A 57,671-nucleotide genomic window follows, 5' to 3' on the forward strand; every position below is an offset into this window, starting at 1 on the left:
GGAGCCGGTGGAGCCGGTGGAGCCGGTGGAGCCGGTGGAGCCGGTGGAGCCGGTGGAGCCGGTGGAGCCGGTGGAGCCGGTGGAGCCGGTGGAGCCGGTGGAGCCGACAGAGGCTCACGGCGTTGGCAGTGCCAAGCGCGGCATCGACAGCGACAGCGACCGGGGCGGCAGCGACGGTGACGGGGGCGGCACGAGCGGTCCACCGCCGCCGCGGCTCGGCGCGGACGCGCCCGACGCCGGGCCGACCGGTTCCGGCGCGCCCGACACCGGGCCCTCCGCCTCCGTCGCCCCTCACGCCGGGCCGGCCGCTTCCGACGCCCTCGGGCCGGGCAGGCCCGAGTCGGCGGCCCCGCTGGATGCGGACCGCTCGACCGGACGGTCCTGGTACCGCCGTCGCCGTACCGTCGTCGGAGCCGCCGCCGCGACCGTGCTGATGGTGACGCTGGGCAGTCTGTCCGCGCTGTCGGCCGACCGGTCCCACGACGATCCGGCCAAGGCTCCGGGTCAGTCCCGTACGCCGGGAACCGGTACGTCACATCGCCCCCCGGCCACCGCGGCCCGACCCTCCCCCGGCCGTTCGTCTGCCTCGCCCTCCACGGGAGCACGGGCTTCGGGGAGTCCCGGGGCGAAGGGCGGACCGGCGGCGGGGTCGAAGAGCGACGCCCCCGTCGTGACCGGTGTGCCGCTCGCCCTGACCACCGACTCGCTCGTCTGGGACGGCGGTTGCGGGCACGACTACGTCATCGACAAGGAGCCGGCCCAGGTGCCGCCGCCGCCGGTGCAGCAGGACGCCGGGGTGTGGGCGGCGACGCAGGGAGCGGTGCACGGGCGGCAGACGATGGTGCGGATCTCGGTGCAGGGGAAGTCGTCCACGGCCGTGGTCCTGGAGGCCCTCCGGGTCCGTGTCGTCAGCCGTGGCACCCCGGTCACCGGCAACGCGTACGCCATGGGCCAGGGTTGCGGCGCCGACCTGACGCCCCGTGACTTCTCCGTGAACCTGGACGTCAACCGCCCGATCGCCCACGCGCGTCCCGGCTACGACGGCGGGACGCCCGTACCCGCGGTGCCGCTCCCGTACCGCGTCTCCGCCGAGGAGCCGGAGGTGTTGCTGGTCACCGCGACGACCGAGGCCTACGACTGCGAGTGGTACCTGGAACTCGACTGGTCCTCCCAGGGCCGCACCGGCACGGTCCGTATCGACGACCACGGCCGTCCGTTCCGCACCAGTGGCATCAAGGGCCTGCCCCACTACTGGTACGGCACGAACGGCCAGGGTGTACGTCAGTGGGTGCCCACCGGCTCCTGACGTGCGCCGCACGCCTCTGAGCCGGCGGCCCATCACGATCGCCCGTGGATCACGCTCAGGCGCGGGAGCGGCCCCGGGGCACGATGCGCGTCGCGGCGGTCACGCTCCGTTCGATGAGAGGGCACGCCGCGCATCGGGTTGCGGCGAAGAGCGAACCGACTACCGCAAACCGGGACGCAATCAAATAGTTATACCGCCCTTCAACCACTTTTGGGGTGAGGGCGATCCCGGCATGCGAGCCGCGGTCGCGTGCCCGGTGGCCAACCGTCTTCCAGGTGCGAAGAGTTGACGGTCGCGCGGAGCGGGCGACCGCCAGGTCCCGGGAGCACCCGTGCGGCGGCCTCCGATCGGTCACGGCTCGGGGCCCTCGGCGTCCAATTCCGGGCGCCCGCGCTCGAGATGCGGTCACCGGCATCTGCTGGATACGCTCGCTGAGTGGCCGGGTGACGATGGCCCGAGGCAAGGCCCTGGCGCGGCAGCCGCCCCACCCGGCCCGCGGAGACGAGGACGGCCGAAAGTCCGAGCCTCCGCAGTGCTCACGCCTCCATGGGAGGAAGGTCGCGATGAGGTCCACCCGTATGCGTAAAGCAAAGGCCGGCGCGGCGGCGCTGGTCGCCCTGCCGCTCGCGCTCGTCGTTCCGGCGTCGCAGAGTCACGCACAGGACGCGTCTCCCAGCCCGTCGGGGACGTTCGGTTCCGGCTGCTCGGCGCTCTCGCAGAAGGTCGACACGGTCAAGGACAAGGTCGTCGACGCCGCGTCCGCGTATCCACAGCTCAGCCAGCTGGTCTCGGCCGCGGTCAGGGCCAAGCTGACCGACACCCTGAACGGCAAGCCCGACGTCACCATCTTCGCCCCGAACGACCAGGCCTTCAAGAACGTCACCGCGTCGCAGCTCGCCTCGCTCCTCAGCGACCGGGGGCAGCTGAAGAAGGTGCTGACCTACCACGTCGTGGACAAGCAGATCACCCCGAACGAGCTCTCCGACGGCTCCTTCACCACGGTGGAGGGCGGCAAGCTGACCACGTCGGGCTCCGGTTCCGACTTCAAGGTCAACGGCAAGGCGAACATCGTCTGCGGCAACATCAAGGCCGCGAACGCCACGATCTACGTCATCGACCAGGTTCTCCAGCCCCCGTCCTGATCCTGCCCGCACGCGTGAAGGCCCTCCCGTCCGGCTTCCGTTCTAGTGGTCGTCGCAACACCCCAGTTCAGGGGATGCGATGGACTTCGAGGTTCGGGAGCTGCGGACAGTGGCTCAGGGCCGCAGGCAGCTGGTGCGTGAGCGGGAGGCATACTCCCAGCTCATGCAGCAGGGCCTGAGCAACAAAGAGGCATGCCGGATCGTCGGCATCAACGAGAAGACCGGCCGGCGCCGGCGCAACGGCCGCAGCGCTGATCGCAGGCAGAAGGCGGCACCACCGATCAACACGGTGGTGCCGCCTCCTGGTCTCTCCAGATACCTGCGCGAGGAAGACCGGATCCACATCGCCGATCGGCTACGGGAGAAGGCCACCATTCGGCAGATAGCGGCTGAGCTGGGCCGCAGCCCGTCCACCATCAGCCGCGAGATCCGCCGCAACCGGCGTCAGGTGGGCGGCCAGTACCGGCCGCACGCCGCCCAGGCCCGCGCCGATGCCCGCCGCCCCCTAGAAAGCACCCGGTGGACGGGAGGGCCTTCACGCGTGAGCACGGGGTGACGGCCGGTCGAAGGATCATTGCGCTTTGTATTGACGGTGCCTCAGGCCATCCCTAGCCTCCCGTGCTTGAGAGCGCTCTCAAGGCACTGGGTTCCGGGCTCTCCGCCACAACGGCCTGCGATATGAAAGGCCGGCCCCGTCACTCGTTCAACGGCCCACCGTATCTGCCGGCTCGGGCCGTCCGTACGCCTCGCCCCGTGCTGAAGGGTCCTCCCATGTCAAGAGACAGTGTTCAGCCGTCAAGAGCGGTGCCGTGGTCCTCGCCCTGGCGGCGGGCCGCCGTGTTCGTGGCTCTCGCCGCCCTCCTCGGGGCGGTCCTCACCGTGCTCGACTCCGCGAAGGCCGGCGCCGACCCGGTGGGTGCGGGCAGTTACACCACCACGGCGCCCGGACCGCTGCCCTCCGGCTGCGCGGACCTGTCCACCGACCCGCGTCACTGGGTGACCGCCAACGCCCCGTCAGGCACGGTCCCCACCCACGACTGGTGGTCGTCGATCCTCTGGAAGCGCACCAACTGCGCCTACGGCGAGCCCCTGTTCGCCCAGCCGCTCGGCTTCCGGGCCCGGTCGGAGGGGCTGGGCGTCTCCTACAGCACCAGGCCGACGGTCTCCGGCAGCGGCAAGGGCGTGGGCGAGTACCACTTCGAGTACAAGGAGGACTTCGTCGCCGGCGTCTCCGGTCTGGCCGCCCCCGAGGTGAAGGTCGACGACTGGAGCGACTGGACCGTCAGCCCGTACCTCAGCGACGGCGCGCACACCCTGCGGGCGACGATCGGCTCCGGCCTGCCGTTCGCCTACTTCCGCGCGACGGGCGGCGACGCACGGATCAAGGCCGCCTCCGGGGCGACGGTGGACGTGTGGTCCCACTCCGGCTCGACGCTCGGCTACTCGGTCGACGGGCACGACTACGTCGCCTTCGCCCCGGCCGGCGCCACCTGGTCGGTCAGCGGGTCCACCTTCACCTCCTCGCTCGCGGGCAAGGACTACTTCTCGGTCGCCGTGCTGCCGACCACGCCCTCCACGTCGGCCGCCGACCGCACCGCGCTCGCGGACGCGTACGCCGAGTACGCCCACGACCCGGTCACCGGCACGGCCGTGTCCTACCGGTACGACGAGGCGAAGAGCACCGTCACCACCACGTACCGCTTCACCACCGACGCCCTCGAGGGATCGGCGACCGGGACGGTGGCGGCACTGCTGCCGCACCAGTGGCGCCATCTGTCCGACGGCAGCCCTCTGCCGCAGACCTATGTCTCCTCCCGCGGTCCGCTCAAGGTGCTCACCGGCGTCACGTCCTTCACCACGACGATGGACTTCCACGGGGTGCTGCCCGAGATACCGGCGGTCGCCGACAGTTCCGGCGCCGACGCCGCGCTCCTGCGGGACTACCTGAACGCCGAGAAGGCCGACCCGACCCGTCAGGTGAGCGACGACACCTACTGGACCGGCAAGGGGCTCGGACGGGCCGCACGCCTGGCGGAGATCGCCGACCAGACCGGCGACACCGAGGTGCGCGACGCCGCTCTGTCCGCCATCAAGTCGAAGCTCACGGACTGGTTCACCGCCTCGCCGGGCAAGACGGGCCGGCTGTTCTACTACGACGGCAAGTGGGGCACACTGATCGGCTACCCGGCCTCCTACGGGTCCGACCAGGAGCTGAACGACCACCACTTCCACTACGGCTACTACATCGCCGCCGCCGCGACCCTCGCCAAGTTCGACCCCGCCTGGGCCGACGCCGATCACTACGGCGGGATGGTCGACCTGCTCATCCGGGACGCCGACAACTACGACCGGACCGACGAACGCTTCCCGTTCCTACGGGACTTCGACATCTACGCCGGCCACGACTGGGCCTCCGGCCACGGCTCGTTCGCCGCGGGCAACAACCAGGAGTCCTCTTCCGAGGGGATGAACTTCGACAACGCCCTCATCCAGTGGGGCATCGCCACCGGGAACAAGGCCGTCCGGGACGCGGGCATCTACATGTACACCACCCAGGCCGCCGCCATCGAGGACTACTGGTTCGACGTCCACGACCAGGTCTATCCGGAGGGCTTCCAGCACAAGGGGGTCGGCATGGTGTGGAGCAACGGCGGCGCCTACTCGACCTGGTTCTCCAGCGCCCCCGAGCAGATCCAGGGCATCAACCTGCTGCCGGTGACCGGCGGACACCTCTACCTGGGCGACAACCCCGCCCACGTCAGGGCCAACTACCAGGAGATGCTCGACCAGGCCGGCAAGACCCAGCCCGGGATCTGGCCCGACATCTGGTACGAGTACCGCGCCCTGGGCGACGGTGACGCGGCCCTGGCCGACTTCCGCGCCCACAGCTCCCTCACCTCCGAGGAGGGCGAGAGCAAGGCCCACACCTTCCACTGGATCCGCAACCTCGCCGCGCTCGGCACCCTGGACACCGGGGTGACCGCCGACTCCCCGCTGAGCGCCGTCTTCGTCAAGAGCGGCGAACGCACGTACGTCGCCGCCAACACCACGGCCACGGACAGCACGGTGCACTTCTCCGACGGCACCACCGTGCGGGTGCCCGCCGGGAAGACGGTCACGGCCGGCGCGTACACGTGGAGCGGCGGCAGCGCACCGGGCGGCACGAGCCCCACGCCCACCCCCACCCCCACGGCGACCGCGACGCCTTCGCCGAGCCCGACGCCTTCACCCACCGGCGGGACGGGTTCGTCGCCCACGCTCTACCCGGACGAGGACGGGACACTGACCGGCACCGCGGGTCCGGCGGGCTCCGTGACCGTGGCCTCCGCCGACGGCGTCAACCATGACGGCACCCCCTACAAGCCGACCGTCTTCACCGCGACCGGACTCGCCCTCAAGTACGTCGACGGCCTGACCCGGTTCGACCTCGCCGTCGACGCCCGGAACGCCGTCGGCAACGGACCTCAGGCACAGGTGTCCTACGACTGCACCGGCGACGGCACATGGGACCGCGTGGAGACCTACCGGTACTTCGCCACCGACCCGGTCACCGGCTGGGAGCACTACACCGACCGAGCCGGAACCAGCTCCACCACCGGCACGGCATGCGACCTGAAGAACGGAACCGTGCAGGTGAAGGTCTGGAACGCCATCGGCAACGCGCCCACCGTCCTCGGTACCGGAGAACGGTCGGTACTGCGACTGCCCTACAGCTGACGCACCACGCGCCGGTGGTGGGGAAACCCGCCGCCACCGGCGTTGCGTCGGCCCGCATTCTTGACGGTTTCATGACGCGGGTGGCCGCACCCTTTGCCGCCGGGCCGGTGTCCTATCCGGTGTCTCTGCCTGAAGTGAGGATTGGAGTGCCATGGAAGGCACCGTCGTCGCAGTGGTCGTGGTGGCCGCTCTGCTGCTGATCGTGTTGAAGAGCGGAATGCGCGTCGTCAACCAGGTGGAGCGTGGTGTGGTGTTCAGGTGGGGCAAGGCCCTGCCGGCGCACCGGCAGCCCGGCGTCACCTTCCTCATCCCGTTCGCCGACCGGATGCGCAAGGTGAACGTGCAGGTCGCGACCATGCCGGTGCCCACCCAGGAGGGCATCACGCGGGACAACGTGTCGGTCAAGGTCGACGCCGTCGTGTACTTCCGGGTGACGGATCCGGTGCGCGCCGCCATCGAGGTGCAGGACTACGTCTTCGCCGTCGGGCAGGTCGCCCAGTCCTCCCTGCGGTCCATCATCGGCAAGAGCGATCTGGACGATCTGCTCAGTGACCGGGAGCGGTTGCACGAGGGCCTGGCGCTGATGATCGACAGCCCGGCCGCCGGGTGGGGCATCCACATCGACCGGGTCGAGATCAAGGACGTGCAGCTTCCCGAGTCGCTGAAGCGGTCCATGTCACGGCAGGCCGAGGCCGAGCGTGAGCGGCGGGCCCGGGTCATCACCGCCGACGGTGAGTTCCAGGCCGCGCAGCAGCTCGCCAACGCCTCGCGGATCATGTCCGACACCCCGGAGGCCATGCAGCTCCGTCTGCTGCAGACGGTCGTCGAGGTGGCCGCCGAGAAGAACTCCACGCTGGTCATGCCGTTCCCGGTGGAGCTGCTGCGGTACTTCGACCGGGCCGTGAAGAAGATCGACACCGAGATCGGGGAGAAGGGGCAAGGGGAAGGGAAGGGGCAGGCGCAGGAGCAGAGCGTCGTGCCGGAGCAGCAGGCCCGGGCAGGGGAGCAGCAGGCGCCGGAGGGTGTGGAGCAGGGCTGAGCCGTCCGGGCCGGCCGGTGGCGGAGCGGGCTAGCATCCGGGCATGACTGCTACTGACCACAACGGTTCCGTGCTGGACATCGAGATCGGAGCCCTCCAGGGCGGCTCCGCCAACCTGCCGGGCTACGCCGGCCAGGCCGTGCTCATCGTGAACGTGGCCTCCAAGTGCGGGCTGACCCCGCAGTACACGGGTCTTGAGCGGCTGCAGGAGCGGTACGCCGAGCAGGGCTTCACCGTGCTCGGCGTGCCCTGCAACCAGTTCCTCGGGCAGGAGCCCGGCACCGCCGAGGAGATCGCCGAGTTCTGCTCGGCCACGTACGGGGTGACCTTCCCGCTGACCGAGAAGGTCGAGGTGAACGGGGAGGGGCGGCACGCGCTGTACGAGCGCCTCGTCGGTTTCGCGGACGGTGAGGGGCACAGCGGGGAAATCCGCTGGAACTTCGAGAAGTTCCTGATCGGCCGGGACGGACAGGTCGTCGCCCGGTTCTCGCCGCAGACCGAGCCGGAGGCGGCCGAGGTCGTCGCGGCCATCGAGGGGCAGCTCGGCCGGTAGTACCGGACGAAGGACTCGATGGGCGCGCCGCTCAGGTGCGTAGAGCCCTCTCGGCAAGGACGGCGACTGGTCGAGAGGGCTCTGTGAGTGACGCTTGTGCAGTTGTCGTCGAGCGACGTCTAGGCGCGAGGGGCAGAGAGAGCCCCCTAGGCCTTGACCGAGGCGACGAAGACGTTCCACGCCGCGGCGGGGAAGGCCAGGATCGGGCCGTCGGTGACCTTGGAGTCGCGTACGGCGAGTTCCACGGTGGTGGGCGACTTGACCTCGACGCAGGCTCCGTTGCCCGCGGAATAGGAAGACTTCATCCAAGTCTCCGAAGCGCCCTGAACCAGTGCCATGTCCACTCCTGTTGCCAGTTGCTGTAGTGCGGTTCGCGCCAACCCTGTCGTCTGATTGGCGTGATCGACGCTACCGGGCAACTGCCGCCTGCGGAGTAGTCGTTCACTCAAGCGGATGGCATATTCCAAGTGAGCCTTCCGCTGGAGTGGACCAGTGGTGTACGATCCCGCACTTTTGCGGGCCATGGCTCACTCGGCGTACCCCTTGGCCACCTTCGCGATGAGTTGCCGGGACTGTTCCACATTGAGGGACTGTGCCCGCAGATGTTCGTACATCACGGCGTACTTCTGCACGTCCGGCGCCTTCTCCAGGTACAGGTCGCTGGTGACGCCCTCGAGGTAGACCACGCTCGAGTCGGCGGCGTCGGTGAACTCCAGGATCGCGTACTGGCCGTTGAGCCCCGGATGGGCGCCCACCTCGAAGGGCAGCACCTGCACGGTGACGTGCGGGAGCTGGGACATCTCGACCAGGTGCTCCAGCTGTTCACGCATCACCAGCCGGCTGCCGACGACCCGGCGCAGTGCCGCCTCGTCCAGCACCACCCACAGCCGCAGGGCGTTGCCGTCGGCGGTGATACGTTCCTGTCGCCGCATGCGGACCTGCACGCGCTTCTCGATCTCGGCCGTCGACGTCTCCGGCAACGCGCCCTGCACCAGGGCCTCCGCGTAGGCGCGGGTCTGCAACAGGCCGGTCACGAGCTGGGGTTCGTACACCCGCAGCGACTCGGCGTCGGTCTCCAGGCCGATGTACACGCTGTACGGGATGTCCCCGAACGTGTGCCACCAGCCCTGCTGGCGGGAGTCACGGGCCATCTCCATCAGCGAGTCGACGATCCGCTGGTCCTCGACCTCGTACACCCCGCACAGGTCGCGCACATCGCGCTGGCTGATGCTTCTGCGGCCGTTCTCCAGCCGGCTGATCTTCGACTGCGACACGAGCAGCCGCTCCGCCACCTCTTCGGCCGTCATGCCCTTGAGCTCGCGGAGCCTGCGCAGCTCCTGGCCCAGCCGGCGCCGCCTGACGGTGGGATTCACATTGGACGCCACGGGACGTGCACCTCCGGCTGCCTGCCTGTACTGACCACTTTGCGTATCTGCTGTTGAGCAGACTGCCACCAAGGCGCTTTCCACCGCTGGGAAACGGCGGATATGCAGCGCTTACGCGCCGATGAGGGCGCGGCCCGGCGCTCCGGACACGGCCGAGCGGGGCGGTGAGACCACGCGGATCTCACCGCCCCGCTCGAACCAGCGGCTCCCGGAACGGGTTTCGGGGACTGCGTACCGGTGTCGTGGGGACCGGCGGTGCGGCTCAGTGGGTCACGGCGCGTGCCATGGACCCGCGGTGCGGCTGCATCGGGACCCCGCGCGCGGGTTCCGCCGCGCCCCTGGGCCCGGGCCCCGCCGGACGTCCGGCCGTGGCCGGACCACGCCGTGGCTGGGCCACCGCGCCGTTCTGCACGTCCATCACGGCGTGCGCCACCAGCCCGCCCATGGGGTCGTGCCGGATCAGGTCCCGCAGCCGGGAGCGTGAGGATCGTCCCTCGTTCCCCGGATACAGGTGCTTGCCGAGCCCGACCGCGTGCGCCAGCGCGGCGAGCGCCGCGGTCCGCGGGTCCGGCGGTACGCCGGTGCGGATCGCGTTGTCCAGCCGGGCTCGGATCTCCCGGCTGATGTCGGTGTCCGTCGCCTGGTAACGCGTCGTAGGCAACACCCCGCACATCTGGCCCGGTACGGCGGCGACCATGCCGCACCGCTCCAGGTGCGACAGGTAGATCTGGCGGAGCCCCAATCGCGGCCCGCCGATCCAGTGGACGGCACGCACGGGAGCGCCACGCCTTCGCAGCAACTCCAACGCGCAGTCCAAAGTCGGATCTCCAGTCGGCCGTGGCACCACCACGGCGATACGATCCCCGTCTGGGGCTATCCGTCCGGCCAGCGCCAGCTCCACTAGCTGTGCTCCGGCCAGACCGAGGTCGAGCGACTGCGGCTGTGCAGTGGTACCCGTGGCCGGGTCCAGTGCCAGCAGCAGAAGCTCCTCCGGAATTGTTCTGCGGCTCCTGCCCATCCATGCCTCCCCGCGTGGATGAATGACAGGGTGACCCCTCTCACATTGGTCTGTCGAGGGTGCGTGACCGGTTCGTAAGGGAACCGGCAAGTATGTCGTTCTCGTCTACCGCAGGGGCCAAGTCCTCACACAGGACACTGGTACATGGTTCGGACAGGGCGCGCGAGTGTGCGTGCGGCGCATGGAGGAGGCATCGGTGGCGGGCGAGTCCCCCGACAGGTCGAAGCAGCGCGAGTCGTCGGCGGATCCGACGTCGGGGAGCGCGGGTTCGGTTCCCGAGGCGCGCGATCCGCGTCTCGCGGTGTCCCGAGAAAAGGATTCCTCGGGTGCCGTCGACACGGCGACGAAGATCCTTTCGGTGCGGGACGGGAAGGCCTCCGACGCCTCGGAGAAGTCCGGGCCCCGGCCGCCCGAGGAGGACCAGGACTCAGACCTCCGCGAGGCGGTCTCGGCGTGGATCCGCTCGGCCAAGAACCCGGAGACGGAGTCCGGCTCGGACGACACGGCGACCGCGAGCGACGCCTCGCAGGCGGAAGCGGGCACGGAGACCGAGCCGAGTCCCGCCGCGGCCACGGAGGCCGGTACGGCCCCGGAAGCGGGCGTGGAGACCGAGGCGGGGCCTGAGACGGGCGAGGACGCCACCGAGGACGAGGCGCGGGCCCCGAAGGGCTCCGACGCGAAGTCCGGTACGGACGCCGACTCGAAGTCCGGTACGAAGTCCGGGGCGGACACGGAGACGAAGTCCGGGGCAGGCACGGAGACGAAGTCCGGGACCGGCACCGGGGCCAGGGCGGCCGCGGGGCCGGACGCGAAGTCCGGCAAGTCCGGCGCCGAAGCCGGCGGCGAGACCGCCACGGGCTCGGACGCTGAGACGGGCACCGACGCGCAGGCGGACGACGACGCCGGCTCGAATGTGGACGCGGACCCGGACCCGGAGAGCGCCACCGGCGCGAAGGCGGCCGAGGGCGCCGCCGCGAAGTCCGCCACAGGCGCGGGCGCCGGCGCCGCTTCCGCGAACGCCGACTCGGGCACGGAGCCCGGCACCGACGCGGGCACGGACGCCAACACCCGTGCGAAGACCGCCGCAAGCGCCGACACCGACACGGCATCGGCGAACACCGACGCGGACACAGAGCCCGGCACCGCCGCGGACCGCGACGCCGACCAGAAGGCCGACGCGGGCACGGACGCGAAGGCGGACGCCAACGACAGCGCCAAGGCCGTCGAGGGCCCGGACACGGCTCCCACGAAGGCGGGCGCCGGCACCGGGGCCAAGGCCGCCGCCGGCGCCGACGCGAAGGCGGCCAAGGTGGCCGGCGCGAAGGCCGCCGCGGCCGCCGCCCGGGCCGCGAAGGCCGCCGCGGAGGCGGGTGGCGCCACCAGCGCACCGAAGGACGCCGACGGCGAGGACGCCCCGCAGGGGCCGCCCGCGGCCGACGACGAGAGCCGCACGGGCGGTGCCGGTGCGAAGACCTCGACCGCCGAGGGCGAAGCCGGGGCGAAGGGCGTCGACCAGCCCACCACCGCCTTCAAGGCCGTACGCCCGAAGAAGCCCGAGGTCGACCAGCCCACCACCATGCTCAAGCTCGGCACGGCCAAGCCGAAGCCCGAGCCCAAGGCTGGGACCAAGGCCCCCGCCGGGCCCCCCGCCCCCGAAGCGGAGCGCACCAGCAAGTTCGTTCCGCTGCGCAACTCCGACCTCACCGCGCCCACCAGCGCCGTCCCGCAGGTCGGCCCCGAGCGCACCACCCAGCAGCCGCTCCCGCCCAAGCCCCCGCTGGACCTGCTGGCGGAGCTGACGAACACGCCCCCGCCGCCGGAGACCCCGGTCCGCACGCTGGTCCGCCGGGTCAAGATCTGGACGCCGCTGGTCATCCTGCTGGCGATCGTGTTCGCGGTCGTACAGGCGATGCGCCCGCTCCCCCAGCCCACCCTGGACCTCACCGCGAAGGACTCCTACACCTTCGAAGGCGCCAGGACGGACATCCCGTGGCCGGCCCAGGGCCAGGCCGCGCTGGACGTCCAGGGCATCGGCACGTTCGGTTCCTCGGGCACCCAGAAGCCCGTGCCGATCGCGAGCGTCGCCAAGGTCATGACGGCGTACCTCATCCTGCGCGACCACCCGTTGAAGAGCGGGGCCGACGGCCCGAAGATCAAGATCGACCAGGCGGCCCAGGACCAGTCGAAGGCGGGCCAGGAGTCCACGGTCGACGTGACGGCCGGCGACAGCATCTCCCAGCGCGAGGCCCTGGAGAGCATCCTCATCGCCTCCGCGAACAACGTGGCCCGGCTGCTCGCGCGCTGGGACGTCGGTTCGGAGAAGGAGTTCGTCGCCAAGATGAACTCCACCGCCAAGGGCCTCGGCATGAGCAACACCACGTACACCGACCCCTCGGGTCTGACGAACTCGACGGTGAGCACGGCCGTGGACCAGGTGAAGCTGGCCAAGGCCGCGATGGAGGAGCCCGCGTTCCGCGAGGTCGCGGCGATGATGTCGTACGACGACTACAAGGGCGTCAACCACTCCAACTGGAATCACCTGGTCGGCCACAACAACGTCGTCGGCATCAAGACCGGCACCACCACCTCCGCCCTCGGCAACCTGGTCTTCGCGGCCAAGCAGGAGGTCGGCGGTGAGACGCGGACCGTCGTCGGCGCCGTGGTCCGCCAGCCCGCCGGCGGCTCGGACAACACCATCCTGAGCGGAGCGCTGGACGCGGCCGACAAGCTGATCCGCTCCGCGCAGGGCGCGCTGAAGTCGGCGACGGTGCTGAAGAAGGGCGACGTCGTCGGGTACGTGGACGACGGGCTCGGCGGCCGTACGCCGGTGGTGGCCACGAAGGACGTCGCCGCGGCCGGCTGGTCGGGCCTGAAGGTGAAGCTGTCCTTCGCCTCCGACGTCGTGCCGCACACCGCGAAGGCCGGTACCAAGGTCGGCTCGCTCACCGTGGGTGACGGCGGTGCCGGTGCGGTGAAGGTGCCGGTGGCCCTGCAGAAGGACCTGGCCGAACCGGGTCTCACGGACAAGCTGACCCGCCTCGGCTGAGCCGGCCCCCGGCCCACCCGGCACGCACCCCGTCGACGGAGCCCCTCGGCGGGGTGCGTGCTAGCGTCACGAAACGGGGCAGGTCGACGGTCGGGGAACGGGACCGCGAACTGAACGGGAAACGGCCGGGAACACGAGGGACACGGCCGAGAACAGAAGACGGGACACGGGGAGTGCCTTCAGGTGGCCACAACCGAGCGGACACGCTCCGACGACGCCGATCCGGACCCGGGATCCGGCCCGCGAATACGTCCGTCCGCGACTGACGCGGACGGTCGTCACACCGGCCACGCGGACAGCCGTCACGAGGACCGCGCGGGCGGTCACCGCGACGACCGCGTGGCACGGCACCGCGTGGCACGGCACCACGGCGACCGCGCGGGCGGCCCCGCCCCGGCGCGGCAGAGCCTGCCGCTCATCCGTCTGCGCCTCGCCGCCGAGCCCCTCCGGCAGCGGTTCCTGCGGCACCCCGTGCTGTCCGTCACCGTCCTGTCCGGCGCCCTGCACATCATCTGGTTCTTCACGTTCGCGAACAGCGGCGGCGACCTCGCGGCCCAGGACGCCTGGGCCGAGTTCGTCGGCCGGCATCCGGACTCGGCGTACAACCTGGCCTGGTACGGCGGCATGCACCCGGTGTCGTACAGCGTGGTGTCGCCGTATCTGATGTCGGTGCTCGGCGTGCGTACCACGATGATGCTCGCCGGGACGGTCTCGGCGGGCCTGCTGACGCTGGTCCTGCTGCGCAGCCGGGTGGTGCGGAACCCGCTGTGGGCCTCGCTCGCCGGGGTCCTCGCGCTGGTCTGCAACGCGGTGTCCGGGCGGGTGACCTTCGGGCTCGGCACCATGTTCGCGCTCGGCTCGGTCGCCGCCGTCTTCTGCTGGCCGCACCGGTGGCGCTACAAACGCTGGGCGAAGGCGCTGGTGGCCGCCCCGCTGGCCGCGCTCGCCACGATGTCCTCGCCGGTCGCGGGGCTGTTCGTGGGCCTGGTCGCGGTCGCGCTGTTCCTGCAGAAGCGGCGCCCCGGCGCGTGGGCGCTGGGGCTCGCGCCGTCGGCGGTGGTCGCCGTGTCGGCGTGGCTGTTCCCGTTCTCCGGCACCCAGCCGATGACGTTCGGCTCGGTGGTGATGCCGCTGCTGTACGGCCTGCTGTGCCTGTTCCTGGTGCCCAAGGAGTGGATCACCGTCCGGCTGACGGCGGGCGTCTACAGCCTGGGCGTGGTGCTGGTGTGGCTGATCAACTCGCAGATCGGCTCGAACATCTCCCGGCTGCCGATGCTGTTCGCGGGTGTGACGCTGGTGGCCGCGCTGCCCTACACGGTGCCCCGTTCACGCAAGTGGTACGTGACCGTGCTGGCGTTCCTGGGCTTCGCCGGCTGGATCGGCTTCAAGTCGGTCGACGACATCGTGCACACGACCCCGACCGCGTCCTGGGCCCGTGAGCTGGCCCCGCTGGTCAACCAGTTGCAGAACGTCGGCGCCGAGAAGGGCCGCGTCGAGGTGGTCCCGGCGCGCTCGCACCGGGAGGCGTCCGCGCTGGCGCCGTACGTCAACCTGGCGCGCGGCTGGAACCGGCAGGCCGACATGGAGCGCAACCCGCTCTTCTACGACGACACCCTCAACTCGGCGAACTACCACGAGTGGCTCCAGCGGTGGGCCGTGCACTTCGTGGTGCTGCCGAAGGACAACCCGGACGGCAACGGCGGCGGCGAGCGCGAGCGGACACTGCTGCGGCGCGGGATGCCGTACCTGCGGCAGATCTGGGGCGACGCCAACTGGCAGTTGTTCAAGGTGACCGACCCGGCGCCGCTCGCCGAGCCCAACGCCGTGGTGGACCGGGCCGAGCAGGGCGAGATGACCCTTCAGGTGCGCGAGCCCGGGCGGATCCTCATACGGATCCCGTACTCGCCGTGGCTGAGCATCGTGGACGGCGAGGGCAAGAGCCTGAAGCCGCCGCAGGAGACGGACGCCTCGAAGCACCGGGACGAGGGCACGCCGAGGACGTACGTGAACGTCAACGGGTGTCTGACGGAGACGGCGGAGGACGCGAAGGGCGACCGGTGGACGGTGCTGCTCGCGCCGAAGGCCGGGACGTATCACCTGGCCGCGCCGTACCAGTTGCCGCGCGGCACTCCCTGCCCCGACGAGCTGAAGTAGGACGCCCGGGCCCCCGGCCGGGGGCCTTCCCACGCATCTCGCCGTTCATATAGGTGAACACGGATCATCACATCGAACATTTTTACCCTCTCTTGACGTTCCCCTTCCTTGCCGTGCGTACACCTCCGAAACCAGAGTTCACATGCCTGACCCTGGCCCGCGAACTCTGGAAGGGGACACATGAACGGTCTCGACTGGGCCGTGCTGATCGGCTACTTCGGAGTGATGGTCGCGATCGGCGTCTGGTCGCACAAGCGTGTGGACAACGTCTCCGACTTCTTCACGGCCGGCGGCAAGATGCCGTGGTGGCTCTCCGGCATCTCGCACCACATGTCGGGCTACAGCGCGGTGATGTTCACCGGGTACGCGGGCATCGCCTACACCTACGGCGTCACCTCCTTCGTCACTTGGTCCTTCCCGATCGCGCTCGGCATCGCCATCGGCGCCAGGCTGTTCGCGCCGCGCATCAACCGGCTGCGGTCCCGGCTCCATGTGGCATCGCCACTGGAGTACCTGAAGAACCGCTACAACCTCTCCACCCAGCAGGCGCTCGCCTGGTCGGGCATGCTGCTGAAGATCGTGGACGTCGGCGCCAAGTGGGCCGCGATCGCGACCCTGCTGTCGGTGTTCACGGGTGTGTCGCTGAACCAGGGCATCCTCATCACCGGCGCGATCACCGCCGTCTACTGCACGATCGGCGGCCTCTGGGCGGACGCGCTGACCGAACTCGGCCAGTTCGTCATCCAGTTGCTGGCCGGTGTGTCGATGTTCGTCGCGGTCGTGCTGAAGCTGAGCGACAAGAACATCGGTCTCTTCGACGCCTTCGACCACCCCGCGCTGCACGGCCACGGCAAGCCGCTGGTCGGCCCGTACGGCACGGTGTTCCTGCTCGCCTTCCTGTTCATCAAGCTCTTCGAGTACAACGGCGGCATGCTCAACCAGGCCCAGCGCTACATGGCGACGGGCAGCGCGCGGGAGGCCGCGCGGTCGGCGCGGCTGTCGGCGGCGCTCTGGCTGGTGTGGCCGGTGGTGCTGTTCTTCCCGATGTGGATGTCCCCGCTGCTGGTCCACGCGCAGAAGCCGGACGGCTCCGACTCCTACGCCCTGATGATCGAACAGCTCCTGCCGCACGGGCTGCTGGGCCTGGTCATCGTCGGCTTCTTCTCGCACACCATGGCCATGTGCTCCTCCGACGCCAACGCGATCGCGGCCGTGTTCACCCGGGACGTGGCGCCGGTGCTGTCGGCGCGGGCCCGGGCGTGGGGCGAGCGGTCGGGGCTGATCGCGGCCCGGGTGACGACCGTCGTCTTCCTCGGCCTGTCCATGGCGGTGGCGACCCAGGTCAACTCCCCCGCCTTCAAGGACATCATCACGGTCGTCATCAAGTGGGTGGCGGGTCTGATGGGACCGATCGCGATCCCGATGATGCTGGGTCTGCTCCGCCCGTTCCGCCGCTCCGGCCCGACTGCGGCGCTCACCAGCTGGGCGGCGGGCCTGCTCGCCTTCTGGCTGGTGAACTACCCGATCAACTGGCAGGTCGACGGCGGAGTCCCGCTGCAGTACCAGGTCTCCATCCCGCTCGCGGTCTCCCTGGTCCTGTACGTCCTGATCGGCTACCTGAAGCCGGAGGACACCCCGGAGCGGCTGGCGGTCATCGAGAAGGTCAACACGGACGGGGACGCGGCGGTGGCCGTGCCGGTGCCCGCGAGCGCCGGGGACGACGTGGTGGGAGCGCCGTAGGAGCCGCCGCCGGGACGGTTCAGGCCCGGGGGTAGCGGGCCAGCCAGCCCGGCGAGGACCCGGCGGGGCCGTGCAGGGCGGGGCCCTGGGTCATCTCCATCGCGAAGTCGTCGGCCAGTTCCAGCACGGTGGGGCGGCCCTCCAGCTCGGCCAGCCAGGCCGGCGGGAGGGCCGTGTCGCCGTGCAGGGCGCCGAGCAGGCCGCCGGTCAGGGCGCCCGCCGCGGCCGAGGGCCCGCTCTGGTTGACCGCCAGGCACAGGCCGTGGCGTACGTCCTCGCCCACCAGGGCGCAGTACACGGCGGCGGCCAGCAGCCCGTCGGCGGTGCCGTCGCCGGCCAGCTCCTCCACCCGGCCCGGACCGGGCAGGCCCTGCCGTACCGCGCCGAGCGCGTGCTGGAGGGCGTCGGCGACGGGCTGGTGGCCGGGGCGGGCGGCGAGCAGGGCGAGGGCCCGCTGCACGGCGGCGTCCAGGCTCTCGCCTCGGGCGAGGCCGTGCATGATGACGGCGTACGCGCCCGCCGACAGGTAGGCGATGGGGTGCCCGTGGGTCTGGGCCGCGCACTCCACGGCGAGCTGCGCCACGAGCTGGGGCTCCCAGCCGACGAGGAGGCCGAAGGGCGCCGAGCGGGCGACGGCCTCCGGGCCCAGCTCGCCGGGGTTCTTCGGGGTGTCCAGGGTGCCCATGGTCTCGTCGCCGAGACCCAGGAGCAGGGCCCGGGTCGGGTCCCGGCGGGCGTACAGCCACTCCTCGCGGGCCAGCCAGCCGTCGTCCTTGCGGCGCTCGTCCGGACCCCAGTCCCGCTGGGTGGCCGCCCAGCGCAGGTACGCCCGGTGCAGATCGGTCGGCGGGTGCCAGGCGCCGGTGTCGCGGCGCACCTGGGCCCGTATCAGCCCGTCCACCGTGAAGAGGGTGAGCTGGGTGTGGTGGGTGACCGTGCCGCGCCGGCCGTGCCCGAAGGCGAGGTCGAGCAGGCCCTCCCCGCCGTAGGCGGCACGGATCTCGTCCAGGTCGAGCGCGTCGGCGGGCCCGCCGAGCGCGTCGCCGACGGCCACGCCGAGCAGGGCGCCGCGCACCCGGCTGCGGAAGTCCTGCTGCTCGGCGCGGCCCCAGACGGCACCGGACATCGCCTCCATGCAGGCCTCCTCGGCACCGTCCGTACGTACGACGCCCAGCACTGTAATCGAACGGGGAGGGCCGGTTCACTGGGGCGAATCGGTCCCGCCCGGTCATTCCCGTACAGCTGTGAGCGCTTCCACCGCGACCGGGGCGGCAGTCGGCGGGATCGCGTGGGGCCAGGGCGCGCTGACCGGCCCACGGCCTGAACTCGGCCTGAACCAGGTGGGATTCTGGCGCGATGCGCAGGGGAGATCTCGTCGCGTGACGGGGAGAATCCAGCCATGACCACCACCCCCACCACAGCAGCCACCGCCACACGCACCTCCGGTACCGGTGCCCATCTGGCCGCCGGTGTCCTCACCGGCGTCGTGGCCCTCTACATCGCACTCGTCGCGGTAGGGAACATCACCGACTTCGGGACCAACCAGCAGTTCGTACGGCATGTGCTGGCGATGGACACGACGTTCAAGGACGACAGCCTGATGTGGCGGGCGATCACCAGCACGGCACTCCAGGACACCGCCTATGTGGCGATCATCGCGTGGGAGTCGGTGGCGGCGCTGGTGCTGATAGCGGGCACGTACCTGTGGGCGCGGCGGGACCACGACCGGGCCCGGCGGTTCTCCGCCTACGGGCTGCTGATGCTCGTGCTGCTCTTCGGCGCCGGGTTCATCGCCATCGGCGGCGAGTGGTTCGCCATGTGGCAGTCGAAGACCTGGAACGGGCTGGACGCGGCGACCCGGGTGCTCGTGCTCAGCGGGGTCGCGCTGATCGTGAACCTCCTGCCGGGCGGACGGCGGGGAGACGCTAGCTGACGACGGTCACCTTGGCGCCCGTGTCCCCGAAGGACCACAGGGCGGCGCCGTCCTGCTTGCGCATGCGTATCCCGCCCAGCTTCTGACCGCCTGCCGGCGGGGGCGAGGAGCCGTCGAGGGCGTTGGAGAAGGCTATGTTCACGCCCTCCACCTTGGTGAAGTACATCACGTGCTCGATCTCGACGCCGTCCGAGCCCTTGAGGGACTGGGTGCGCAGGGTGACCGAGTAGCCGCCGGGCCGCGGGCTCACCGTGCCCGGCCACACCGTGAACGTATGGGCCGCGTGGCCGGTCGCGTCGACCAGCCACACCCGCTTCTGGCCGACGGAGTAGACGATCCGGCGGCCCGACCCGGAGCCGTCGGGCAGGGCAGGCGGAGCCGACGGCTTCGGGTCCGCGGACACGTGCGGGCGCGGCGACGCCGACGCGCTGGGCCTGGCCGCCGAGGCCGTGGGATGCGGCCCGTGCTCGGCCTGCACGCCAAGGGCGACGACGGCCGCGGTCGCCGCCACCGTCAGACCGGAGACCCAGGCCCACGAGGGCAGTCGGGCAGCCACGGGTACGCATCTCCTCCGCTATGGATCCCCTTGTCGGAACCGGGGTCGGATCATCGTACTCAGTCCGCTCTCAGTCCAGGACCGGCAGCAGGTCGGGCAGGTGGCCGTCGGAGGCATCGGCCGCCCGCCGCCGCTCCTCGGGCACCTCGCCGTACAGGGTCGTGCGCGGCTTCGCCGGCCGGCCGGCCGCCTCCGCCACGGCGATCAGATCTCGGACCGACTTGTACGAGCCGTAGGAGGAGCCCGCCATGCGGGAGATCGTCTCCTCCATGAGCGTGCCGCCCAGGTCGTTCGCCCCGGAGCGGAGCATCTCCGCGGCGCCCTCGGCGCCCAGTTTCACCCAGCTCGTCTGGATGTTGGGGACCCAGGGGTGCAGCAGCAGCCGCGCCATCGCGGTCACCGCCCGGTTGTCCCGGCTGGAGGGGCCGGGCCGGGCGATGCCCGCCAGGTACACGGGCGCGTTGGTGTGGATGAAGGGCAGGGTGACGAACTCCGTGAAGCCGCCCGTCTCGCGCTGGATCCCGGCCAGGGTGCGCAGGTGGCCCAGCCAGTGGCGGGGCTGGTCGACGTGGCCGTACATCATCGTGGACGAGGACCGGATGCCCAGCTCGTGGGCGGTCGTGATCACCTCGGTCCAGGTGGCCGTGGGCAGCTTGCCCTTGGTGAGCACCCAGCGGACCTCGTCGTCCAGGATCTCCGCCGCCGTGCCGGGGATGGAGTCCAGGCCCGCCTCCTTGGCGGCGGCCAGCCACTCGCGGATCGGCATGCCCGTCCGGGTGGCGCCGTTGACCACCTCCATCGGCGAGAACGCGTGGACGTGCATCCCGGGGACGCGCTCCTTCACCGCCCTCGCGATGTCGAAGTAGGCCGTGCCCGGCAGGTCCGGGTGGATGCCGCCCTGCATGCACACCTCGACCGCGCCCACGTCCCAGGCCTGCTGGGCCCGGTCGGCGACCTGCTCCAGGGAGAGCGTGTAGGCGTCGGCGTCGGTACGGCGCTGGGCGAAGGCGCAGAAGCGGCAGCCGGTGTAGCAGACGTTGGTGAAGTTGATGTTGCGGGTGACGATGTACGTGACGTCGTCACCCACCGCCGACCTGCGCACGTCGTCGGCCACCCGGCACAGCGCGTCCAGCGCCGGGCCGTCCGCGTGCAGCAGGGCCAGCGCCTCGGCGTCGGTGAGACGGGTCGGGTCGTCGGCCGCCGTGCGCAGCGCCTGCCGAACGTCGGTGTCGATGCGCTCAGGAGCCATGCCGGGCGCGGCCGCCTCGCGCAGCGCCTCCCAGTCGCCGTACACCTCGTCGAAGTCGGCGCGCCGGTCGGCGGTACGGCCCTCGGTGTCGATCGCGGTGTGCAGGTCCGTGCGGCCGGTGGCGGTGAACGCCTCCTCCGGCTCCTGCCAGGGGCGTCCCTCGACCACCGCGTCCGGCCGCGCGAGTCCGGTCTCCGGATCGGCGAGCGCGTCCACGTGCGGGCGCAGCCGCGGGTCCAGCCAGGGTTCGCCGCGCCGGACGAACTCCGGGTAGACGCAGAGGCGTTCGCGCAACTCGAAGCCGGCGGCCCCGGACCTGGCGGCGAGTTCCTCGATCTGCGGCCAGGGGCGTTCGGGGTTGACGTGGTCGATGGTCAGGGGCGACACCCCGCCCCAGTCGTCGATGCCGGCGCCGATCAGCCGCTCATACTCTCTGTCGACGAGGTTGGGCGGGGCCTGCAGACAGGCCGAGGGGCCCATGATGTGCCGGGCCACGGCCACCGTGGCGACCAGGTCGTCGAGTTCGGCGTCCGGCATGCCGCGCATCGCCGTGTCCGGCTTGGCGCGGAAGTTCTGGATGATCAGTTCCTGGACGCCGTGGTAGGCGCGGGAGACCTTGCGCAGCGCGAAGAGGGACTCGGCGCGTTCCTCGTAGGTCTCGCCGATGCCGATCAGCAGGCCGGAGGTGAAGGGCACGGAGGAACGTCCCGCGTCCTCCAGCACCCTGAGCCGTACGGCCGGTTCCTTGTCCGGGGACCCGAAGTGCGGACCGCCGGGCTCGGACCAGAGCCGGGTGGCCGTCGTCTCCAGCATCATGCCCATCGAGGGGGCGACGGGCTTCAGGCGCTGGAAGTCCGTCCAGGTCATGACGCCCGGGTTGAGGTGGGGCAGCAGGCCCGTCTCCTCCAGGATGCGGATGGAGACGGCCCGTACGTAGGCGATGGTGTCGTCGTAGCCGTGCGCGTCCAGCCACTCGCGCGCCTCGGGCCAGCGGTCCTCGGGCTTGTCGCCGAGGGTGATGAGGGCTTCCTTGCAACCGAGGGCGGCGCCCTTGCGGGCGATGTCCAGCACCTCGTCGGGGGACATGAACATCCCGTGGCCCGCGCGGCGCAGCTTGCCGGGGACGGTGACGAAGGTGCAGTAGTGGCACTTGTCGCGGCACAGCCGGGTGAGGGGGATGAAGACGCTCTTCGAGTAGGTGATGACGCCGGGCCGGCCGGCCGCCTCGAGGCCCGCGTCACGCACCCGGGCGGCGGACGCGGCGAGACCGGTGAGCGCCTCGCCGCGGGCCTGGAGCAGCACCGCCGCCTCTGCGACGTCGAGGGCGACGCCGTCCCGGGCACGTTTGAGGGCGCGACGCATGGAGTTCTCGGTGGGGCCGGTTCCGGAGGTCGCGGAAGTCGTCATCCCTTGAGCATACGTTCGGGGTGATCAACGCACAGGGCCCGCCGCCCGTGCCCCGCTCACGGAAGTGGTCCGGGTCGTCGTCGGTGCCGTCGGGGCCACGGACCTGACCGTATGGCCGTCCGCGGACGCGCCCATCGAGCTCCCCGTTGCGATGGTCCATGACCGCGGGGGAGGCTGACACCCGTCAGTCACAGGAGAGTCCAGGTGTCCCGGGGCCCGCACGGGGTCGGCACGGCATCCGTGCGGGGCCCTCGACGCCGTCAGAGAGCGGGAGATCCAGGGACATGCCAGAGCGTGCGGACCTCAAGCAGCGCGTCGTCACCCGGTTCCAGCGGTATCTCGCCAATCCGCTCAACCGGCGCCTGCCCTTCCAGACCCTCCTGGAGACCACCGGCCGCAAGAGCGGTGAGGCCCGGCGGACCCCGGTGGGCGGGCGCCGGGCCGGGGAGTCCTTCTGGATCGTCTCGGAGTTCGGCTACAAGTCGCAGTACGTGCGCAACATCCAGGCCGACCCCCGGGTCCGCGTCCGCGTCGCCGGCCGCTGGCACCACGGCACCGCCCATCTGCTGCCCGACGACGACGCCGTGGCCCGCCTGCGCTCCCTGCCCCGCTTCAACAGCGCGGCGGTCAGGGCGTTCGGCACGGATCTGCTGACCGTACGGGTGGACCTGGCGGACTGAGCGCGACCGCCCCGGCCGCACGGTCAACCGAAGGACCCCTCCTCCATCTGGGGAGACGGTGTGCAGACCATGTGGACCCAGGTGTACCGGTCTGTGATCGGCGTCTCCCGCTGCTGACGCAACCGCCCCGAACAAGGCAAACTGACGGGGTTGTTCGGGATGACAGGTCCTAGGGGGTCGAACGCATGGACGGTGGGCCGCGAGTGCCTGAGCAGCGGCGTCCCGGCTCCGCGGCCGTCGCGGAACCGGAGGCGACGCGCTTCGGGGTGCTCGGTCCGGTGCGGGCCTGGCGCGGCGCGGAGACGCTGAACACCGGCTCACCGCAGCAGCGCGCCCTGCTGGCCGCCCTGCTGCTGCGCGAGGGCCGTACGGCGACGGCGGCGGAGCTCATCGACGCGCTCTGGAGCACCGAGCCACCGTCCCAGGCGCTGGCGGCGGTGCGCACGTACGCCTCCCGGCTCCGCAAGGTCCTCGGACCCGGTGTCCTGGTCAGCGAGTCGGGCGGTTACGCGGTACGGGGCCTCGGCGAGGGCGCGCTGGACCTGGCGGTGGCGCAGGAGCTGGCCACGGAGGCGGACAAGGCGCGCGGCACCGGAGACCTGAGGAGCGCCCGGGAGGCGCTGGGCCGCGCCCTGGCCCTGTGGGACGGCGAGCCGCTGGCCGGCGTCCCCGGGCCGTACGCGGAGGCGCAGCGGGTACGCCTGGAGGAGTGGCGGCTGCAACTCCTCGAATCCCGGCTGGACATGGATCTGGAGCAGGGCTGCCACGCCGAGGCGGTCTCGGAACTGACCGCTCTGACGGCGGCGCACCCGCTGCGGGAACGCCTGCGCGAGCTGCTGATGCTGGCGCTGTACCGCAGCGGCCGCCAGGCGGAGGCCCTCGCGGTGTACGCGGACACCCGCCGGCTGCTCGACGAGGAACTGGGCGTCGAGCCGCGCCCGGGCCTGCGGGAACTCCAGCAGCGCATCCTCCGGGCGGACCCGGCCCTGGCCGAGCCGTCCGCTCCGGTCGCCGAGCCCGCCGTGGTGGCGGTCCGACCCGCCCAGCTCCCCGCTTCCGTTCCCGACTTCACCGGCCGCGCGGCCTTCGTGGACGAGCTGAGCGAGGTACTGGCGTCGGCGTCCGAGGCGGAGGGCCGGGTGATGGCCGTCTCGGCGCTGGCCGGGATCGGTGGCGTGGGCAAGACGACGCTGGCGGTGCACGTGGCGCACCGGGCGCGTTCCGCCTTCCCGGACGGTCAGTTGTACGTGGACCTGCAGGGCGCCGGTCCGCGCTCCGCCGAGCCGGAGACGGTGCTGGGCTCCTTCCTGCGGGCCCTGGGCACGGCGGACTCCGCCATCCCCGACAGCCTGGAGGAGCGGGCGGCCCTGTACCGCTCGGTGCTCGACGGCCGCCGTGTCCTGGTCCTGCTGGACAACGCCAAGGACGCGGCCCAGGTACGGCCCCTGCTGCCGGGCACGGAGGGCTGCGCGGCACTCGTCACCTCCCGGGTGCGGATGGTGGACCTGGCCGGTGCCCATCTGGTGGACCTGGACGTCATGTCCCCCGACGAGGCCCTGGCCCTCTTCACGAAGATCGTCGGCGAGGAGCGGGTGGCGGCGGAGCGGGAGGCCGCGCTGGACGTGGTCGCGGCGTGCGGCTTCCTGCCTCTGGCGATCCGCATCGCCGCGTCCCGCCTGGCGGCGCGCCGCACCTGGACGGTGTCGGTCCTCGCCGCCAAGCTGGCCGACGAGCGGCGCCGACTGGACGAACTCCAGGCGGGCGACCTGGCGGTCAAGGCCACGTTCGAGCTGGGCTACGGCCAGCTGGAGCCGACCCAGGCCCGCGCGTTCCGCCTGCTGGGCCTCGCCGACGGCCCCGACATGTCCCTGGCGGCGGCGGCCGCGGTGCTGGACCTTCCGGTGGAGGACACCGAGGACCTGCTGGAGTCCCTGGTGGACACCTCACTGCTGGAATCGGCGGCACCGGGACGGTACCGGTTCCACGACCTGGTCCGGCTCTACGCCCGAGCCTGCGCGGAGAGGGACGAGCAGCCGCCGAGTGAGCGGGAGGCGGCGATGTCGCGGTTGCTGGACTTCTATCTGGCTACGGCGGCGCGGGTTTATGCCATAGAGCGGCCGGGGGATCGGACGGTCGATCATCTTGAGAAGACGGACCGCCCTGGGCAGGAGTTCGTGGATGACGCACGGGCCCTCGACTGGCTGCACGCCGAAGCGGCCTGCATCCTGGCCTGCGTACAGCAGTCACTCGCCGCTCCCAGCCTGCGCAAGGCCGTCGATCTCCTCCTCGCTTCCAAGGACCTGGCCGAGTCCGGAGCAAGCGCACTGCGCTACGGAGTGGTGACACAAGCTGCCCGCGATGCCGCGGCCGCACTGGGTGATGCCCACGCGGAAAGCCGGGCCCGGACCACGCTCGCACAAGTGCTCAGCCGCGCCGGCCGCTTCGAGGAGGCCGGTGTCGAAGCGGAGCGTGCCATCGAACTCGGCCGCACCACGGGTGACCCCTGGACGTGCGGCAACGCCCACAACGAGCAGGGCATCATCACCAACTGCCTGAACCAGCGCGCCGTCAGTGAAAGCCACTTGCTGGAGGCGATCAAGGCATTCAGGGCCGATCACAACCGCCCGGGGGAGGCCAGCGCCTTGTGCAACCTGTCCCGTGTCCTGGTCTCCCTGGAACGCGTGTCGAGCGCGATCGACCTGGTCCGCGAGGGCATCGCCATCTACGACGAGCTCGGACTCACCTTCCGCCTCGCCAACGCGCGGTACGCGTTGGGAATCGCGCTCGGACACGATGGACGCCACGAGGAGGCCCTGAAAGAGCTCAGCGCGGCGCTGCACACGTTCACCGTGAACAGGCAGCGCCTTTGGGAGGGCACCACCCACTTCCGCATCGCCCAGGTCCATCTGTCCACCGGTTTCCCGGCACGGGCCGCACAGCACGCGGAGCAAGCGCTGACGACAGGCTGCATCGGTGGCGAGTGGATGCGGGCCAACATCCTGACACTCCTGGGTCATTCGCTGGAAAGTCTGGGACAGACCGATCGAGCAAGAGCCTGCTGGCGCGATGCGCTCGCCATCTACGAATGCGCGGGCTCTCCCGAAGCCGACCAACTGCGCGGACTGCTCACGTCGGTCGCCGTGTTGTGACGTGCTGACACGTTCATCGAACGTTTATGAGGGGCTGCCATCCTCAACTCATCGATCCGTCACGGCGGGGGGAGCGGGCGGATCACGTGGGGCCCACGGTTAAGGTGAGCGCCCCGGAACGCCCGTTCGACGACCCTCGGGGGAGTCGCCGAGCGGGCGTTCCCACCAGCACTGCCACAGGGGAGTTTTCATGAGCAAGGTCGAAGAGCCCAAGAACACGGACGAGATCACGACCCTCGACAGCCACATGCCTGCGCCGCCGAAGGACGACACCGTCACCACCCTCGACAGCCACATGCCGGCCCCGCCGAAGGACGACACCGTCACCACCCTCGACAGCCACATGCCGGCCCCGCCGGCCCTGGATCTGAACGGCAAGTAGACCTGACTCCCAGCGGGGGAACGGCCGCGGCGGCGCGGAGGGGGAGCCGTCGCGGCCGAGGTGTGTCCGGGTGAGCGTCAGCCCACCGGTTCCGCCACCGGGTTCGCCCTGCAGTGGTCGATCTCCAGGATGAGGCCGTCGTCGGGGTGGCCGAGGCTGTCGACGAGTTTCACCTCGGCGCGGGCCGTGCCCTTGGCCGGGACGGTGACCGTCGTGGTGTTGTCGGTGACGGCCGTGCCCCGCTTGTCGTCGAACTCGACCCATACGGTGAAGTCGCCCTCGACGGCGTTGGGGTTGGTGACCTCGACGGTCGCGTACTGGGCCTTCTCCGTCGCACAGCTCAACAGCTTCGCCTTGGCTGCCCTCAGGGACGGCGTCGGGCTCGGAGTGCTGTAGGTGCCACCGCCGGATGTGCTTCCGCTGGTGCCGTAGTCGTCATCGTCGTAGTCGTGATACCCGCCGGAGCCCGCCTTGCCGACGCTCGACGACGAGTCGTGGTCCTGGCTGGAGCTGCTGCAGCCGCCACCACCGCCCGAGTGGCTGTGACTGTGCCCGTGCCGGCCCGTGAATCCGGTCAGGGCGAGCACCACCAGCGCCGACACCGCCGTGAGCCTGAGTGTGTGACCGCTTCGTCGCATACCGTCACCCTATCGGCCGACTGTCACGTCCCTGTCACCGCACGACCGCCGTCCTGTACCCGGCGGCACGGCGACACGGCGGCAGCCGTGCTGCATCCGCTCCGCTCGCGCCCCGCGGCCGTCACGTGGTCCGCGCCGTACCGGTCCCCTTCTCCGCGTCGAGCGCGTACACGCATCGGTCCTTGCTGCACGCGTACACCACCCCGTCCCTGACCACCGGGGAGCCGGTGATCTCGCCGCCGGTGGCGAGCTTCCAGCGCAGGCGGCCGTCGTCGGACTTGAGGGTGTAGAGGAGGTGGTCGGTGGAGCCGAAGTGGATGCGGCCCTCGGCGACCACGGGGGTGCCGACGACGTCGCCGCCGGACTGGAAGCGCCACTTGGGGGTGCCGGTGACGGCGTCCAGGGTGTACAGGCCCTTGCCGCTGCCCACGTGCACATGGCCGGCCGCCACCAGGACCGGCTCGACGGAGGAGCGGGCCTCGGTCGCGATGCGCCAGCGGTCGCGGCCGTCGGTGGCGTCCAGGGCGTAGACCGTGCCGAGGTAGTCGGCGAGGTAGATGCCGCCGCCGGTGACGGACGGGCCGGGTGCGAAGGCGGGCGGGCAGAGGAAGACCGCGGGGGCCTCGAAGTGCCAGCGCACCAGACCGCTCGCCACCTCGATCGCGAGGACCCGGGTGCCGGCGGAGACGTACACGTAGCCGTCCGGGGCCGGGGTGATGCGGACCGGTACGCCGCCGCAGGAGGCCGCGTCGCCGATCGGGTACGACCAGCGCTCCTCGCCGGTGCGGGCCTCCAGGGCGCGCAGCCGGGCGTCCTGCCAGACGTAGACGGTGCCGTCGTGGACGGCGGGGCCGGACTCGGGGGACTCGAAGTCGGTCTGGCAGCCGCTGATCTCCCACAGCTTCCGGCCGTTCGCCGCCTCCCAGGCCTGGGCGCCGCCGCCCCGGGTGCCGGTGACGACCGTGCCGTGGTCGGCCTGCAGGGAGTACACCCAGGCGTCCGTGTTCAGCCGCCACAGGTCGCCGCCCTCGCGGGCGTCCAGCGCGAACAGGGTGGGTCCGTCGGAGGCGTGGATCCGGCCGTCCGCGACCGCCATGGACCAGGCCACGTCCCGCGTCTTGAAGCGGCGGCGGCCGGTGGCCACGTCCAGCGCGTGCACCTCGAAGGAGGTGACGTAGACCAGCTCGCCGTCGACCGCCGGGGTGCCCCAGACGTCGTTGGACATGCGGAAGCGCCAGGGGCGCCAGCCGTTCGCCGTCTCCGGGGGCACGGTGGGGACGGGCGGTACGGCCGGGTCGGCGCCCGCGACGCCCTGGCGGGGCCGGGACCAGCCGGCGACGAGGCCGGCCTCCGGCGGGGGCGCCTTGACGGCGGCGGCGCGGGCGTCGGCGACGCGTGGGCCGGGGCCGATGGGCACGGCCGCGCCGGCCAGCCGGACCGGTCCGGTGTCGGGGGCGCCGGGCTGTGCGGTGGCCGGGACCGCGGGGTCGTAGGACGGCGGCGGGGGCACGGCCGCCCGGCCGCCGCTGCGCGGGCCGGGGGCGGTGGGGGCCGGCTTGGCGGCGGGGCGGCCGCCGCGGCGGGTCTCGATGAGGCCGACCGCCTTCTCGGGCAGCCAGGCGGAGGCGGTGCCGCTGTCGTCGGAGCCGGAGCCGAACAGGTGCGGGGCGAGCTGGGCCTGGAGGTCGGCGGGGTTGGGCCGGCCGGTCGCCTCCATCTGCATACAGGACTCGATCAGCGGGCGCAGTTCGTCCGGCAGGCCGGTGAGGTCCGGGCCCTCGCGGAGCAGCATGAACACCGTCTCGACCGGGTTGGCGCCGTGGAAGGGCGGGTGGCCGGTGGCGGCGAAGACCAGCATCGAGCCGAGCGAGAAGACATCGCTGGCGCCGGTGACGCTGCGGGAGTCCTTGGCCTGCTCGGGGGACATGTAGGCGGGGGTGCCGACGGCGACGTTCGTCATCGTCAGACGGGTGTTGGAGACACCGGAGGCGATACCGAAGTCGATCACCCGGGGGCCGTCCTCGACCACGAGGACGTTGGACGGCTTCAGGTCGCGGTGGACCAGGCCCGCGCCGTGGATGGACTGCAGGGCCTCGGCCACGCCCGCCGCCAGCCAGCGCACCGCCTGCGCCGGGAGCGGGCCGCACTCGTTCACTATCTCCTCGAGGGAGGGCGCGGGGACGTAGGCGGTCGCGAGCCAGGGCACGGCGGCACGGGGGTCGGCGTCCACCACGGCCGCCGTGTAGAAGCCGGAGACCGCGCGGGCCGCCTCCACCTCGCGGGTGAAGCGGACGCGGAAGAGCTGGTCCTCGGCCAGCTCGGTGCGGACCGTCTTGATCGCCACGCGCCGCCCGGATGCCGAGCGCGCCAGATAGACCAGCCCCATGCCGCCGGCGCCCAGCCGGCCCAGCACCTCGAACGGCCCGATCCGCCGCGGATCGTGCTGCGTCAGCTGATCCACCACTTGCCTGCCACCTCCCCGTACGAGCCGCGCCACCCACATATGTACGCGACCGAAGTGCAGCGTCTCACCACCGCACCGCCATGGCGGCACGCACCCTGATTCTTCCTGGCCGGGCGGCCGGTTGCGAACCCGGTGACGAATCGGGGTGTCTCGTGCCGAATAAGGTCATTTCATCGTCGCGGCACCCTGCCTCAACGCTCCAGCAGGGCGAACGACGCCCCCTGATTGTCGGTGACGACGGCCACGCGTCCGTACGACGTGCCGAAGGGCGGCTTCTGCACCCGGCCGCCGAGCCGGCGCACGGCACCGAGGGCGTCGTCGAGGGCGGTGACGCGGAAGTGGACCAGGAAGTGCGGGGGCATCTCGGCCGGGAACACCTCGGTGACGTCCGCGCGGCCGAAGTCGGGCTCGGTCCCGGTGCCGAACAGGGCCTCGTGGAAGAGGTCGCCGTAGAAGGTGTTGGCGGCGGCCGTGTCCCGGGTGTACAGCTCGGCCCAGACGAAGGTGTTCGGCTCGCGGCGCCGGCCGAAGCCGGGGTGGGTGCCGGGCTGCCACAGGGCGAACACCGCGCCCTCGGGGTCGGTGGCGAGGGCGGCGGTGCCGAGGTCGCCCACCGGGAACGGGGCCATCACCACCTGCCCGCCGGCCGCGACGATCCGCCGGCCGAGGGCCCGGGCGTCCGTGGTCGCGAAGGACACCGTCCACACCGTGGGCATGCGGCCGTCGGTCTTGGGGGCCAGCGAGGCGACACGGTCGCCGTTCAGCAGGGCCCACACCGAGGAGCCGTACGACTCCTCGAAGTCCCATCCGAAGAGCTCGCCGTAGAACCGCTTGCCCGCCTCGACGTCGGGCAGCTCGGCGGCCACCCAGCAGGGGATGCCCTCGGGGTACGCCTCTTCGTTCGCGGATGCCCTGTTTTCGGCCATGCCGTCAAAGTAGCGGGGTCGCGCGCAGCCCGCAGACCAGCCACACCATGCCCATTTCCCTCGTGCACCCCATTTGCAGTCGGCCGAATCGCGCTCAGATCACCCGTCGGTAAGCTGACGACATGACAGGACAAGTGCGTACCGTCGACGGCCGCGTGGCCGGCAGACGTGGGCAGGCGACCCGGCAGAAGCTGCTCGACTGCCTCAGCGAGATGCTCAGCTCCTCCCCCTACCGGGACGTCAAGGTCATCGATGTCGCCCGGAAGGCAGGCACCTCGCCCGCGACCTTCTACCAGTACTTCCCGGACGTCGAAGGGGCCGTCCTGGAGATCGCCGAGCAGATGGCGGCCGAGGGCGCGGGGTTGACGGAACTGCTCGAGGGACGCTCCTGGGCCGGCAAGTCCGGCTGGCAGACCGCACAGGAACTCGTCGACGGCTTTCTGGAGTTCTGGCGGCGGAACGACGCCATCCTGCGCGTGATCGACCTCGGCGCGGCCGAGGGGGACAAACGGTTCTACAAGATCCGTATGAAGATCCTGAACTCGGTGAACGGCTCCCTCACGGAGACGATCACCGAACTGCAGACCAAGGGCCGGGTGGACAAGGACGTGAACCCGGCGGCGATCGCGGGCTCGCTGGTCACGATGCTCGCCTCGGTGGCCGCGCACCAGAAGGGCTTCTCCTCCTGGGGCGTCAAGCAGGCCGAACTCAAGCCCAATCTCGCACTGCTGGTCCACCTCGGTGTGACCGGCAAGAAGCCGAGCAAATAGCGACGTACCCTCATCCCGATTCCAGGTCCTGTCTAGCAGGCGGTGGCTCACTCGAGTGGGCCACCGCCTGCTTTTTCACCGGGCCGGGGTGGGCCCTCCCCCGGGGCTCCGTTCACGGGCTCCCGCGCTACCCCCGTGCCGCCGGCAGCGGCCGGTCCCGGACCACGTGCTTCATCACGAGCGTCGAGGTGAGCCGCTGCACCCCGGGCAGGGTCGCCAGCCGCTCGTCGTACAGCCGCTGGAAGGCGGCGAGGTCGGTGGTGGCCACCCGGAGCAGGTAGTCGGGCTCGCCGAACAGCCGCTGGGCGTCCAGGACATGGTCCAGCTCGCCGACCGCCCGCTCGAACTCGGCGACGGTGTCGCGGTCCTCCTGCCGCATGGAGACGAAGACCAGCGCCTCGAAGTTCAACCCGAGCGCGCCCGCGTCCACCACCGCCCGGTAGCCCTGGATGGCTCCGGAGCGCTCCAGCTCGCGCAGCCGCCGGTGGCAGGGCGAGACGCTCAGGCGCACCCGGGCGGCCAGCTCGGTCACGGTCAGCCGCCCGTCCTGCTGCAGCTCGGCAAGGATTTTCCGGTCCACGTCGTCCATGGAGAAGATTCTCCCTCTGAAACCCCTGTTCAGAGCAAACAACGGAAACACTTTCGGGCGATTCACGCCTAATGTCGCCGGTATGGAACCGGGCCTGCTCTTCTCCTTCCTCGCCGTCGACCTGCTGCTGGTGTGCGTGCCGGGCGCCGACTGGGCGTACGTGATCGCGACCGCCCTGCGCGGCGGCCGGGTACCGCGCGCGGTGGCGGGTCTGGTCTGCGGATACGCCCTGCACACGGTCCTGGCGACGGCGGGCCTCGCGGTCCTGGTGGCGGGCTCGCCCCGGCTGCTGACGGCACTGACGGTGGTGGGCGCGGGTTATCTGCTGTGGCTGGGCTGGGGTGTGCTGCGCCGCCCGGCCGTACCGGACGCGGACGCCGGCCCGCCGGCCGACGGGAGGCTCTTCCTGCGGGGTGCCACGATCAGCGGCCTCAACCCCAAGGGCCTGCTGCTCTACCTGTCCGTACTCCCCCAGTTCCTCACCCTCACCGGCGACCGGCTGCCCGTACCCGCGCAGACGGCGGCGCTGGGTCTGCTGCACATGGCGTGCTGCGCGGCCGTCTATCTCACCGTCGGCGCGCTCGCCCGCGTCCTCCTGGCCGCCCGCCCGACGGCGGCCCGCGCGGTCACCCGCACCTCGGGCGCGGCGATGCTCGGCGTCGGCGCGCTGCTGCTGGTGGAGCGGCTGGCGACGCTCTGAGGGCCGGCGGCTCCTCGGCGATTGCGTCCCGGTGGTGGCCCGGCGGCGCCACCGGGACCGCGGAGCGTCCGGGGCGAGTACGGACGCCGACGGCGGCCATACTCGCCCCATGGCACAAAAGGATCTCCACGACATGCTGCGGTCCCTGCGGGTCTGGGCCCCCGGGGTGACCGAGCTGCGCCCCTTCGACCCGGAGACGGCTCCCCCGACGCCCCTGCCCCTGTTCACGAGCTGGTTCGCGGAGGCGGTGGAGGCCGGGCAGCCGGAGCCGCACACGATGTCGCTGGCGACGACGGACGAGGAGGGCAGGCCCGACGTGCGGATCGTCATGATGCACGGCGCCGACGCGGACGGCTGGTCCTTCGCGAGCCACTCGACGAGCCGCAAGGGCCGCGCCCTGGACGCCCACCCCTACGCGGCCCTGGCCTTCTACTGGCCGGCGCTGGGCCGCCAGGTGCGGGTGCGCGGAACGGTGGCGTCGGCCCCGTCGCACGAGAGCCTGGCGGATCTGCACGCACGCTCGACGGGCGCGCTGGCGGCGGCCCTGACCGGCCGGCAGAGCGAGGAGCTGCCCTCGCTGGAGGAGCTGCGGCAGGTGTCGGAAGCGGCCTGGGAACGGGCCCGTGAGAACCCGTCCGAGCCCTCCCCCACCTGGACCCTGTACCGACTGCACCCGGAGGCGGTGGAGTTCTTCCAGGGCGACCCCGACCGCCGGCACGTACGCCTCGAATACCGGCGCACGGAATTCGGCTGGAGCAAGAGCCTCCTGTGGCCGTGACCCGCCTCGTTCCGGGGCGTGTTCAGTCCCCGAACACCCACACCGCGAAGTCCGCCACCCCCCGGTATCCGATCCGCTGGTAGAGGCCGTTGCTGGTGGGGTTGGCGAGGTCGGTGAAGAGAAGGACGCGGGCCACCCCGGCCGCCACGGCGGTGCGGCTCACCTCCGCCGTCACCGCGCCCGCGTAGCCGTGGCCGCGCAGGTGTGCCGGGGTGTACACCGGGGCCACCCGGACCTGACCCGCCGTCCTAGGCGTCGCACCGGCCATGGAGACGGGTGTGCCGTCGGGGGTCTCCCAGAGGGTCAGGCCGCCGTGGGCGATGCGGGCGTCGGCCCAGGAGCCCGCGCCCTGGCCGGTGCTCTGCCCGACCGCGTCCTTGAACTCGTCGTACCAGCGCATCAGCAGGTCCCGGTCCGCCGGGCCGGCGACCCGGGCCCGGCCTTCGGGCGGTGACTGCGGGACGCTCAACTCGCCCAGCTCGTACAGCCGTTGGCGCTGTGCGAGCCGGGCTGCCGCGCCGGTCCCCCGCTGCCAGGACGCGGCGAAGGCGGCCGCCGTGTCGCGTTCGCCGGAGACGCCGGCGAGCGGGTGGCCGGCGTCGGCCAGGCGGGCGGCCAGCGTCTCGGTGCCCTCCGTGCCGAGCGGGGTGAGGTGGAGCGGGAAGGGGGGCGTGTGGAGGAACGCGGCGCGGACGCCGCCGGCTCCGTCCCGCAGGATGCCGAACAGCGGGGCCTGGTCGCTGTACAGGTGCCGGCCCCGGCTGCGCAGTGCGTCCAGCACGGTCAGCGGGACCGTGTGCAGGGCCGGACGGGACCGCAGGAAGCCGCCCGCGCGGGCCACGAACTCGTCCGGGTCGTCGGTCAGGTGCCAGTCGTCAGGGCGCATGCGCCCATGATCCGGCTCGGCCGCCCGGCCGGGACAGCGGTTTTCCCGGCCGGCCGCGCACCGGCCGGGCGAGGTGGAGGCGCAGGGCTGGGCACCGCGCCGGACCACCGGAAAACGGCCCTCGGCCACCGGTCCCACTCACTTTCCCTACACGCGTGATCAATCCGCAACCAATTCCGGTCTTGACCGAGACCCATCAACCGGGTGCGTGATTACGCTCGCGCTCATGGCCGACTCCCGTCCCTCCTCCGCGCACCTCTCCGCGACGCCCGCCGACCGTCCCGTCTACGTCATAGGCGCCGGCCCCGGCGGACTGGCCGCCGCGTACGCGCTGCGGGCCCGGGGGGTGCGGGCCGTGGTGCTGGAGAAGTCGGACCGGGTGGGTGCCTCCTGGCGAGGGCACTACGACCGCCTGCACCTGCACACCACCCGGCGCCTGTCGGCCCTGCCCGGCCTCGCGATGCCCCGCAGGTTCGGGCGCTGGGTGTCCCGGGACAACGTGGTCCGGTACCTGGAGAGGTACGCCGAGCACCATGAACTGGAGATCGTCACCGGCGTGGAGGTGTTCCGCGTCGAGCGCGCCCAGGACGGTGACGGCTGGGTGCTGCACGCCTCCGGCGGACGGGAGCTGACCGGCAGCGCGGTGGTCGTCGCCACCGGCCACAACCACACCCCGCGGGTGCCCGGCTGGCCGGGCCTGGACGGCTACGGCGGGGAGTTCCTGCACGCCGGACGGTACCGCGACGCCCGGCCGTACGCGGGCCGGGACGTGCTCGTCGTGGGCATCGGCAACACCGGTGCCGAGATCGCCGTCGATCTGGTGGAGGGCGGCGCCTCGCGGGTGCGCCTGGCCGTGCGCACCGCCCCGCACATCGTGCGCCGCTCGACCGCCGGATGGGCCGCCCAGTACACGGGCGTGCTGGTCCGGCGGCTTCCGGTGCCGCTCGTGGACCGGCTCGCGCGGGTTCTGGGCGGGTTCATCACGCCGGATCTCTCCGCCCACGGGCTGCCGCGTCCCGACAGCGGGCTGTACAGCAGGGTGCGCGAGGGCGCCATCCCCGTGCAGGACGTCGGGATCGTCGACGCCGTGCGCCAGGGGAAGGTGGAGATCGTCGCCGCCGTCGAGGGGTTCGAGGACGGGAAGGTGGTCCTCGCCGACGGCGGCCGTGTCACGCCGGACGCCGTGATCGCGGCCACCGGGTACGAGCGGGCGCTGGACGGGCTGGTCGGGCACCTGGGCGTGCTCGACGGACGCGGCAGGCCCGTGGTGCACGGGCCCCGCACGCCGGACGGGGCCCCCGGCCTGTACTTCACCGGGTTCACCAATCCGATCAGCGGCATGTTCCGGGAGCTGGCGATCGACGCGGAGCGGATCGCCAAGGCGGTGGCCAGGACGCTCACGGCGGGCGCCCGGCGGTGACCTCACCGCTCGGACACCCCTGACACCGGCTCGGGTCAGCCCGTCCGCTTCAGGATCTCTCCCCACCCCATGGGCGCCGCCTACGAAGCCCCCGCGGGGCCCTCACCGGCGCCCTTGCCCCCGACGGGTCCCTGGGCCGGCTGTGCGACGGCGGGTGCCGGGACCCCCGGGCGACGGCGGATGACCAGGGCCATCAGGGCCGCCACCGCGCACAGGGTGCCGGAGGCGTACCAGACCATGTCGTAGGAGCCGAAGACGTCACGTGCGGCACCGCCGAGATAGGCGACCAGGGCCGCGCCGACCTGGTGCGAGGCGAGCACCCAGCCGAAGACGATGGCGCTGTCGTCGCCGTACTGCTCCCGGCACAGGGCCAGGGTGGGCGGGACGGTGGCCACCCAGTCGAGGCCGTAGAAGACGATGAAGAAGACCATCGGGGGATGCACCGACGGGCCCAGCAGCATCGGCAGGAACAGCAGTGAGACACCGCGCAGGGCGTAGTAGACGGCGAGCAGGCGGCGCGGTTCGAAGCGGTCGGTGAACCAGCCGGAGGCGATCGTGCCGACGACGTCGAAGACGCCGATGACCGCCAGCAGCGAGGCCGCCGCCGTGACGGGCATGCCGTGGTCGTGCGCCGCGGGCACGAAGTGCGTCTGGATCAGGCCGTTGGTGGAGGCGCCGCAGATCGCGAAGGTGCCGGCCAGCAGCCAGAACGGGCCCGTGCGGGCGGCGGAGGCGAGGACGCCGAGGGTGCGGCGGGCGGCTCCGGTGACCGGGGGCGGCTTCGGTACGAACTCCTCGGCGCCGTACGGCTTCAGGCCCACGTCGGCCGGGTGGTCGCGCAGCAGTATCCAGACGAACGGGACCACGGCGAGGGCGGCCAGGGCCACGGTGACGGCCGCCGGGTGCCAGCCGTGGTTCTCCACCGTCCAGGACAGCACCGGCAGGAAGATGAGCTGGCCGGAGGCGGAGGCGGCGGTGAGGATGCCGCTGACCAGGCCGCGCCGCTCGGTGAACCAGCGGTTGGTGACGGTGGCGGCGAACGCCAGCGCCATCGATCCGCTGCCGAGGCCGACCAGCAGGCCCCAGCACAGCATGAGCTGCCAGGGCGCCGTCATCCAGACGGTCAGACCCGCGCCGATCGCGATCACGGTGAGCGCGACAGCCACCACCCGGCGGATGCCGAAGCGGTCCATCAGCGCGGCGGCGAAGGGCGCGGTGAGCCCGTAGAGCGCCAGGTTGACCGAGACGGCCGCGCCGATGGTGCCGCGCGACCAGCCGAACTCCTGGTGCAGCGGGTCGATGAGGAGACCGGGCAGGGAACGGAAGGCCGCCGCGCCGATGATCGTGACGAACGTGACGGCGGCGACGTACCAGGCGCGGTGCACCCGGCGGCGCCGGGCGGGCGGGGCCTGGAGGGGAGCGGCGGCTTCGGTTGTCTGAGTCACGTCACAGAGCGTCCTCGAACCGGCCCCGCACAACGAGTGGCCCGAAGGACAGCATTCGCTAGGATCGGGCCATGACCGTAGGCGAGGAGTTCCGCCCGCACCGCATCGTCGTCCTGGCCCTGGACGGCCTGCTCCCCTTCGAGCTCGGCATCCCGCACCGGATCTTCGGCCGCCCCAAGGACGCCGCGGGCCGGCCGCTGTACGAGGTGGTGACCTGCTCGGTCCGGCCGCCCGGCCCGGTCGACACGGACGCCGACTTCGCGGTGCACGTCGCGCACGGCCCCGAGGCGCTGGAGACGGCCGACACGGTGATCGTCCCGGCGTCGTACGAACTCGGTCCGCTCTACGACGAGGGCAGGCTGACCGACGAGCTGGCCGCCGCGCTCGCCCGCATCCGCCCCGGCACCCGCCTCGCCTCCATCTGCATCGGCGTGTACGTCCTCGCCGCCGCCGGGCTCCTCGACGGCCGGCCGGCGACCACGCACTGGGCGGACGCCGAGCGGTTCCAGCGGATGTTCCCGAAGATCGACGTCGACGCGGACGTGCTGTTCATCGACGACGGCGACGTGCTGACCTCGGCCGGAGTGGCCGCCGGGATCGACCTGTGCCTGCACATGGTGCGCCGCGACCACGGCACGGCCGTCGCCAACGAGGTGGCCCGCCGCACGGTCGTACCGCCGCACCGCGACGGCGGCCAGGCTCAATACATCGAGCGCCCCGTGCCCGATCCGCAGCTCGCCACGACCACCGCGGCCCGCGCCTGGGCGCTCGGCCGGCTGCACGAGCCGATCCAGCTCCGTGACATGGCCGCGCAGGAGTCCATGTCGGTGCGCACCTTCACCCGCCGGTTCCGTGAGGAGGTCGGCGTCAGCCCCGGCCAGTGGCTCACCCGGCAGCGAGTGGAACGCGCCCGGCATCTGCTGGAGTCCAGCGAGCTGTCGGTCGACCAGGTGGCCCAGGACGCCGGATTCGGCACGGCCCAGTCGATGCGCCAGCACCTGCAGCAGGCGCTCGGGGTGACGCCGACGGCGTACCGGCGGACCTTCCGCGCCGGGTCGGTGCGATGAGTTGTCCACAGCCTGTGGAGGAGGGCGGCGATACGGACGTCTTCCGCGCGGTGCCGTGAGCCGGGGCCGGGGCCCCGCTCGCCGGACGGCGGCGCGTTTCCGCATCCGGCCCCGCGCCGCCGTCCGGTGCGATCCGCTCTCGGCGAGGACCCCGGTTCCCCCCGGGCCCTCGCCGTCCCCTCACGGCGAATCGTCGCCCACCAGCGTGTTCACCTGGCGGCGCACCGTCAACTCGGTTCGGCAGAAAGGCCGTTCAAGCCTGGTTCGCGGTGACCGCGCACGGATGCGTCCGGGGCGCACCGGGGCGCCGGACGCCTACACCACCTCGAAGGCGAAGTCCTCGTACGCGGACGGACCGCCCCCGTACGCCGGTGCCGCGCCCTCCCGGGACTGTGAGCAGCGGTCCAGTTCGCACCAGATGCTCTTGCCGGAGCCCTCGGGGTGCCAGCCCCAGCGGTCGGCCAGGCAGTCGACGAGCGCCAGGCCCCGGCCGCCGGTGGCGTCACCGCCGGCGCAGCGCGGGACGGGCGCGCGGGAGCTGGTGTCGGCCACCTCGAGCCGTACGGTGGCCGATGCGCTCGGGCCTGTCGCGCCTGTCGCGCCTGCCGGGCCGGCGGCGTCCGGCATGTCGGCCCCCGCGGCCACCGCCGTGCCCGCCGCCGCGTCGGCCGCCCGGCCCGGCGCCATCACCGGCAGGGAGAGCCGCAGCACGGCCGGCCGGCCGGTGTGCACCACCGCGTTGGTCACCAACTCGGAGACCAGCAGGACCAGCGTCTCGGCCAACGGCTCGTCGGCCCCTATCCCGAGCCCGGAGAGCCGCGAGCGGGCCCATCTCCTGGCCCGCCCCACCTCCGCGGGGTCGGGCCGGATCTCCAGCTGCACTTGAAGCACCTGCACCGCTCACACCATCCGAACCGGCGGACACATGGCCCCGCGCCGCACGAACGCCGCGACACAAGCCGCGACGCGCACCACGACGAGGGCCACGATCGTAGCCATTTTCTGCATGGCCAGGACAACGGCCAGAGCAAGGGTCACGGAACGTGATTCCCTTACGAGACAGCATGGTTGACGTACAGTCACCCCAACAAGCGCTTCGGGCATATTCCAGCGCGAAGGAGTACGCGTACGGCATACTGTGCGACGCGCTTGCCAGGGAGTCGAACAGGCGGGGAAACGGCCGGGCAGTCGGGCCCGTACCGCCCCGCGAGCAGCGGCGCGCACCGCGCGGTCCGGGGACGACCCGGGCGCGCCAACGGTTCGGCTCGTGCTCGCGGCCACTCGCATCCCACACAAGGTACCCGAGGGGACGCGTGACTCCGGGACGTGACGAGTCATGTCAAGGACACAAGCCGATATCAACGCTCTGTGATGTCGGAACGCCACGATCCGCGACATCGTGGGCCACGGATCGCCCCGAACTGGATGCGCACCCGCGCGCGTTGCACGGCGACCGCTACTCGGGGACGGTGAAGTACCGCGCGAACGCCGGGACGATCTCCGACTCGCCGACCCTGCCGTCGCCGTCGGCGTCGAGGGCGGTGGCGGCGGCCAGGGCGACGTCCTCCGGGACGCGCAGGACGCGCAGCACCCGGACGGTGTCGGGGACGGTGGCGCGGCCGTCCGCGTCCGGGTCCGCGACGGCCAGCGCCGCGTGCAGGAAGGGCCGGGCGATCTCGGCGAAGCGGTCGGGGTTGTCGCGCAGGCGCTTGACCGCGCCGGTGACGAACTCCTCGCGGGTGATGCGCTGGTCGCCGTCCCGGTCGGCGATGCCCGCCATGCCCTGCCAGAACGCCTCCGCTCCGGCGTAGAGCGCCTGTCCGCGGTCGGAACGGGCGGGTACGGCGAACTCGGCGAGCAGGGCCTTGGCCGCCGCGCTGAAGTCCTCGCGGTCGATGTAGCCGTTGCCGTCCTGGTCGAAGCCGGCGAACCGGGCGGCGATCCTGCGCTCGTACTCGGTGCTGACCATGTCTGTTCGGGCCGCCTTCATGTCGACGTGGAGGGTGATCCGGCTGGGAGCGTACGTCGCGGGCAGCGGACAGGTGACGGGAAAACGGTGGTTGTGCCAAGACCGGGGGAATTTTGCGACAACCCTGTGGCGGCGGCCGCGTGATGTGCTCCGACCGACGGGAACGGTCCTGGTGGCGGGCTCAGGCGGACAGCGGGTCGGCCTCGTCGGTGACGGCGGACTCGACGTCGGGGCGGACGTCGAAGAGGCGGCGGACGCCGAGCGCGCCGAGGACCCGGTTGACGTGCGAGCCGTCCTCCGCCCCCCGGTCCGGCAGGATCAGCCGCAGCCGGCCCTGGCAGGAACGGATCAGCCGGCGGGCGGCGATGAGCACGCCGACACCGCTGGAGTCGCAGAAGAAGACCTCCGAGAGGTCCAGCACCAGGCTGTGGTGGCCCTCGGCGACCACGTCGTGCACCCGCTGGCGCAGCACCGGCGAGGTCATCAGGTCCAGCTCCCCGCCGACCTGGAGCACGGCCCACCCGTCCTGTTCGACGCCGGTCACCTTGAATGTCACGGCCACGCCCCTCCGTTCACCGGTTCGCGGAACCGCCCGGAAACGGAAGCAGTTCCTACGTTTCTATCCGCGCGGCTGCCCAGCGGCCGTTCCCTGAAACTTCGGGTCGCAAACCGCACACGATCGACAAGGGACTTGTTTCAGTCACTATCGATCCTGTTCGATCGCACTTGGACACTGATTGAGTGAAGGATGCGTGAAGAGGGCACTATCACCTGCGACGCTTCGGGGGGCGCACATTGACACAAAGGGGCGTGCGTTGTCGGAGGTGCCGACTACATTCGAGATGACGGTGCAGACACGATGGACCTGCCGGACGAGCGCGAGGGGAGGGGCGCCATGGCGCAGAAGGACGTACCGCCCCGCTGGGACCGCAAGATGCAGCAGCGGCTCGCACGCGGCGAGGCCGCGGCCCTCGGGGAGCTGTACGACCGCTTCGCCTCCCTCGTGCACAGCCTCGCCCACCGGGTCCTCGGCGACGAGCGGGCCGCCGACGGGGTCACCCGCGAGGTCTTCGCCCACGTCTGGGAACACCCCGACTCCTACGACCCCAAGCAGGGCCCGCTGCGCTCCTGGGTGGCCCAGGTGACCCGGCGGCTGGCCGTGCAGCGGCTGCGCGCCACCGAGTCCGCCGCGCTGCCCCCGGGCGAGAGCGGCTCCCCGGAGGAACTGGAGAGCCTGGAGAGCAAGGTGCGCCGCGCCTCGGTCGCCGCCCGCGCCGACTACATCGTCCACTCCATGCCCGCCCCGCTGCGCGCCGCGCTCGAACTGGCGTACTTCCAGCGGCGCGACTACCGGCAGGCCGCCGCCGACCTCGGCGTCACCGAGGACGAGGCCCGCCGCCGGCTCCGGCTCGGCCTCCAGCTGCTGTCCACCGCCCACGACGCCGGCGCCTCGCGGGGCTACGGAGGTGCGGTGTGAACGGCCCCGAGGACTTCGCGGCGCCCGACGGGCCCGGCGACGACCGCGAGCCCCTCATCCCGCCGCCCCGCGTCTCCGTCGAGGACAGCGGGCTGCCCCTGCCCGACCTCGCCGATCCTGGGGAACCCGCTCCCGTGCCGCTCGACCTGTCGCACGACGTCCTGAAGTCACTGCTCGGCGCCTGGGCCCTGGCGGCCTGCTCGACGGCGGAGACGGCGGCCGTGGAGGAGCACCTCGGCGACTGCGGGGCCTGCGCGGACGAGGCGCGCCGGCTGCGCGAGGCGGTCGGTCTGCTGCACCAGCCGGAGAGCCTCGACCTGGACCCGGCCCTGCGCACCCGCGTCCTGGAGAGCTGCCTGAACCGCCGTCCGCCGCGCATCCCGGTGCCCGAGTGGGCGGCCCCGTACGACGCCGAGAGCGCGCGGCTGGACGCGCTGCTGCAGGACTTCGGGGACGCCGAGTGGCACGCGCCGGTGCGGCTGCGGTGGTTCGAGGCCGACGAGGCGACGAGCCGCCGTACCACGGTGGCCGGGGTGATCGCCCATCTGCTGTCGGTGGACGGGCTGGTCGCGGTGGCGCTCGGTCTGGACGATCCGCTCGCGGAGGCCGTCGGCGCCGAACAGGCCGCGGCGGGACCGGCGGCGCGCACCGACGCGTACTGGCGCACCTCGCACTTCCCGCCGACCCGGTCCGTGCGGGCGCCCTGGCGGGAGCAGAGCCACCGGCTGGTGCGGACGGTGTCCTTCACGGGCGGCAGCGCCGGCGGACTCGCGGTGCGGTACGGCGACTTCGGGCTGCCGCTGCACGACGCGATGCTGGACCGGGCCTTCGAGTGCTGGGTGCACGCGGAGGACATCGCGGAGGCGGTGGACTACCCCTACGAGCCGCCCGCGCCGCGGCATCTGCACCGGATGATCGACCTGGCGGCCCGGATGCTGCCGGTGGCGCTGGCCGAACGGCGGCGGGCGGGGCTGTCCGCGACGGGCCGGCGGCCGCGTCTGGTCCCGGCCGGGGAGCCGGGGCGCAGCCTGCGGCTGGAGATCGAGGGCGCGGCCGGCGGGGAGTGGCTGATTCCGCTGGACTCGCCGGGCGCGGTGGGCTCCGCCGAGTTCGAGGTGGCCCATGTCGCCCTGGACGGCGTGGAGTTCTGCCGCCTGGCCGCGGGCCACGTGCCCCCGGAGGAGGCCGCGGCGGGACAGGTGGGCGACCGCGAGGCGATCCGGGACGTCCTGTTCGCCGCGGCGGGGCTGAGCCGGATGTGAGCGTACGGCCCGGCCGGCGGGGACTGTCGCGAAGGCCCCGCGGTTCCTCCGGGGAGCGGGCCGGGCGGCCGGCGGCCGGGGCGGGGGCTGTCCCGGCAGGCCCTACGCGAACACCACCGTCCGGCGTCCGTTGAGCAGGATCCGGCGCTCCGCGTGCCACTTCACCGCGCGCGCCAGCGCCTGGCACTCCACGTCGCGGCCGACGGCGACCAGGCCCTCCGGGGTGACGTCGTGGCCCACCCGCTCGACCTCCTGCTCGATGATCGGGCCCTCGTCGAGGTCGGCGGTGACGTAGTGGGCGGTGGCGCCGATCACCTTGACGCCCCGCGCGTGCGCCTGGTGGTACGGCTTCGCGCCCTTGAAGCTCGGCAGGAACGAGTGGTGGATGTTGATGATCCGGCCGCTGAGCTGCTTGCACAGGTCGTCGGAGAGGACCTGCATGTAGCGCGCGAGGACGACCAGTTCGACGCGCTCCTCGCGCACGAGCTCCAGCAGCCGCGCCTCGCCCTCGGCCTTGGTCTCCTTCGTCACCGGGATGTGGTGGAAGGGGATGTTGTAGGAGCCCACCAGCTCCTCGAAGTCCGTGTGGTTGGAGACCACGGCCGCGATCTCCACCGGCAGCGCCCCGATGCGCGCCCGGAACAGCAGGTCGTTCAGACAGTGCCCGAACCTGCTGACCATCAGCACGATGCGCATCTTCTCGTCGGCCCGGTTGATCTGCCAGTCCATGTGGAAGGAGTCACCGATCGCCGCGAAGCTCGCCCGCAGCTTCTCCACGGTCACCGGAGCCTCGGCCGAGAAGTGGACGCGCATGAAGAACAGGCCCGTGTCGTGGTCGCCGAACTGCTGGCTGTCCTCGATGTTGCAGCCGGTCATGAACAGGTAGCTCGACACGGCGTGCACGATGCCCTGCTTGTCCGGGCAGGAGAGGGTGAGGACGTACTGGTCGGCCGGGTCGGCGGCGGCGCGGGCGGGCTGCTCGTTCATGCACCACAGGTTCCCACACCGGCCGTCCGCCGTGAGCGGTCGTCCCGCAGGGCGGGACGGGGCGGGAGCGGCCCGCGGCACCGGAAGCGGCCTCCCGCGAAGGCCCCGCTGCCGCCTACGCGGTCCTCGTCATGATCCGCAGGACCTCCAGGCTGCGCGGGGTCGTGTCCGGATCGTCGCCGTCACTGGCCGCGAGGCGCAGGTGCGCGTCCCGCGCCGCCCGCACCGCCTCCGGCCACGCGTGGTGGTCGAGGTAGGCGGAGACCGGCGCGTCCGGGCCGACCTGGTGCATGATCCGCAGCACCCGCAGCACGGCCGTGTCGACCAGCGCCGCCTCCTGGGAGTCGCGGAATATCGTGCCGACGTACTTCTCCGCCGACCAGTTGTCCAGCCAGGTGTCCTCCACCAGCCGGTACACGGCGTCGGTGACGTCGCCGTATCCGTCCACGCCGGCCAGCCAGACGTCCTGCTGGAACACCGGGTCGGAGAGCATGTGCAGCGCGGAGCGCACATTGCTGCGCCAGCGCCACCACGGCATGTCGTTCAGTGGCATGCCGCCCATGGTGGAGGAGCGACGGCCGCGACGGGAAGAGTTCTCCGAACCTTGCACGGTCATCGATCGTACGTTCCCCATCACACCAGTCACACCGGCCCCCCGAATTCACCTGGGCGTCACGTTTCATTGACCGAGGGTCACTCTCGGGTTAGTGGTGTGAGGGAATCGTGCGTGTGCATGACCGGCAGGCGACGCTTCCGCAGCACCTTCCCCCTCTCCTTCTCCCGGCCCGTCAGAGCGACCCTGCTCTCCGCGGGCGCACTGGCCGCGGTCGCGTCGCTCACCGCCGGATGCGGGGTCATCCCCGGAGCCACGGGGGGCTCCGGGGACGACCCGATCAAGGTGATGACGTGGGCGCCGCAGAACACGGACGCCACCAACAAGCCGGGCATGCCCGCGATGGCCCGCGCCTACGGCAAGTGGATCAACAGCCACGGTGGCATCAACGGCCACAAGCTCGAGATCCTGACCTGCAACGACCACAACGACAGCGTGGGCGCGGCGAAGTGCGCCCGGCGCGCGGCCGCCGAGGACGTGGTCGCCGTCGTCGGCTCCTACAGCCAGTACGTCGACTCCTACCTCGCCCCGCTGGAGAGCGCGGGCATCCCCTACATCGGCGGCTACGGCATCAGCAGCGACGAGTTCACCGGCCAGATGTCGTATCCGGTCAACGGGGGCCAGCCCGCCCTGCTGGCCGGGCTCGGCAGGGCGCTGGCCGCGGCCTGCGGCCCGGTCTCCCTGGTGCGCCCGGACAGCATCGCCGGCGACCAGCTGCCCACCCTGCTGGACTCGGGCCTGAAGGAGGGCGGGCACGCGGCGACCGGCGACCAGCTCGCCGCCGAGAACGCCACCGAGTACGACTCCCAGGCCGAGCAGGCGCTGCGGTCGGCGACCCGGGACGTGGCGAAGACGGGCTGTGTGGTGCCCGCGCTCGGGGACCGCACCGGCACCTTCATGGACTCCTTCCGGCGGGCCCGCGACGCCTTCCCGGAGGTGCGCACGGCGACCGTGATGGGCAGCGTCGACCAGAGCGTGATCAACGCGACGGGCGGTGCGTCGAGCCCGTACGAGGGGGCGTACATCACCGGCTGGTACCCGGTGACGTCCGACCCCCGGTGGGATCCGATGAAGAAGGTCATCAACGAGGAGGCCTTCGGCGACAACCGCATCGACCCCGCGGACGCCGGGGTGCAGACCACCTGGATCGCCTACACCGTGCTGAAGGCGGTGCTGGAGAGGATCGGCGGCCGCGAGGTGAGCGCCGACAGCGTGCGGCACACCCTCAACAAGGGCCTGAAGGTGTACACCGGCGGGCTCACCCCGACCCTGCACTGGCCCTACGAGGGCAAGCTCGCCGGTCTCGGCCTGCCCCGGCTGGTCAACGCCGACGTGACCCTCCAGGTGGTCCGGGACGGCAAGCTGGTCGAGGCGAAGAGGACCGCGGGCTCGGGATTCGACGGAATCACCGACATGACGAGCACGCTCCAGGAAGCGGACCTCGTCTGACCCGGCCCGCGGCCCGGCGCCCCGCCCGCCTCAGAGCTGGGTCGGCTGGCGCTGGGTCAGGCCGTACTTCTGCGCGATGGTGTTCCACAGCGCCGCCGCCCTGACCTTCTGCGCGCTCGCGGTGCCGCTCTCCCGGTTGCCGGCCTGGGTCTGGCCGGTGATCCGGGCGTGGCCCTTGTGGCAGCCCCTCCTGCCGCCGACCTGGTCGGCCCAGGCCGCGTAGTTGTTGTCGGCGGCGGCCGAGGCCTGCCAGGCCTTGGTGAGGGCGGCGGTCAGCTCGGCGTTGGCGGGCAGCTTGTCGACCGAGAGCTTGCCCAGCCGGGTGACCAGGCCGTTGCGCTGCTTGGCCGCGTTGCGCAGGTCGGTGGCGGCCTGCCCGAGGTTGTCGCACTGCTTGACGTTCGCCACCGCCTGGATCACCGAGGCCCGGCTGCTGCCGCTGTCGGCGAGCAATTTGTCCAGGGCGATGGCCTGCTGCTCGGCCGGGTCGGCGGACTCGGCCGCCGAGGGCGAGTCCTGGGTGGCCGGGGCGGAGGCGGCGACGGTCTTGTTGTCGGTGCCCTCGTCCCCTCCCCCGCCGCTGAGCAGCGCGCCGGCGCCCACGCCGAGCACCACGATGCCGACGCCGACGGCGATCAAAGGCATCCGTGAGCCGCCCCGCCGCCCGTGGTCGTCGTCCAGGGGCGGCTCGTACGAGGGCTGCGCCGGGCCGGGGTAGGGGTTCGGCTGCTGGACGCGCGGCATCTGCTGCGTGGTCCCGGCCGGCCCGGAGCCGCCCGGTTCGCTGCGGAAGAGGTTGTCGAACTCGGCGGGCGGCTGCCGCTCACCGCCGTGCGCCTGGGCGGCGTAGGGCGGGATGTACTGCGTCGCGTCCGCGTCGGAGTGGGCGGCCGCCGCGGGGTGCTGCTGGGCCCGCCCGAGGTACCGGGTCTCCTCCCCGGCCGACTCGGGCGGCAGCGCGCCCGGCGTCACCGGCGGGATGTACTGCGTCGCGCCCTCGTCGGCGGGAGAGCCCTGGACGGGCGGTATGTACTGGGTGGCGCCCTCGTCCGCGGGCGCCGCGTGGACCAGCGGTATGTACTGGGTCGCGCCGTCGGCGGCCGGGGGCAGCGGGGCGCCCTGCGCCGGGTACGCGGGCGGCAGGGGCGCCGAGGGGGCGGGCTGCGCGGGCTGCGCCGGGTACTGCTGGTAGGCGTCGGGCGTGCCGTAGCCGGGCTGCGGGGCCGCGCCGTACGCCTGCGGGCTCTCGCCGTAGGCGGCCTGGTTGCCGCCGTACGGGGGCTGCGCGCCGTCCGGGCCGTAACCCGGGGCCTGGCCGTACCCCTGGCCGTTGTACGACGGGGCGGGCGCGCCCTCGGGGGGCAGCGGGCCGGGGCCGCCGGCGGCGGGCTGCCGCTGTTCCGGGGTGCCCCACTGCTGGGCGGCCGCGGGCGGCCAGCCCTGGTCCTGCTGGTGCTGCGGCTGCTGTCGGTCGGGGCCCCAGGCTCCGCCCCAGGCCTGGCCGCCCGCGGGCGCCGCCGGGGCAGGGGTGCCCGTCATGCCCGGCAGCAGGGGCTCGCCTCCGTCGGAGGGCAGCACGATGCCTTCGTGCGCGGGCTGCGCCGAGGGCTCCTCGCCCTGTCCACTCTGCGTCACCGGGACTCCTACGAATGGGGGACCTTCGGAATCGTCGGCTCACGCTACCGGGTCCCCGGAGCCGGGTGCCACGCAGCTCAGGGCGCGATCTTCTTCCCTGTGACAGCGGTAACAAAACCGCCCCGCGGCACGCTGTACATGGCACCCATCGTGCGTGCCGGTGCCGTTCGCCGTGCGTTCACGTGACCGCGGGGCTGCCGTTCAGGCGGCGGGCTGCAGGTCGAGGCGGGCGCCGAACTCCCTGACCACCGCTTCGTCCCTGAAGGGTTCCAGCCGCTGCTGCAGGTCCTCCAGGTACTCGGCGCCCCGGTTGGAGCGGAGCGTCTCCAGCAGTTCCACCGCCTTCATTCCGGTGCCGCAGGCCTGCTCGATCTCGCGCTGCTGCACCTGGGCCGTGGCGAGCAGCACATAGCCGATGGCCCGGCGCCGGGCCCGGGTCTCGGGGTGGCCGGCCAGCGACTCCTCGGCGTACCGGGCCGCCGCCTCGGCCTGGCCGAGGTCCCGGTGGCAGTGCGCCAGCTCGTCGGCCAGATAGGCCTCGTCGAAGTGCGCGATCCACGCCGGGTCGTCTCCGGAGGCCGCGTCCGCCCGCTCCATCGAACCGACCGCCCGGCCCTCCGCCGCCTGCGCCGCCCGCACGTCACCGAGCAGTGCGTGCCCGCGCGCCTCGGCGGCGTGGAACATCGCCTCCGCGCGCGGGGTCACCCGCCCGCGCGCCCCCTCCTGTGCGGCGCGCGCGAGCTGGGAGATCTCGCGCGGGTTGCCGAGCTGCGCGGCGAGGTGGCTCATGGAGGCGGCGAGCACGTATCCGCCGTAGCCGCGGTCGCCGGCCGCCTGGGCCAGCCGCAGGGACTGGATGTAGTAGCGCTGGGCCAGGCCGGGCTGCCCGGTGTCGACCGCCATGTAGCCGGCCAGCTCGGTGAGCCGGGCCACGGTCGCGAAGAGCTCCCGCCCGACCGCCTCCCGGTACGACCCGGCGAGCAGTCCGGAGACGACGCTGTTGAGGTAGTGCACGACCACCGGGCGCACATGCCCGCTGCCGTACTGGTGGTCGAGGTCCGTGAGCGCCTGGGTCATGGACCGTACGGCCGCCACGTCGGACAGGCCCACGCGCGGGCCGGCCTGCCGGGACACCTGGGCGTCGGGCGCCGAGATCAGCCAGTCGCGGCTGGGCTCGACCAGCGCGGACGCGGCGACGGAGGAGCCGGACAGGAAGTCCCGCCGGCCCACGTCGCTGCGCCACAGCTCGCAGACCTGCTCGATGGCCCCCAGTACCGTCGGCGAGAACTGGAGACCGACCCCCGAGGCGAGGTTCTTGCCGTTGGCCATGCCGATCTCGTCGATCGTGACCGTACGGCCGAGCTTGCGCCCGAGCGCCTCGGCGATGATCGCCGGGGCCCGGCCCCGTGGCTGCTGGCCGCGCAGCCAACGGGCCACGGACGTCTTGTCGTAGCGCAGGTCGAGACCGTGCTCGGCACCGCACATGTTGACCCGCCGGGCCAGCCCGGCGTTGGAACACCCCGCTTCCTGGATGAGTGCCTGCAGCCGTTCGTTCGGCTGCCTCGCCACGAGAGGCCTTGCGGCCATGCGCTACCCCCTGCGAACCCCTGGAGCGTGAAGATCCGGCCGGAGGGTTCCGGCCGGGAGGATCACTGCCCAGCTGACATACCGTCAATGCGTGACATGTGCGGTTTGCCGGGGTAAAGGCAGATGCCACCCCCCTCCCTGGCTACCCAGCCCCCGCCCCGGTTCCTCCCGCGCGCCCCCGCCCGTGCACCCATGCGCCCCAAATGCGAAAAGGATGCTCCTCCCCGGCGCGCGTTCCGGCCGTAACCCGAGGTGAGCGCGGGAGTTGAGTGGAGCGTGGAAGAGACGATCGCGGGCACCAAAGCCGCCCAGATTCCGCAGCAGCGCGGGCAGTCGCTGCTGGAAACCGCCGTACGCTACGCCGAGGAGCGGCACTGGGACGTGTTCCCGGGCACCTGGCTGGAACCCGTCGACGGGGCACAGCGCTGCTCGTGCGGCGATGCCTCCTGCCCCGCGCCGGGTGCGCACCCCGTGCGCCCCGACTGGGCGGCTCAGGCGACCGGCAGCGCCACCGTGGCCCGGCGGATGTGGCAGCAGCAGCCGGCGGCGTCGATCCTGCTGCCCACGGGGCTCACCTTCGACGCGCTGTCCGTCCCGGAGAGCGCCGGGTTCCTGGCGCTGGCCCGGATGGAGCGGATGGAGCTGACCCTCGGGCCGGTGACGCTGACCCCGGACCGGCGGATGCAGTTCTTCGTGCTGCCGGGGGCGACCGCCAAGGTCCCCGGCCTGGTGCGGAAGCTGGGCTGGTCGCCGGCGTCGCTGGATCTGGTGGCGCTGGGCGAGGGGAACTACGTCGCCGCTCCACCGACCCGGTTCGGCTCCCGGGGTGCCGTGCAGTGGGCCTGCCGGCCGACCCCCGCGAACCGGTGGCTGCCGGACGCCGAGGAGCTGATCCCGCCACTGGCCTACGCGTGCGGCCGGGACCGCCGGGACCGCTGACGCCCCGCGCGGCGGGCACGGTCCCGTCGTACCCGGGGGACCGGGAGCGCCGTAGCCTTCCTGCATGACCGAAGCTGCGGTGTGTGTGCGGGGGCTCTGGAAACGATTCGGGCAGCAGGTTGCCGTCGGGGGCATCGATCTCGACCTGCCCGCCGGGAAGTTCATCGGGCTGGTCGGGCCGAACGGCGCGGGGAAGACCACGACCCTGTCCATGGCCACCGGGCTGCTGCGCCCCGATCAGGGGTCCGTCGAGGTCGTCGGGCACGACGTGTGGCGCGACCCGGTGGCCGTCAAGGCGCGGATCGGCGTACTGCCCGAGGGGCTGCGGCTGTTCGAGCGGCTGTCGGGGCGCGAGCTGCTCGGGTACTCGGGGCGGCTGCGGGGGCTGTCCGGCGCCGAGGCCGACAAGCGGGCCGCGCAACTGCTGGACGTGCTCGATCTCGCCGGGGCGCAGCACAAGCTCGTCGTCGACTACTCGACCGGCATGCGCAAGAAGATCGGTCTCGCGGCCGCCCTCCTCCACAATCCCGAGGTCGTCTTCCTGGACGAGCCGTTCGAGGGCGTCGACCCGGTGTCCGCGCAGACGATCCGGGGCGTGCTGGAGCGGTACACGGCCTCCGGCGCCACCGTCGTGTTCTCCTCCCACGTCATGGAGCTGGTCGAGTCGCTGTGCGACTGGGTGGCCGTCATGGCGGCGGGCCGCATCCGCGCCACCGGCCCCCTGGCCGAGGTACGCGGGGAACACCCCACGCTGCAGGCCGCCTTCCTGGAGCTGGTGGGGGCGCGCGGGCGGGACTCCGGGTCCCATCTGGACTGGCTGGGCGGTGGGGCGGCCCGATGACGAGCACCACCTCCGTCGTCGTACGGCTGAAGCTGTCGCTGCTGCGCAACGGGCTGCGCCGGTCGGCGGGCCGGCGGGCCGCGTTCGTCGCCTCGGCCGTCGTCGCGCTGCTGTTCGCCCTGCTGCAACTGCTGGGCCTGCTCGCGCTGCGCGGGCACGCGCACGCCGAGGCCGTCGCCGTGCCGGGCACCGCCGTGCTGGCGCTGGGCTGGGCCGTGATGCCGCTGTTCTTCCCCGGCGGGGACGAGACCCTGGACCCCACCAGGCTGGTGATGCTGCCGCTGCGGCCGGGTCCCCTGGTGCGGGCCCTGCTGGCCGCCTCGCTGGTCGGGATCGGGCCGCTGTTCACGCTGCTGGTCCTGACCGGATGCGCGCTGTCGGTGGCGCACGGGGCCGCGGGGTACGCCGTCGCGGTGATCGCCGTCGGCCTCGCGCTACTGGTCTGCGTGGCGCTCGCCCGGGCCGTCGCCGCCGCCAACGTACGGCTGCTGACCAGCCGGAAGGGCCGTGATCTGGCCGTACTCAGCGGGCTGGTGATCGCCGTCGGCGCGCAGCTCGTCAACTTCGGCGCGCAGCGCCTGGGTTCGGCCGGGCTGGGGCCGCTGCGGCCGGTCGCGGAGGTGCTGTCCTGGGTGCCGCCGGCCTCCGCGGTGGGCGCGGTGCGCTCGGCGAGCGAGGGGTCGTACGGCGTCGCGGGCGCTCAACTGCTGCTGTCGCTGGCCGCGTTGGCGCTGCTGGTCGCCGTGTGGGCGCGGAGCCTGAACCGGCTGATGACCGCGCCGGACGGGTCCACCCTGCAGGACCCGGGCGCCGGGGACGGGGACCGCGCCTCCTCGGGCGGGCTCGGCCGGCTGCTGCCCGGCGGGCGCACGGGCCCGGTCATGGAGCGCACCCTGCGCTACGTCTGGCGCGACCCGAAGACCAAGTCGGCGTGGGTGACCTCGCTGGCCATCGGGCTGATCGTTCCCGTCTTCAACGCCGTCCAGGGCACCGGTTCGATCTACTTCGCGTGCTTCGCCGCCGGGATGCTCGGCATCCAGATGTACAACCAGTTCGGCCAGGACACCTCCGCGTTCTGGATGGTGGCCATGACGATCTCCTCGCCGCGCGACGCCTACGCCGAACTGCGCGGGCGGGCACTGGCGCTGCTGGTGATCACCCTGCCGTACGCCGCGCTCGTCACCGTGCTGACCACCGCGCTGCTGGGCGCCTGGGACCGGCTGCCCGAGGTGCTGGGCCTGTCCCTGGCCCTGCTCGGGGCCATGCTGGCGACCGGCGCCTGGACCTCGGCCGGCTTCCCGTACTCCATCCCGCAGGAGGGCCACAAGAACGTGGCGCCCGGACAGGCCGGACTCGCCTGGATCTCCGTCTTCGGCGGCATGGTCGCCTCCGCCCTGCTCTGCTCCCCCGTCATCGCCGTGACGATCTGGCTGAACGTCAGCGCCGGCGGGGATGAGTGGAGCTGGGTGCTGCTGCCGCTGGGGGCGGCGTACGGGGCGGGGATCGCCCTCGGGGGCCTGAGGCTGGCCGCGCCGCGCACGGCGGCCCGTCTGCCGGAGATCCTGGCGGCGGTGAGCAAGGGGTGAGGTGAGGGGTCAGCCCGCCGCGAGACGCTTCAGGAAGGGTTCGACGGCCGCTCGCCAGGCCACCGGCTGGTCGTAGTGGACGAGGTGGCCGGCATCGGCGACCTCCGCGTACTCGCCGAGCGGCAGCACCCGCACCATCTCCTGTGCCTCGGCCCGGCCCAGTTCCCCGTCAAGACCGCGCACGACGAGCGTGGGGCAGCGCACCTGGGCCAGTTCCTCCCAGTGGGCGTCGTACACCCAGCTCTCCCGGGTGCGGAGCATCTGGTCGGGTTCGAAGACGGGGCGCCAGCCGTCGGCGGACTCGTGCATCACCTCGGCGTAGAACTCGCCGCGCGAGGGGTTGGGCCGCTCCACCCAGGGATCGTCCTCCCCGAACCACTTGCGGACGTCGGCGAGGGTGGCGAAGGGGGTGGGCCAGGAGCGGAACCATTCGGCCCACTCCCGCTGCGAGGCCGCGCCGAGCGCGGAGGCCCGCATGTCGCAGACGACCAGGCCGCGCACCAGGTCCGGGCGCCTGGCGGCGAGCTGCCAGGCGGTCAGGGCGCCCATGGCGTGGCCGATGAGGACGGCGGGGCCGAGACCGAGCTGTTCGAGGGCCGCCTCGGCGTCGTCGACGTAGGCCTCCCGGCCGTAGGCGGCCTGCGGCTGCTTGTCGCTGCGGCCGTGACCGCGCTGGTCGAGGGCGACCGCGCGGTGGCGCTCGGCGAGCCAGCGGGCGATGGACGCCCAGTGCGAGGCGCGGCCCATCAGGCCGTGCAGTAACAGCACGCCCGGGGCGCCCGGCTCCGCCTCCGGTTTCGGAGGGTCGGCATACTCCCAGGCGGCCAGGCGCACCCCGCCCGTTCCCATCACGTCGATACGCCGTGCCATCGGCCTGGTACCCCCCAGCTCCGCCTGCCTCGTACCGGTGTACTGCCGTTCTCGCCGTCCGTCGTTCCTGCCGCCGCAGACTATCGAATGCCTTTTCGAAAATACTGCCTCTGCCAGCAACACCCCTCATTCGAGTGACATCCCCCGAGGAATGATCGCCGCCGCCGAGGGGATCTTTCTGGCGGGAGGCGGACCACTCGGGGAAAAGCGGTCCGAGGGGAATGACCCTGAGAGCTCGGGGCTCCGGGTCAGCAACAGGGGAGGACAGGCCCCGGCGTCGGAAGGCGCCGGGGCCCTCCCGTGTCAGCGCTTGGCGACGAACACGTGCGAGGCGACGTCCGCCTCCAGCTCGGCCGCCTCACCGCCGCTGCCGACGAGCACACCGCCCGCCGACTCCGTCACGCTCACCACCGAACCGGGCTGCACGCCCGCACGGCGCAGCGTGTACATGAGCTGCGCGTCCGTCTGGATCGGCTCGCCGATACGCCGGACCACGACCGTCTTGCCGTCCGTCCCCGCGTCCAGATCGGCCAGCGACACCATGCCCTCGTCCAGGAACGGGTCGGCACCGTCCTTCTCGCCCAACTCCTCCAGGCCCGGGATCGGGTTGCCGTACGGCGACTCGGTGGGGTGCCGCAGTAGTTCGAGCACCCGGCGCTCCACCGCCTCGCTCATCACGTGCTCCCAGCGGCACGCCTCCGCGTGCACCTGCTCCCACTCCAGGCCGATCACGTCGACCAGGAGACACTCCGCGAGCCGGTGCTTGCGCATCACGCGCGTGGCCAGCCGGCGCCCCTCGTCCGTGAGCTCCAGATGCCGGTCGCTGGCCACGGACACCAGGCCGTCGCGCTCCATGCGGGCCACGGTCTGGCTCACCGTCGGCCCGCTCTGGTCCAGCCGCTCCGCGATGCGGGCGCGCATGGGGACGACGCCTTCCTCTTCGAGCTCGAGGATGGTGCGGAGATACATCTCCGTGGTGTCGATCAGTCCGGACATACGTGCCCCTCGATTACCTCTGCCGGAACCTTGCCCGGCGCGTGCGCTGGCCCTGACTTCAATTCTGCCGGATACCACCGACAAGCGTGCCGCACCAACCGAAGGAACCGCCCCCGCCCGGGGCCGGCGCAGGCACCCGTCGGACACCAGTGCCCCCACAACCCCCCGCCGTATTGACACCGCACTGGTCCAGACCGCACGGTGATCCGCGACACAGACGCTGCGAAGGGGCACCGCATGAGCGACGGCACACCCGCCGACCTGTTCTTCGACGCCGCCATCGGCCTGCTGCAACGAGTCCGCGAGGAGGAGTCCGGGGCGATCGCCGCCGCGGCCACCCTGCTCGCCGACACCGTGGCGTCCGGCGGCCGCCTGTTCGCGTTCGGCGCCGGCCACTCCTCGCTGGCCGCCCAGGACGTCGTCTACCGGGCCGGCGGACTCGCGCTCATGAACCTGCTCACCGTCCCCGGAGCCGTCGGCGTCGACGTCACCCCGGCCACCCTCGGCTCCGCCCTGGAACGCGTCGACGGACTCGCGAGCGCCGTCCTGGACACGTCCCCCCTCCGCGCCGGCGACGCCCTCGTGATCATCTCCCTCTCCGGCCGCAACGCCCTGCCCGTGGAGATGGCCACGGGCGCCCGCGCCCGCGGCGTGAAGGTCATCGGCGTCACCTCGGTCGCGTACGCCTCGGAGACGACCTCCCGGCACACCTCCGGCACCTTCCTGAAGGACCACTGCGACATCGTCCTGGACTCGAAGATCACGGTCGGCGACGCGGAACTCACCCTCGACACCATCCCGGCGCCCTTCGCCCCGGCCTCGACCGTGGTCACCACCGCCCTGATGCAGGCCGTCGTCGCCACCGCCGCGGCCACCCTCGCCGACCGCGGCATCGAACCCCCGCTGCTGCGCTCCGGCAACGTCGACGGCGGCCACGACTGGAACGCCCGCGTCATGACGGAGTACGGCGACCGCATCTTCTACCGGCACTGACACCGGCGCACCGGCTCACGGCCTGCCCGGCGGACCGGCACTACTCCCCCGCCCGCGGTGTCCGCACCGCGTCCGCGAGGTCCAGCGCGGCCCCCACCCGCGCCGCCACGTCCTCCGCGTAGGCCGCGTCCGGCCGCTCGAAGCGGCTCCGGGCGGCCCCGCGCAGGAAGGTGACCACGCCCAGCGTCCGGCCCCGGCTGCGCAGCACCGCGCACAGCGCGTGCACCGCGTCCTCGGGCCACTGCCGGGCCAGCGCCCAGTCCCGCGCCCGCTCGGCCGGCACCGACCCCGCGTCCGCGCGTACGGTGCCGGCCCGCTCGACGCACTGGAGCGCCGGATGCCCCTCCTCGTAGCGCAGCGGCAACCCGGCCGCGCCCGTGACCAGGCTCGGACCGGGCGCCCCGGCGGGCGAGGCGGCAATCCGCACCAGCCGTACCGGGGCCGAGTCGTCGCAGTCCGCGCGCGGAGGGCCCGCCAGACGGTCGAGCAGCGCGTGGTCGGCGAAACCGGCGAGCGCGAAGTCGAGATGGACGGTGGCCGCCTCCGCCGGGTCCTCGCACTCCGCGGCGGCCCGCGCGGCCCGGTGGAGCTGGTTGGTGCGGAAGCGCAGCAGGGACGCCTCCTGCTCGCCCTGCCGGGCCTCGGTGACGTCCAGGAAGAGCCAGCCCACGCCGAGCGGCACCGGTTCCTCCGCGAGCGGCGAGGCCAGCCGCACGAACCCGCTGCGCCAGCAGCGCCGGCGCTCGCCCTCGGGCCCGCGGACCGTCACCCACATCTCGGCGGGCGCGGGCGGCGCGCCCTCGGCCAGCACATGGGTGAGGGCGCTCTCCAGCTCCTCCACCCCCTGCGCGAGCAGCTCGCCCAGCGGCCGCCCGAGCGCCGACGTCCGCCCTATGCCCAGGGCCCGCGCCGCGTGCCCGTTGACGACGGCCGGCCGCAGATCGACGTCCACGAGGACCACCCCCCAGGAGGCGTCCTCGAACAGCGCCTCGCTCAGCGCGATCGACCGCTCCAGGTCTATCTGCGCGTGCACCTCGCTGAAGGCGCAGTACACCCCCGCCGGCTTCCCGTCCGGCCCGCGCACGGCGGCGGACTGGGTCCGCACGAGCACCCGTCCGCCGTCCTTGGTGACCAGCGCGAACTCGTGCACCTGCCGGCCGGGCGCGTGCATGGCCGACATCAGGCGTTCCTGGACCTCCTCGGCGTCCGCGCTGCGCACCGCCCAGCCGGCGAACCCGTGCCGCCCGACCGCCTCGGCCACCGTCCAGCCCAGGATGCGTTCCGCCTCGCGGTTCCAGTGCGTCACCACCCCGTCGGCGTCGAAGGCGCACAGGGCCGCGTCCATGCCGTCCAGCAGCGCGGCGAGCAGGTCGGAGCCGCCGGACTCGTCAGGGCAGTCGGTACCGTCCGGCCCGTGCGGGCCGCCCCGCTCGGGCTCGTCGGGCCCCAGCTCGTCGGTGGTCCCACTCCGCCGGGAAGCACTCACCTGGACCCCCTGGACGCTGCGTCCGCGCACGCACGGCGCTCGGTTCGCTCACTGGCCTTCATTCAACTCGAACGTGACGCAGCCCACATCCTGTTCCCGCAAGATTGCCGCAATCATTGTCCGCCCGACGCCATGAGCCGCAGGTCGACCCACTCGTCGTCCTCTCCGTCGAGCACGTACCGGTCGACCTCCACGAACCCGCGCCGCCCGGCGAACCGCAGCCCGTCCTCGTTCACCGCCAGCACACACGTCTCGACGGCCTCGGCGCCCAGCCCGCGCGCGTGCGCCAGCCCGTCCTCGTAGATCGCCGCGCCGAAACCGCGCCGCCGGAACCCCGGCAGCACGCGCGCGATGACGGTCGACACCGCCTCGTCCCCGGTCGGCGGCCGGACGGTGGAGCACCCGACCAGTTCCTCACCGAGATAGGCGTTCACCAGCCGGTACCGCCCCGCCCGCGTCCGCGCGCCCGCGAGCGACATGGCGGCGGGCGGCACCACCACGTTGTGCACGTACCGCCACTGTTCGAGCATGCCGTCGCCGTCCACGGCCCGAATCCGGAGATCACCCATGCCCGGCAAGCTAGGGGCATTCCCTCCGGCCCGTCCAGCGCGTTCGGCCCGCCGGCCGAGGCCCGCGGAAAATCCCTTGAGCATCCCCGGATCGCTTCTTAGGGTGGCTATTACTTCGGAAAGGAGGTGGTTCGGCAGATGTATGGATACCGGACGGAAGAGGTGGCTGCGGGCTAGCGGCCCGTCACCACATTCAGTGCGGTGCCGGACCAGTGTGTGCGAGAAACACGCAGCCGGCCCGAAACCAACGCAGTCACCCGACCCGCGGGCTGC

General features: G+C 72.3%; 47 protein-coding genes and 1 pseudogene. 25 read left to right on the forward strand and 23 right to left on the reverse strand.

Features of this window, described 5'->3' with window-relative positions:
* Window positions 1-7: 7 nt before the first annotated feature.
* From AB0924_RS11105 to AB0924_RS11130, 6 genes and pseudogenes are all read left to right on the forward strand, one after another.
* A complete protein-coding gene (locus AB0924_RS11105) occupies window positions 8-1,306 on the forward strand; it encodes a transcriptional regulator (protein WP_366911227.1) in 1,299 nt (432 codons plus the stop codon).
* Between the two features lie 578 nt (window positions 1,307-1,884).
* Window positions 1,885-2,448, forward strand: a complete 564-nt coding sequence (locus AB0924_RS11110; RefSeq protein ID WP_358928593.1) for a fasciclin domain-containing protein — start codon at window positions 1,885-1,887, stop codon at window positions 2,446-2,448.
* A gap of 79 nt (window positions 2,449-2,527) precedes the next feature.
* Window positions 2,528-2,890: pseudogene (locus tag AB0924_RS11115) on the forward strand (helix-turn-helix domain-containing protein); the annotation flags it as partial.
* A 329-nt stretch (window positions 2,891-3,219) separates the two neighbouring features.
* Entirely contained in the window at window positions 3,220-6,165 is a 2,946-nt protein-coding gene (locus AB0924_RS11120; RefSeq protein WP_366911193.1) for a glycosyl hydrolase, read from the forward strand.
* Between the two features lie 151 nt (window positions 6,166-6,316).
* Window positions 6,317-7,204 (forward strand): slipin family protein, encoded by an 888-nt coding sequence (locus tag AB0924_RS11125; RefSeq protein WP_358930930.1) that lies wholly within the window; start codon window positions 6,317-6,319, stop codon window positions 7,202-7,204.
* Between the two features lie 43 nt (window positions 7,205-7,247).
* Window positions 7,248-7,757: a glutathione peroxidase gene (locus AB0924_RS11130; protein WP_358930928.1), complete on the forward strand. Its 510-nt coding sequence runs from the start codon at window positions 7,248-7,250 to the stop codon at window positions 7,755-7,757.
* Between the two features lie 146 nt (window positions 7,758-7,903).
* Here the strand turns inward: AB0924_RS11130 and AB0924_RS11135 are convergent, their stop codons facing one another.
* From AB0924_RS11135 to AB0924_RS11145, 3 genes are all read right to left on the reverse strand, one after another.
* A complete protein-coding gene (locus tag AB0924_RS11135; protein ID WP_358930926.1) occupies window positions 7,904-8,095 on the reverse strand; it encodes a DUF397 domain-containing protein in 192 nt (63 codons plus the stop codon).
* A 189-nt stretch (window positions 8,096-8,284) separates the two neighbouring features.
* Window positions 8,285-9,142, reverse strand: a complete 858-nt coding sequence (locus AB0924_RS11140; protein ID WP_358930924.1) for a helix-turn-helix transcriptional regulator — start codon at window positions 9,140-9,142, stop codon at window positions 8,285-8,287.
* A gap of 262 nt (window positions 9,143-9,404) precedes the next feature.
* Window positions 9,405-10,160 (reverse strand): GPP34 family phosphoprotein, encoded by a 756-nt coding sequence (locus tag AB0924_RS11145; RefSeq protein WP_358930922.1) that lies wholly within the window; start codon window positions 10,158-10,160, stop codon window positions 9,405-9,407.
* Window positions 10,161-10,341: 181 nt separating this feature from the next.
* On the opposite strand from AB0924_RS11145, the gene AB0924_RS11150 reads away from it, so the two are divergent.
* From AB0924_RS11150 to AB0924_RS11160, 3 genes are all read left to right on the forward strand, one after another.
* Window positions 10,342-13,206: a D-alanyl-D-alanine carboxypeptidase gene (locus AB0924_RS11150; protein ID WP_366911194.1), complete on the forward strand. Its 2,865-nt coding sequence runs from the start codon at window positions 10,342-10,344 to the stop codon at window positions 13,204-13,206.
* Between the two features lie 183 nt (window positions 13,207-13,389).
* Window positions 13,390-15,360, forward strand: a complete 1,971-nt coding sequence (locus tag AB0924_RS11155; protein WP_366911195.1) for an MFS transporter — start codon at window positions 13,390-13,392, stop codon at window positions 15,358-15,360.
* Between the two features lie 180 nt (window positions 15,361-15,540).
* Window positions 15,541-17,100 carry a sodium:solute symporter family protein gene (locus tag AB0924_RS11160; protein ID WP_358930916.1) on the forward strand — a complete coding sequence of 520 codons (1,560 nt, stop codon included), beginning with the start codon at window positions 15,541-15,543 and terminating at the stop codon, window positions 17,098-17,100.
* A 19-nt stretch (window positions 17,101-17,119) separates the two neighbouring features.
* Here the strand turns inward: AB0924_RS11160 and AB0924_RS11165 are convergent, their stop codons facing one another.
* Window positions 17,120-18,235: an ADP-ribosylglycohydrolase family protein gene (locus AB0924_RS11165; RefSeq protein WP_358930914.1), complete on the reverse strand. Its 1,116-nt coding sequence runs from the start codon at window positions 18,233-18,235 to the stop codon at window positions 17,120-17,122.
* 264 nt (window positions 18,236-18,499) lie between these two features.
* Between AB0924_RS11165 and AB0924_RS11170 the strand changes: the two genes are divergently transcribed.
* Window positions 18,500-19,033 (forward strand): DUF2165 domain-containing protein, encoded by a 534-nt coding sequence (locus tag AB0924_RS11170; protein WP_358930912.1) that lies wholly within the window; start codon window positions 18,500-18,502, stop codon window positions 19,031-19,033.
* Here the strand turns inward: AB0924_RS11170 and AB0924_RS11175 are convergent.
* Together AB0924_RS11175 and AB0924_RS11180 are read right to left on the reverse strand one after the other, a co-directional pair.
* Complete coding sequence (locus AB0924_RS11175; RefSeq protein WP_366911196.1) at window positions 19,026-19,589, reverse strand: hypothetical protein; 564 nt, start codon at window positions 19,587-19,589, stop codon at window positions 19,026-19,028. The genes AB0924_RS11170 and AB0924_RS11175 overlap by 8 nt on opposite strands.
* A gap of 70 nt (window positions 19,590-19,659) precedes the next feature.
* Complete coding sequence (locus AB0924_RS11180; protein WP_358930908.1) at window positions 19,660-22,245, reverse strand: bifunctional FO biosynthesis protein CofGH; 2,586 nt, start codon at window positions 22,243-22,245, stop codon at window positions 19,660-19,662.
* Between the two features lie 284 nt (window positions 22,246-22,529).
* On the opposite strand from AB0924_RS11180, the gene AB0924_RS11185 reads away from it, so the two are divergent.
* From AB0924_RS11185 to AB0924_RS11195, 3 genes are all read left to right on the forward strand, one after another.
* Window positions 22,530-22,925 (forward strand): nitroreductase/quinone reductase family protein, encoded by a 396-nt coding sequence (locus tag AB0924_RS11185; RefSeq protein WP_358930906.1) that lies wholly within the window; start codon window positions 22,530-22,532, stop codon window positions 22,923-22,925.
* Window positions 22,926-23,110: 185 nt separating this feature from the next.
* Window positions 23,111-26,074, forward strand: a complete 2,964-nt coding sequence (locus AB0924_RS11190; protein WP_358930904.1) for a BTAD domain-containing putative transcriptional regulator — start codon at window positions 23,111-23,113, stop codon at window positions 26,072-26,074.
* Between the two features lie 190 nt (window positions 26,075-26,264).
* A complete protein-coding gene (locus AB0924_RS11195; RefSeq protein ID WP_366911197.1) occupies window positions 26,265-26,456 on the forward strand; it encodes a sigma-like protein in 192 nt (63 codons plus the stop codon).
* A gap of 77 nt (window positions 26,457-26,533) precedes the next feature.
* Here the strand turns inward: AB0924_RS11195 and AB0924_RS11200 are convergent, their stop codons facing one another.
* The 3 genes from AB0924_RS11200 to AB0924_RS11210 all read right to left on the reverse strand — a co-directional run bounded on the left by AB0924_RS11200 (window position 26,534) and on the right by AB0924_RS11210 (window position 30,484).
* Window positions 26,534-27,094, reverse strand: coding sequence for a hypothetical protein (locus tag AB0924_RS11200; RefSeq protein WP_366911198.1), 561 nt, complete (start codon window positions 27,092-27,094; stop codon window positions 26,534-26,536).
* 121 nt (window positions 27,095-27,215) lie between these two features.
* Window positions 27,216-29,558, reverse strand: coding sequence for a serine/threonine-protein kinase (locus tag AB0924_RS11205; protein WP_366911199.1), 2,343 nt, complete (start codon window positions 29,556-29,558; stop codon window positions 27,216-27,218).
* Between the two features lie 191 nt (window positions 29,559-29,749).
* On the reverse strand, window positions 29,750-30,484 hold the full coding sequence (locus AB0924_RS11210) for a VOC family protein (protein ID WP_366911200.1): 735 nt from the start codon (window positions 30,482-30,484) through the stop codon (window positions 29,750-29,752).
* A 134-nt stretch (window positions 30,485-30,618) separates the two neighbouring features.
* On the opposite strand from AB0924_RS11210, the gene AB0924_RS11215 reads away from it, so the two are divergent.
* Window positions 30,619-31,254 (forward strand): TetR family transcriptional regulator, encoded by a 636-nt coding sequence (locus AB0924_RS11215; protein WP_358930946.1) that lies wholly within the window; start codon window positions 30,619-30,621, stop codon window positions 31,252-31,254.
* Between the two features lie 127 nt (window positions 31,255-31,381).
* On the opposite strand, the gene AB0924_RS11220 is transcribed toward AB0924_RS11215, so the two are convergent.
* Complete coding sequence (locus AB0924_RS11220) at window positions 31,382-31,843, reverse strand: Lrp/AsnC family transcriptional regulator (protein ID WP_358930894.1); 462 nt, start codon at window positions 31,841-31,843, stop codon at window positions 31,382-31,384.
* An 82-nt stretch (window positions 31,844-31,925) separates the two neighbouring features.
* Between AB0924_RS11220 and AB0924_RS11225 the strand changes: the two genes are divergently transcribed.
* Together AB0924_RS11225 and AB0924_RS11230 are read left to right on the forward strand one after the other, a co-directional pair.
* Entirely contained in the window at window positions 31,926-32,543 is a 618-nt protein-coding gene (locus AB0924_RS11225) for a LysE family translocator (protein ID WP_358930892.1), read from the forward strand.
* Between the two features lie 109 nt (window positions 32,544-32,652).
* Entirely contained in the window at window positions 32,653-33,321 is a 669-nt protein-coding gene (locus AB0924_RS11230) for a pyridoxal 5'-phosphate synthase (protein ID WP_366911201.1), read from the forward strand.
* Window positions 33,322-33,343: 22 nt separating this feature from the next.
* On the opposite strand, the gene AB0924_RS11235 is transcribed toward AB0924_RS11230, so the two are convergent.
* A complete protein-coding gene (locus AB0924_RS11235) occupies window positions 33,344-34,207 on the reverse strand; it encodes a GNAT family N-acetyltransferase (RefSeq protein WP_366911202.1) in 864 nt (287 codons plus the stop codon).
* A gap of 226 nt (window positions 34,208-34,433) precedes the next feature.
* Here AB0924_RS11235 and AB0924_RS11240 point away from each other — a divergent pair, with 226 nt between their 5' ends.
* On the forward strand, window positions 34,434-35,627 hold the full coding sequence (locus AB0924_RS11240; protein ID WP_366911203.1) for an NAD(P)/FAD-dependent oxidoreductase: 1,194 nt from the start codon (window positions 34,434-34,436) through the stop codon (window positions 35,625-35,627).
* Window positions 35,628-35,707: 80 nt separating this feature from the next.
* Here AB0924_RS11240 and AB0924_RS11245 read toward each other — a convergent pair whose 3' ends face one another.
* Entirely contained in the window at window positions 35,708-37,072 is a 1,365-nt protein-coding gene (locus AB0924_RS11245) for an MFS transporter (protein WP_358930884.1), read from the reverse strand.
* Window positions 37,073-37,143: 71 nt separating this feature from the next.
* Between AB0924_RS11245 and AB0924_RS11250 the strand changes: the two genes are divergently transcribed.
* Window positions 37,144-38,139, forward strand: coding sequence for a helix-turn-helix domain-containing protein (locus AB0924_RS11250; protein WP_358930882.1), 996 nt, complete (start codon window positions 37,144-37,146; stop codon window positions 38,137-38,139).
* A gap of 315 nt (window positions 38,140-38,454) precedes the next feature.
* Here the strand turns inward: AB0924_RS11250 and AB0924_RS11255 are convergent, their stop codons facing one another.
* From AB0924_RS11255 to AB0924_RS11265, 3 genes are all read right to left on the reverse strand, one after another.
* The gene (locus tag AB0924_RS11255) at window positions 38,455-39,021 is read right to left on the reverse strand and encodes an ATP-binding protein (RefSeq protein ID WP_366911228.1); all 567 of its coding nucleotides are present in this window, start codon (window positions 39,019-39,021) and stop codon (window positions 38,455-38,457) included.
* Between the two features lie 574 nt (window positions 39,022-39,595).
* On the reverse strand, window positions 39,596-40,108 hold the full coding sequence (locus tag AB0924_RS11260; protein WP_358930878.1) for an EF-hand domain-containing protein: 513 nt from the start codon (window positions 40,106-40,108) through the stop codon (window positions 39,596-39,598).
* Window positions 40,109-40,289: 181 nt separating this feature from the next.
* A complete protein-coding gene (locus tag AB0924_RS11265; RefSeq protein WP_358930876.1) occupies window positions 40,290-40,670 on the reverse strand; it encodes an STAS domain-containing protein in 381 nt (126 codons plus the stop codon).
* 333 nt (window positions 40,671-41,003) lie between these two features.
* Here AB0924_RS11265 and AB0924_RS11270 point away from each other — a divergent pair, with 333 nt between their 5' ends.
* Window positions 41,004-41,585: a sigma-70 family RNA polymerase sigma factor gene (locus tag AB0924_RS11270; protein WP_358930944.1), complete on the forward strand. Its 582-nt coding sequence runs from the start codon at window positions 41,004-41,006 to the stop codon at window positions 41,583-41,585.
* Window positions 41,582-42,847 (forward strand): zf-HC2 domain-containing protein, encoded by a 1,266-nt coding sequence (locus tag AB0924_RS11275; protein WP_358930874.1) that lies wholly within the window; start codon window positions 41,582-41,584, stop codon window positions 42,845-42,847. The genes AB0924_RS11270 and AB0924_RS11275 overlap by 4 nt, the downstream gene beginning before the upstream one ends.
* Window positions 42,848-42,949: 102 nt before the next feature.
* Here AB0924_RS11275 and purU read toward each other — a convergent pair whose 3' ends face one another.
* Together purU and AB0924_RS11285 are read right to left on the reverse strand one after the other, a co-directional pair.
* Entirely contained in the window at window positions 42,950-43,834 is an 885-nt protein-coding gene (gene purU / locus AB0924_RS11280) for a formyltetrahydrofolate deformylase (protein WP_358930872.1), read from the reverse strand.
* Window positions 43,835-43,949: 115 nt separating this feature from the next.
* Window positions 43,950-44,450 carry a hypothetical protein gene (locus AB0924_RS11285; protein ID WP_199210956.1) on the reverse strand — a complete coding sequence of 167 codons (501 nt, stop codon included), beginning with the start codon at window positions 44,448-44,450 and terminating at the stop codon, window positions 43,950-43,952.
* A 117-nt stretch (window positions 44,451-44,567) separates the two neighbouring features.
* On the opposite strand from AB0924_RS11285, the gene AB0924_RS11290 reads away from it, so the two are divergent.
* Window positions 44,568-45,896, forward strand: a complete 1,329-nt coding sequence (locus tag AB0924_RS11290; protein WP_366911204.1) for an ABC transporter substrate-binding protein — start codon at window positions 44,568-44,570, stop codon at window positions 45,894-45,896.
* A gap of 30 nt (window positions 45,897-45,926) precedes the next feature.
* Here the strand turns inward: AB0924_RS11290 and AB0924_RS11295 are convergent, their stop codons facing one another.
* Window positions 45,927-47,531, reverse strand: a complete 1,605-nt coding sequence (locus tag AB0924_RS11295; protein WP_366911205.1) for a hypothetical protein — start codon at window positions 47,529-47,531, stop codon at window positions 45,927-45,929.
* Between the two features lie 201 nt (window positions 47,532-47,732).
* Window positions 47,733-49,118 carry a transcriptional regulator gene (locus AB0924_RS11300; protein WP_366911206.1) on the reverse strand — a complete coding sequence of 462 codons (1,386 nt, stop codon included), beginning with the start codon at window positions 49,116-49,118 and terminating at the stop codon, window positions 47,733-47,735.
* Window positions 49,119-49,394: 276 nt separating this feature from the next.
* On the opposite strand from AB0924_RS11300, the gene AB0924_RS11305 reads away from it, so the two are divergent.
* From AB0924_RS11305 to AB0924_RS11315, 3 genes are all read left to right on the forward strand, one after another.
* Complete coding sequence (locus AB0924_RS11305; protein ID WP_358930864.1) at window positions 49,395-50,057, forward strand: bifunctional DNA primase/polymerase; 663 nt, start codon at window positions 49,395-49,397, stop codon at window positions 50,055-50,057.
* Between the two features lie 64 nt (window positions 50,058-50,121).
* Window positions 50,122-50,898 carry an ABC transporter ATP-binding protein gene (locus AB0924_RS11310; protein ID WP_366911207.1) on the forward strand — a complete coding sequence of 259 codons (777 nt, stop codon included), beginning with the start codon at window positions 50,122-50,124 and terminating at the stop codon, window positions 50,896-50,898.
* Entirely contained in the window at window positions 50,895-52,484 is a 1,590-nt protein-coding gene (locus AB0924_RS11315) for a transporter (protein WP_358930860.1), read from the forward strand. Before AB0924_RS11310 ends, AB0924_RS11315 begins: the two co-directional genes overlap by 4 nt.
* A 9-nt stretch (window positions 52,485-52,493) precedes the next feature.
* Here the strand turns inward: AB0924_RS11315 and AB0924_RS11320 are convergent, their stop codons facing one another.
* A complete protein-coding gene (locus AB0924_RS11320) occupies window positions 52,494-53,354 on the reverse strand; it encodes an alpha/beta hydrolase (RefSeq protein ID WP_366911208.1) in 861 nt (286 codons plus the stop codon).
* 303 nt (window positions 53,355-53,657) lie between these two features.
* Complete coding sequence (locus AB0924_RS11325) at window positions 53,658-54,350, reverse strand: metal-dependent transcriptional regulator (protein ID WP_020940714.1); 693 nt, start codon at window positions 54,348-54,350, stop codon at window positions 53,658-53,660.
* Window positions 54,351-54,587: 237 nt separating this feature from the next.
* Here AB0924_RS11325 and AB0924_RS11330 point away from each other — a divergent pair, with 237 nt between their 5' ends.
* Window positions 54,588-55,343 carry an SIS domain-containing protein gene (locus AB0924_RS11330; RefSeq protein ID WP_358930855.1) on the forward strand — a complete coding sequence of 252 codons (756 nt, stop codon included), beginning with the start codon at window positions 54,588-54,590 and terminating at the stop codon, window positions 55,341-55,343.
* A 40-nt stretch (window positions 55,344-55,383) separates the two neighbouring features.
* Here AB0924_RS11330 and AB0924_RS11335 read toward each other — a convergent pair whose 3' ends face one another.
* Entirely contained in the window at window positions 55,384-56,829 is a 1,446-nt protein-coding gene (locus tag AB0924_RS11335) for a PAS domain-containing protein (RefSeq protein WP_358930853.1), read from the reverse strand.
* Window positions 56,830-56,942: 113 nt separating this feature from the next.
* Entirely contained in the window at window positions 56,943-57,398 is a 456-nt protein-coding gene (locus tag AB0924_RS11340) for a GNAT family N-acetyltransferase (protein WP_358930851.1), read from the reverse strand.
* Window positions 57,399-57,671 lie beyond the last annotated feature (273 nt).

The organism is Streptomyces sp. NPDC047869 (genome assembly GCF_040704065.1).
GTDB lineage: Bacteria > Actinomycetota > Actinomycetes > Streptomycetales > Streptomycetaceae > Streptomyces.

Bases quoted from the DNA above. Each gene is read 5' to 3' on its own strand.
- AB0924_RS11110 (WP_358928593.1), top strand. From the start codon at position 1,885: ATGCGTAAAGCAAAGGCCGGCGCGGCGGCGCTGGTCGCCCTGCCGCTC.
- AB0924_RS11120 (WP_366911193.1), top strand. From the start codon at position 3,220: ATGTCAAGAGACAGTGTTCAGCCGTCAAGAGCGGTGCCGTGGTCCTCG.
- AB0924_RS11125 (WP_358930930.1), top strand. From the start codon at position 6,317: ATGGAAGGCACCGTCGTCGCAGTGGTCGTGGTGGCCGCTCTGCTGCTG.
- AB0924_RS11130 (WP_358930928.1), top strand. From the start codon at position 7,248: ATGACTGCTACTGACCACAACGGTTCCGTGCTGGACATCGAGATCGGA.
- AB0924_RS11135 (WP_358930926.1), bottom strand. From the start codon at position 8,095: ATGGCACTGGTTCAGGGCGCTTCGGAGACTTGGATGAAGTCTTCCTAT.
- AB0924_RS11145 (WP_358930922.1), bottom strand. From the start codon at position 10,160: ATGGGCAGGAGCCGCAGAACAATTCCGGAGGAGCTTCTGCTGCTGGCA.
- AB0924_RS11150 (WP_366911194.1), top strand. From the start codon at position 10,342: ATGGAGGAGGCATCGGTGGCGGGCGAGTCCCCCGACAGGTCGAAGCAG.
- AB0924_RS11160 (WP_358930916.1), top strand. From the start codon at position 15,541: ATGAACGGTCTCGACTGGGCCGTGCTGATCGGCTACTTCGGAGTGATG.
- AB0924_RS11165 (WP_358930914.1), bottom strand. From the start codon at position 18,235: ATGGAGGCGATGTCCGGTGCCGTCTGGGGCCGCGCCGAGCAGCAGGAC.
- AB0924_RS11170 (WP_358930912.1), top strand. From the start codon at position 18,500: ATGACCACCACCCCCACCACAGCAGCCACCGCCACACGCACCTCCGGT.
- AB0924_RS11180 (WP_358930908.1), bottom strand. From the start codon at position 22,245: ATGACGACTTCCGCGACCTCCGGAACCGGCCCCACCGAGAACTCCATG.
- AB0924_RS11185 (WP_358930906.1), top strand. From the start codon at position 22,530: ATGCCAGAGCGTGCGGACCTCAAGCAGCGCGTCGTCACCCGGTTCCAG.
- AB0924_RS11190 (WP_358930904.1), top strand. From the start codon at position 23,111: ATGGACGGTGGGCCGCGAGTGCCTGAGCAGCGGCGTCCCGGCTCCGCG.
- AB0924_RS11195 (WP_366911197.1), top strand. From the start codon at position 26,265: ATGAGCAAGGTCGAAGAGCCCAAGAACACGGACGAGATCACGACCCTC.
- AB0924_RS11200 (WP_366911198.1), bottom strand. From the start codon at position 27,094: ATGCGACGAAGCGGTCACACACTCAGGCTCACGGCGGTGTCGGCGCTG.
- AB0924_RS11210 (WP_366911200.1), bottom strand. From the start codon at position 30,484: ATGGCCGAAAACAGGGCATCCGCGAACGAAGAGGCGTACCCCGAGGGC.
- AB0924_RS11220 (WP_358930894.1), bottom strand. From the start codon at position 31,843: ATGGACGACGTGGACCGGAAAATCCTTGCCGAGCTGCAGCAGGACGGG.
- AB0924_RS11225 (WP_358930892.1), top strand. From the start codon at position 31,926: ATGGAACCGGGCCTGCTCTTCTCCTTCCTCGCCGTCGACCTGCTGCTG.
- AB0924_RS11230 (WP_366911201.1), top strand. From the start codon at position 32,653: ATGGCACAAAAGGATCTCCACGACATGCTGCGGTCCCTGCGGGTCTGG.
- AB0924_RS11235 (WP_366911202.1), bottom strand. From the start codon at position 34,207: ATGCGCCCTGACGACTGGCACCTGACCGACGACCCGGACGAGTTCGTG.
- AB0924_RS11240 (WP_366911203.1), top strand. From the start codon at position 34,434: ATGGCCGACTCCCGTCCCTCCTCCGCGCACCTCTCCGCGACGCCCGCC.
- AB0924_RS11250 (WP_358930882.1), top strand. From the start codon at position 37,144: ATGACCGTAGGCGAGGAGTTCCGCCCGCACCGCATCGTCGTCCTGGCC.
- AB0924_RS11260 (WP_358930878.1), bottom strand. From the start codon at position 40,108: ATGGTCAGCACCGAGTACGAGCGCAGGATCGCCGCCCGGTTCGCCGGC.
- AB0924_RS11270 (WP_358930944.1), top strand. From the start codon at position 41,004: ATGGCGCAGAAGGACGTACCGCCCCGCTGGGACCGCAAGATGCAGCAG.
- purU (WP_358930872.1), bottom strand. From the start codon at position 43,834: ATGAACGAGCAGCCCGCCCGCGCCGCCGCCGACCCGGCCGACCAGTAC.
- AB0924_RS11285 (WP_199210956.1), bottom strand. From the start codon at position 44,450: ATGACCGTGCAAGGTTCGGAGAACTCTTCCCGTCGCGGCCGTCGCTCC.
- AB0924_RS11290 (WP_366911204.1), top strand. From the start codon at position 44,568: ATGACCGGCAGGCGACGCTTCCGCAGCACCTTCCCCCTCTCCTTCTCC.
- AB0924_RS11300 (WP_366911206.1), bottom strand. From the start codon at position 49,118: ATGGCCGCAAGGCCTCTCGTGGCGAGGCAGCCGAACGAACGGCTGCAG.
- AB0924_RS11310 (WP_366911207.1), top strand. From the start codon at position 50,122: ATGACCGAAGCTGCGGTGTGTGTGCGGGGGCTCTGGAAACGATTCGGG.
- AB0924_RS11315 (WP_358930860.1), top strand. From the start codon at position 50,895: ATGACGAGCACCACCTCCGTCGTCGTACGGCTGAAGCTGTCGCTGCTG.
- AB0924_RS11320 (WP_366911208.1), bottom strand. From the start codon at position 53,354: ATGGCACGGCGTATCGACGTGATGGGAACGGGCGGGGTGCGCCTGGCC.
- AB0924_RS11325 (WP_020940714.1), bottom strand. From the start codon at position 54,350: ATGTCCGGACTGATCGACACCACGGAGATGTATCTCCGCACCATCCTC.
- AB0924_RS11330 (WP_358930855.1), top strand. From the start codon at position 54,588: ATGAGCGACGGCACACCCGCCGACCTGTTCTTCGACGCCGCCATCGGC.
- AB0924_RS11340 (WP_358930851.1), bottom strand. From the start codon at position 57,398: ATGGGTGATCTCCGGATTCGGGCCGTGGACGGCGACGGCATGCTCGAA.